Raw genomic sequence first — 57,671 nt, 5'->3', positions numbered from 1 at the left:
TTGTAATTCTTATTACATTAGTGACATTTTTTCATTTAAAATATATTCTATTTCTTCTTTAAAAAAGTCTTTGCTATACTTTTCTATTAATTTTATAAGTGCCCTTCTCCTTCCTTACCGTCTACTTTACATGCTATACCAAATCCTATTACTCTTTCATAATTTGTAGAAAATTTACTTGGCAAAATATTTGTATATCCCACTACACTAAAATATACTTTTCATTGATTTTTATATTTTCTATCTTATGACCACTCTTAGCACTATGTAAATATATAAAATTATTATGATAAATATATCTTAAATGAAGACTATATGGATACCCATTCTCACTTATAATTGCTAGTGTCATATACTCCCCTTTGTCTAGTATTTTTTATTCGATCTACATCTAATTTTCTTTTTGTTTTCTCATTGATTTAAACAGCTTTTCCTCCATGTATATTTACTATTATTTTTATAAATTTTAGCATACCTTAGCCTTAGTAGTAAAAATTTCAATAAAAATAGGATATCTAAAAGATATCCTATTTTTATTGAAATTTTTAATTATTAATTTTTTCAATGTAATTACAGTTTGCATCTATATGATTTAAAAAAATAAGTAATCTTTCATATAGAGGATGTGATTTTTCTCCATACTTTAATTCTAGCTCTTTACCAATTTCTTTTACAGTTTTTTTCCCGTCAATATTAGAAAATACAAAGCTGCCATATTCATCTAGTTCAGTCTTTTTATACATTGGAATTTTAAACTTTAATTTTCTAAAAAACTGTTGAATTTTATGATCTTGTTTTTCAAGTATCGTTACAACACCTTCATTTACTTCATAATCTATTTTATCATTTATTTTAAATACAATATTTAAAATATCTTCATTAGTTTTCATTGTTTTTTACCTTAGAGCTTACAATTGGCCATGTAGTAAGTACAACTAATACTAAAAGAAGTATAATAGCCATCATATTTGAAGCTGCAAACCCACTAGGACCAGCACCTTTTATAACACCTGTTACTTGTAATATTATACCGACTAATCCTATTATAGAACCACCAGCAACAAGCCCTGATGATAAACTTATACCATTAGCAACTTTGACCTCTTTTTCTTTATCACTTCTTGAAGTTTTTTCAACAAATACACGTATTAAAGCTCCTACTAATATTATAGAAGTTGTTGCAATTGGTAAGTAAAATCCTATAGCAACTGTCATTATAGGTAGATTTAAGAAGTATAAAACTATAGCCATAACTACACCAACTATTACCATAACCCAAGGTAATTGACCAGACATAATTCCTGATGTTAATGTTGATATTAAGTTAGCTTGAGGTAATGCAAATGGAGGATTATCTCCTGTTACTACTAATTGATTTGCAAGTAGTAATGTAGTTCCTACAACTACTATTACACCTACTATACCAGCTATTGCAAAATATTTTTGCATTTCATTTTTGCTACCACCTATTATATAAGTTACCTTTTGAGATTGGCTATATCCTCCAGCTATAGATATAGAAACAACTATAAATGTACCAAATAATAATAGTGATTTATTATCTGCTAAATCAGTCCATCCCATTATAACAAATACTAATGTCGCTATAACTAAAGATGCTATTGTCATACCAGATACAGGAAGATTTGATGTACCTATAGTCCCTGTTAAACGTCCAGCAACTATAACAAATAATCCTGCTAATAATAAAGATACTACTACACCAATAATTGTCATTACTATACCATTTGATATAAAGAATGCTCCTACAACTGCTGCTACAATTCCGCCTAATAGTATAATACTTTGTAATGCGCTACCATCTTCACCGTCAACAGATGTTGATGATTTTGCTTTCATAGTTTCTTTTACAGATGCTATTATAGTTGGTATTAATTTAACTGCACCTATTATACCTCCACAAAGCATCATACCAGCCCCTATGTATTTTACATAGTTACCAGCTATATCATTTACACCCATTTGGTTTATCGCCATTGTAGGATCATTCCATACCTTAGCACCTTCTCTTGCCATATCAGTAAAGTATCCTATTAGAGGCATAATACCAAAATGAGATAATAAAGAACCTGCAAACATTGTAAGTGCAACTTCAAGTCCTACTATAAATCCTATCCCTAAAAGAAGAGGATTAACTTCTACTTCAAATTTACATTTATAAAACTTATTTCCAATAAAGCTTATAACATTATTGGCTACGTTTAAAAATGAACCTGTTAATACAGTTATAAGTCCACTTATACCAAATCCCATACCCATATACTTCATTGAATCTCCACCAGCATCTGAAGCAACTAATGTTTCAGATATAGCCATTGATTCTGGGTACATAAGCTTACCATGTTCTTCAATTATTAAATAATTGTACACAAGTGATGCAATTCCAATACCAAATAAAACTCCACCTACTCCAACTATAAATCCTTCTAAAAATGTAACTTGACTACCTATTAATAAAATAGCAGGTAATACGAAAATCATACCACTTGCAACTGATTCACCACCACTTGCCATACCTTGTACAATATTTTTACCAAGAATACCTTTTCCTTTTGCGAATGCTGCTATAAACGCTGAACCTATAATAGAACCTGGAATACCTGCGGCAACTGTAAGACCAGCTTTCATTCCTGAATATGCTGTTGATGCTGCAAATATTACGGCTAAAATAATACCTATTATCAGTACTGCCATATTTGCACCAGTCTTCGATTTGTCTGTTATGTAAGGAACATAGTCTTTACCTGATACTCCTCCATAAGCACCTTTAGATAATTTTTTATTATCCATTGAGATTCACCTTCCCTTTATTTAATTTTCTTTATTATATCATACTATTTCGAATTCTAACTTTTTTACGCAATTTTAATTTAATTATGAACATTTATAATTTTTACTATATTTTACCTATTAAGTATTTTGTATAACAGCTCTCTTAAGTTAGATATTATTATATGGTTATTTTGCACTATTTTTCAATATATATTAGTCTATATTATTAATTTAAATATAAACTATATTATTTACCATATATCAACTTTATTTTAACAATTTACATATACGCAATGATTAGATTAAAAGCATATAGATATGAACTGTGTTTTTTCCCATCATAGTCTTTGATATTATGAGAATATATAAAGAGCTTGGTAGGTAAGTTATAACGATTAGTTCTAATTTTCATAAAGAGAGGATTTTTGTAGATTTTTTGGTATAGTGCATAAATATCTATGCACTATATTTTTCTATTTATAAAAATTTATTAAATTTTATTTTTGTCTAATAGAAAGCCAGTTATTGAATAAGATATAAATAAGGAATTGATAAATGTTACAACCAATCTACCAATACCTATAAAAGCACCTGTTTTAACAAAAATAAATATGGAAACAATCATAGTAATTATGAATACTAATACAAGACTTAAGTATATCTTAAATTTGTTTATCTTAAGATAAAAAATATTTTTACCTTTAATAGTATAAAGATATATAAATATAACTAAAAAGCCTATCATTGTACTACCATGTTGGATTATTTTATAAATTGGAATAGACATATTAAATATATTAATGCTATCTCTTAAAAAAGCTATATTGTTAACAAAAAATCCACTAATATGAGTAAAACTATCCCAAAGTACATGAGTTATCATACCTATTAAACATGATATTACAAACTTTAATATTTCTTTTTTATTAGATAATGTGTTTTTTAATTTAGTAAGGTGTATATATTTATTTGATATAAAATTAGGCATACTTAATATAAGTGCTTTTTGTATATATTTGTAAAATACATAATTTATTAAAAAGCACATTGGAAGATTAAAAAAGAAAAATCCTAAAAATTCATGACCTATATTGCTACTTGGACTAAATAGTACAAAGTATATAAAATCAGGTGCCATAGATCCTAGTATTAATCCACTAAAATTAAAGTACTTATTTTTAAATGGAATTACTATAGCAGGATGAGAAAATGTAAATGGCATATTATAAATTCCTTTCTAATATTAATTAAAAAAATATTATATCATAAATTAATATTAGAAATACATATAGTTATTTTTTTATATATTTTATTATATCTATAAAAATTCTAGGTAATAAAAGATATATTATTTTAATATGTTTCTATAATTCACTTAATAATACAAAAAAATCTAACCTATAAAATCAAGTTAGACTTTTTGTTAATTATTTTTACTCTACATTAATTTATTTATTAAATCTCTATGTGGAGATGCTATAGAAGATGTACTTGTTATCTCCCCACTTTCTTGTAATTCATTTGTACAAGATTTTATAGCAGAATTTATAGATGCTATATCTCCACACATTACTATAAATCCCTTTCCACCAAGGCCTCTTGCAAGTCTTATTTCTATTAATTCAATATTAGATGATTTAAGAGCTATATCTCCAGCTTTTATAGCTGTTAGTGCTGATATTGTTTCTATACATCCAATAGATTTAATATTTACTGGTTCTATAGTACCTGTTAAGGCTGGTATTACATCTTCATGTATATTATTTATCACATGACTTTCAATTAAAAATATTCCTGCTTTATCTTTACCTGCTTTTATAGCATTTTCTACTGAACCTACGTTCCCACTCACTATTATCACATATTTTCCCGGACAAATTGGATTAGCTAATATTAATTCTACATTTGCTGTTTTTAGCATTGTATCTGCAACTTCTATCCCTATGGGAATACTTTTTAATTCCACAAGTCCAATTGATTTTTTCATATTGTGTCCCCCTAATTCTTATCATGTTTGCTAATATGTTTTATCTAAATTATATTTATCTATAATTCAAATATGTAAAATTTTAAAAATTATTGTTTAGTTTTAATTAAAATATGAAGTTTATTATAAATGTACATATAAATATTGAGAATGCCGGTGGATCTATATGAGAGTCACAATTACTATTAAGTGTATTAGCTCCGAAATCTCCAATTAAACAACTTATAATTCCAAACAATACTCCAAATATGGGATTTCCTGAAACAACAGCTGCAAGTGCTGATATTAATGTTATATGATGTGTTGCTGGTGTAGCCGAGCCTGTTTGTGTAAATATTAAAGAAAGTGCACTTATTCCAAAACATAGTGTTGGGAATAATGATATTACCTCTGGAGCTACTTCAAAGGTATTGGAAAGTGATGCTGCCACATAAGAAACTACTATTCCTAATGATGCACCTAATACTATATTATATCCAAGCATTTTTCCGGTAGATAAGTATTTTCTTTTTTTATTTTTATCATATTTACCAAATAGTCCACTATTTCCAAGAGTTAGCCTTGCTATTACACCCAGTGTAAAAACTGTCATACCTGGAGTATCTGTTGGAAGTACTAGAACTGATGCATATAAATAATTTATTAAAAAACCTAATATCCCAAATATCCCACCAACTAACAAAACTTTATAGTCTCCTGTTAGGTTTAAGGATAAACCTATTGATGTTCCACTTTCTACTTCATCACTACCTAAGATTTTTTCTCCAGTTGATGTTACTTTAGATGTACTTGTGCTTCTTTTGTTTGCTGCATATGCTGCTGCTGCAACCCCACCTGCAAATGCTATATGAGGTCCCAAAAAAGAACCAAAAGCTACATTTCCAACAACTAAATCTGATCCACCTGCCATCCCTATAGCTGCACCTGCTATCGCTATCACACCTGTAAGTATAAATGCTGGTAATGCTCCTATTAAAGCTCCAAATGCTCCTCCTCCAAAAGCTGCTACCATTGCAAATATATCCATGTTACTCCTCCTAATAAAAATTTAGCTTTCTATTAATACATACTTATCATTTACTTCTTTTACTAATCCTTCTATACTTGAATGAATTGATGTTCCTAATTTATCTTCTTTTGTAAATGCAATTAGCTGTCCTTTAAGAACTTTATCTCCTTTTTTTACAATAGGTGTTGCACTTATTCCTATATGCTGATTTAAAAGTATTTTTACCTTTGTAAAATTCTTATAAATATTTGTTATTTCTGCGTTTTTATCATACTTCGAAAGATCTAACTTAGATATTAATTTACTTACTGGATATCTTTTATATTCTCTAAATGGATGTACATCTATTGGTGTATTGTTATTATCGTTTTTTATATTTTTTGCTGACATTTGTTTTTTTAGATTTGAATGTAATTTCCAAGGTTGTAAATTCATAATACAAGCATATTCACATAACCTACATTCACAGCATAAAAATGCTGTTGTTAAACTAGATTTGGTATCGCAAATACTTGAATAACTTGCTATTCTTATTAGTTTATGTGGATTTATATTATGACCCAATAAATTTCTAGGGCATATTTCACTACATAAACTACAATGCATACAAGAAGTTTTAGCTTCTTTTAATGTTTGAGATATATTTTTATTTATAGATTTAACTAGACTATGTTCTTTAGGTAATACTATAAGACCTTTAGTTGTTTTTGTAATTACATCATCTAATGAAACTATTTTACCCATCATAGGTCCACCATTTATAACAACAAATTCATCTAAATTACTCCCTCCTGCTAAATCTATAACTTCTTTTATGGATATACCTATAGGAACATTAACTGTTATTTTTTCTTTAACATCTCCAGTTACAGTTACATATTTATTAGTAACTTTTAAATAATTGTAATAAGCTTCATATATATTTAATAAAGTCTCTACGTTTAATACTACAGCTCCTACACTAAGTGGAATTGAACCTTCTGGTATTATTTTTTTAATAGTTTCATACACTAATACCTGTTCATCTCCTGCTGGATAAAAATTAGGCATTTTATGCATTTTTATATTTTCATACTCATTAATTATAGTTTCTATATTTTCTATGGCTTTTTTATACTTAGATTTTAATCCAATTATTGCAACTTTAGCGCCAATATATTTTTTAACTAAATCTATAGCGTCTAAAAGTTTTCTAGATTCTTTAGCCATCAGTTGTTGATCTACTCTTAAAAGAGGTTCGCATTCAGCTCCATTTATAATTAAATAATCTGCCTTTGTATTTAATTTTACATGAGTTGGAAATCCAGCTCCACCAGCACCTACTATACCAGCTTCTTTAATAATGCTTATTAAATCTTTTTCCATAATCTCACCTCTTATCTGATATCAAAGCCATCTACAAGTACACATCTTCTTTTTCTAGCAAAGGTTTTAGCGCTTGTTAAACCTTCTCCTGTTGGACCAGCTATTGTAAATGTTGTATATCCTTCTCCATCTACACCTATGCCAGAATATGATGGTCCATTTTTAACAAATATAGTGGTTTGAATTAATTTAGCCATCTTACTTAATTTATCAATATTTTTAGAATGCATTATAGCTGTATGTCTATTTCCATGTTCAACTTCTATAGATAGTTCTATAGCTTCGTCAACATCTTTAACTCTAACTATTGGAAGTATTGGCATCATTAATTCTTCTATAACAAATGGGTGATTTTTATCTGTTTCCATTATTATTACTTTTATATCATCCTCAACTTGTATTCCTATCTTATCTAATAAATATCTTGCACTTTTTCCAACACATTCAGTATTTAATTTTAAATCCTTAGATAAAACTAAGTTTTGTAAGTTATTTAAAGTTTCCTTATCTTTTATTTCATATGCCCCATTTTTTTTCATATTGAATATTAAATAGTCAGTAATTTCATCTACTGCTATAACTTCTTTTTCTGCTATGCATGGAAGATTGTTATCAAAGCTACATCCATCAACTATATCTTTTGCTGCTTTTTCTATATCTGCAGTTTCATCAACTACTGCTGGAGGATTTCCAGCCCCTGCTCCTATCGCTTTTTTTCCAGTAGATAATACTGATTTCACAACGCCCGGCCCTCCAGTTGCTACTAGCAATTTAACTTTTTCATGGTTCATCATTATATTTGCATTTTCTATTGTAGGATTTTTTACCGTTACCACTAAATTATCTGGGGCTTTAGCTTCTTTTAATGCTTTATTTATAAGTTTTATGGTAAATAAAGATACTTCTTTAGCTCTTGGGTGAGGACTAAAAACAATTGAATTTCCTGCTGCTAACATTCCTATAGTATTACAAAGAATGGTTTCTGTTGGGTTTGTTGTAGGTGTTATAGACCCTATTACTCCATATGGAGAAAGTTCTACTAAAGTAAGACCTTTATCACCTGTATAAGCATCTGTTTTTAAATCTTCTACACCTGGTGTTTTCTCTAGTACTAATCTATTTTTCAAAAGTTTATGGCTGTAATTTCCCATACCAGTTTCTTCAACTGTCATTTTGCATATTTTTTTTAAATTTTCTTCTTTATAAAATTCATTTTTTATAGCTTTTATGTATTTATCTCTATCACTTAGGCTATGCTTTAAGTACTTTCTCTGAGCTATGAATGATGCTTCTATAGCATCGTTCATACTTTCAAATATTCCATATTCACACTCTTTTAAAGAATTTGCATTATTTAATTCACTTATAACCTTTTTTACTATTTCCTCAACATTTAACGCACTCATTATTATCCCCCCATTACATTTTGCTTAATTGCTTTTCATTTTCATCATTTGTATTGAGTATAAAGCTATCTCCATATCTTCTTCTACACTGCCGCCACTTACCCCTATAGCTCCAACTATTTTTTTATTGTTATATATTGGATATCCTCCACCAAAGACAACTATTTTATTGTCATTAGTATTTTGAATACCATAAAGAGCTTCTCCACTTTTACAAAGCTTACCTAGTTTATCAGTTGATATTTTTAAGGCATTTGCAGTATATGCTTTATTCATGCTTATATTTATACTACCAAGTAATGAATCTTCCATTCTATGAAGTAATATAAGATTACCTCCACTATCTACTGCAGAAAAAACTATAGGAACATTTAATTCTTTTGCTTTTCTTTGAGCATAATTAGCCATTTTTATTATATTTTCTAGTTTAAACTCTATACTCTCTTCATTTTCTTTTTCTATATTATTAAATTTTTCTAACTTATCTATAACCTTGCTTTTTATATCATCTATCTTACAATAAGTTTCTTCTAATCTTGCTAAAGCATATAATGTATCCGATAATCTATTTACGTATTTTAGTAATTCATCTCTAATATTACCATTTTCTTTTAATGTAACTATATTTCTTTCTGCTCTTCTTATTATAGTTCTTGCAACATGAATAGATGCTGAAGACTCATTTTTCCCAGGTATTATAAAACTTTTTTGTCTTCCATTTAGCTTACTGCACTCATCTACTATATGTTCTAATTCTTTTATGTCTTCTTCATTTACTGTATATGACAACATAGATAATCCTTTTTCATCACTAGCAAGTTCAGCACCTACTATAAATAATTTTCTTTGTATTTTATTTAGATAACTTTTTATATCTTCATTTTTACTTTGAGAATACGCAACTCCAAGCATTGATATAGCCTCATCTATTGTTCCATAGCATTCTACTTTATAATCATTTTTTGATACTCTTTTACCACCAAACAGACTAGTACTTCCTTTATCACCTGTTTTTGTATATAAATTAGCCATATTATATCACCTAATTATTAACTTCTATACTATCTACTATTCCAACTATTGCACAGTCTATAGGAGAATCAGATGAAAATATCTTTCTTGCAGAGCTCCCTGTTGCAACAATTACAGTCTCTCCAACTCCAGCGCCTACTGAATCTACTACAACATGTGTGTTTCCAACCACTTCTAATTTTTCATTTAATTGCTTTACAAGTAGAAGCTTTGTTCCTATTAATCCTTCATTTTTAGTAGTTGATACTACTGTTCCTACTACACTTCCTAGATACATATTTTTCACCTAGCTTTATATTTTTAATATATTTATATTGTATTTTAATGCCTCATCTTTAGCCGAAGGCGTGATTATAGAATCTTGATTTATTTTTATTACTTTATAGTGTTTTAAGTTATATACATCTATTTTACTTATTATTTTCTTATTTAAGAGTATTTCTTTAATCTCTATATTTTGTTTACTACATATATAATCAATTTCATCATTATTTTTTTTATTAGTGTTTAAACTAAAATTATCTTTATATATTTTTATAACTTTTTTTTCTAAATTTACTGATGTAGTTAATATAATATTGTAATCTTTTAATTTTTTTATATTATTTCTAAGTAAATCTTTATATGAATTGCTCATATTATCTTTAAATATAGATATTCTTTCTTCGTTGTCTGGGCAGCATCCATTAATACTTGCTATTACTTTTTTACCATTAATTAAGGAATAACTTATTATATTAGTAGCTATATTATCATTTATTCCATTTGCAATTTTGCTACAGGTATTAACTGTTAATGTAGGTATCATTATAATAGTATTTTCTTTTACTAGACTTATTATATTTTCATTGTCATCTTCTTTTATAACTTTTTCCACTTTAAAAAATTCTTTTATTAAATTTTCATTAAATACATTTAAAGCTCCATTTGATAATACTATTGTTAATTTAAATCCTCTATCTTGAAGCATTTTAATGCATTTAAATGCATCTTTAAATCCAATACTAGCACCAGTAAATACTACTAACAATTTTTTATTGTAGCTTTCTAGCTTTTCAAATACTTTTTCTACTATATAATCTATAACTACACTTTCTACATTTTCACTAATTATGTTTTCAAGTTTTTTTAAATCCAATTTATCACCTTCTATATATGGCAATTCATTGCTATTCCAAGAGGTGTTACAAGTAGTGGTTCTAATGGTTTTACTGTTTCTATTTTTATTTCTTTTTTAAATACTTTTTCAAATTCACTAAAGCAACAAGCACCACCGACTACATAGATAGTGTCTATATTGTAATCTTTTATATACTTTTTAACTATAGATGCCATTTTTTCAATGACAGGTTTTACTATTATAAACGTATCTTTTTCATACTTTTTCTCTTTTTTTATAACTTCTGCTTCTTCAAAAGGTATTTTATTAAACCCTGCAAGAACTAGTGTCATATGAGTTCCACCTGTTGCTTCATCAGCTGTAAACACGACTTCCCCATTTTTTATTATACTTATCCCAGTAGTCCCTCCACCAACATCAACTACTGCCCCATTAGTTATTTTAAGTACTGTAGCTGCTGCACTTGGCTCATCTATTATATTTAAAACTTCCATATCACAAGATTCTACTACATTACATATAACTTTAGTATTTCCCTCAGTAATTCCTGGAGGGATTGCAGTTGAAGCATAAGTTAATTCACATCCTATAATTTGTTCTACTTCTTCTTTTAATTTTCTAAGTATATTAGTTGCACCTATATAATCTACAACTATCCCATCTTTAACTACAGATGAAGCTTTCATAGCTCCAGCTATAGGATTATTATTTTCATCTACAACAGATAAAACTATATTTGCAGTTCCTAAATCTACTCCTACTTTTAGCCTACCGTTATATTTATTGCACTTTTTTTCTTTTATAAGTCTTGAAAACTCTTTTACCTTATTATTGCAGTCATTTAGATTCACATTCTCACCTATTTTCTACAATTTTAACTAAGTCGTTATTTTTTATTAAGCACGAATTAGCTTCATCCATATCTAAATGCATTTCTAGTTCAAAATTTTCATTTACTCTAATTAATACGTTTCCTAGTATAGCTTTTCTAATCCCCGTTATCTCAACATCTACTATATCTTTATCACATAAATTTAATTTTTTAGCATCATTTGGTGACATATGTATATGTCTTAATGCACAAATTACACCTTTTTCTTTGACAACTTTTCCTTTAGGCCCTATAATTTCAATACCAGGAGTATCTTTTAGATTTCCTGATTCTTTTATAGGTGGATTTATACCTAATTTAAAGCCATCCGATACAGAAATTTCAATCTGAGTTTCATTTCTTAAAGGCCCTAAAATTCGAACTTTTGTTAATTCTCCTTTAGAGCCTTTTATAGTTACACATTCATTTGCAGCATACTGACCTGGTTGCTTTAAATCTCTAAATTTACTTAGTGATTTATCTTTGCCAAATAGTATTTTAAAATCTTCTTCACACAAATGTATGTGTCTATTTGAGATACCGATAGGGATTAAAACTTCTTTTTCTTCTTGTAATTTTTGTATTACTATTTTAGTTATTTTTTCTACTAATTCCTTATTGTTAAAATCCATTTTAATCACCTATTTATATATTATTCTGATTTTGGTAATATCTTTTCAACATCAGTATGAGGTCTTGGTATTACATGCTTAGATACGAGTTCTCCTACTTTCTCAGCTGCTACTGCCCCTGCATCTACAGATGCCTTAACAGCTCCAACATCTCCTCTAACCATAACTGTAACTAATCCTGATCCTATCTTTTCATATCCTACTAGCTCAACATTTGCAGATTTAGTCATCGCATCTGCTGCCTCTATAGCACCTACTAATCCTTTAGTTTCTATTAATCCTAATGCCTCTCCCATTTTCTATTCCTCCTTAAAATCATTTAGTTCATTGTAGTGAATACAACTATTTTTTAATTCTCCTTTTTGTCTTTTACATTCTGGGTCTTTACATAAATTACAAGTATAATTTTCTTTATTATTTAAATTGTTTTCTTCTATGGTATTTCCTAATTCTTCACTTTTTATATAATTTAAATCATCCTCTAGATTAACTATTTTTACATTTTCTACTATATCTTTAACTAATTCTTTATCATATTCATTGTATAAATCTACATTTTCCTTAGACTGATTATCTATTTGTATTTCTTTATATCCTATAGTTTCTTTGTTATTAATTAATATATCTATTTCTTTACTTGGTCTAGGTATTATTTTATAGGAAAATACCTTGCTTATTTTATTGGCAGCAACAACAGAAGCTTCTATAGCTGCCTTAACAGCACCTACATTTCCCTCTATTTTTAATGTCGCCATACCTCCACCTTTCGAGAGCTCATATCCTATTAAATTAACATTTGCAGATTTTACACATACATCTGCTGCTTCTATACAAGCTGCAAGGCCAATTGTCTCTATAATTCCAATAGCTAATTGGGACATTTTACCCTCCCCCTAATCTAATGTTTAAGTAATATCTATAATAAATATAAAACTTTATACAATTGTTAGATAAACTATATGTATCTTATAAATATTTTAAAGTTCTTTGAAAGGTTTTTTTATGACTAATCTAGCTGCATTTTGACCTAGTGTTCTCATTATAGATTCTTTAGATGATATTTTTATAGTAAAAAGAGGACTATCTTTTTCTAGTTTATTATAGTGAAGTATTATAAAATCTTTATTTACTCCAATCCCCACTCCTAATATAGAGTCATTGCAGGCATTATAGCCTAATTTTATAACATCTTCTTCACAAATTCCTAAAATTTCATAAGGTACATTCTCTTCTTCTATGCCAAGTATAATTTCTCTAAATTTTAACTCATCTATTTGATTTTTGTTATAGTATATTTTTATACTTGGCTTTTTCGTAACACTTATATTCTTAGCCATAAAATTCACCTATTCTTCTTTTAAATGTAAAACAAGTCCTGTTGCAACTGCATTTCTAGGTCCTTCTACACCCCTTATATTTGCTCTTCCTGCAACTACATTATACTGAGATAATGCATTTGTAACTAATTGAGGAATCTCAAAATCAAGTGCACTTCCTCCAACCAAAACTACAAACGCTATATCTCTTACATTATTTGTTGGGCTTACCTTTTTTAGTGCTCTTATAGCATTTGTAACAAATACTCTTTCTTTAGCACTTTTTCTAATTAATTTTATTTTTTCTAGTGATTCATCTATTTCAATAGGAACCATACCTTCTGGTTTTAGTATTACAACCTTTGCAAATAATTTAGAATCTAATGCTTTGTTAAAAAACTCTACAGCTCCACTTTCATGTCTTATATTGAAAAGACTCTCTACCTTAGCTAATGGATACTTTTTTATGTCTTCTGCTAGTTCAAAATCATCTATTCCTAATTCTGATTTTATAAGCATAGTAACCATATTTCCAGCACCTGCTAAATGTATTGACTTTATTTCATGTTCTTTTGTAATTATAGAAGCATCCGTAGATCCTGCACCCATATCTAATATTGCAAGTGGTTTGTTACTTCCTGGAGTAGTTAATGCTCCACGAATTGCCATATCAGCTTCTACTCCACCTACATTGACATTCACCCCTAGGCTTTTTGTTAATTCATCTGCTATTTTTTGCATTTGAAGTTTATCAGCTTTTACCATAGCTGCTATTCCTACTGCATTTTCTAGTGAGAACTCATTAGCAATACCACCTTTTACAATCTGAGGAACAAAAGTATCTACAGATAGTAAGTCTTGTATTTTAATGTTTTTTGGGTGTTGATTTGTTAAATTAGACATAACATGCCTTACTTTTTCAAGCATTCCTCCCACATTAGTCCCAGGTTCTCCTTTAACATCACAAACAATATTTACGCTATTTATAGCATTCATAATTTTTTTAGCACCTTCATCAATTCCAACAAAAGCTTTTTTATTTAGTCCAACTATTTCAATATTTCCAGCAGGTATTTTTCTTTCTTTAACATCTCCCTTAGGAGTTTTTATAACAACTGCTGATCTGTTTCCAATTAATGCCCTAGCTATTGGAACAACATGTTTAGTTTCTTCTGAGGTTAGATTAAACAATGTTGCTATTCCATATGGATTAGATAATACTTCAACAACTCCTCCAATTGGTGCAACTTCTATGGCACACTTCATATTTAGAGGAACTTTTTCAACTAAACTAACCTCATCTACTATAGGAATTTTCTTGTTTAATCTATTATTAATTAGTACTCCATCATCTTTTTTTACTATAGCTCCATTTATATTTAATTTATCTGAATATAAATTTATTAATTTAGATGAAACTTCAAAGTCAAATTCTTTAGGTATAACAACTATTACATCTTTGTTCTTATCTACACTTTCTAATTTATCAATTTTTACAGTTTCACCAACACCAACTCCTACTCCACCTGGTGTTAAAGGGTTATGGCCTATCATTGTAGACTCTGTTATTATGGTTTCTGTTATAGTTTCCATAGCTACGTCTCCTATTACTGGAGCAGCTTCATTTACTCTGATTTCATCTAAATTTTCAATTTTTAAATTAGACTTATCTAAAGAATTTTTTAAAGATTTAAATACTCCATTTATATTTTTCATAGTTCCTTTAATTCCTGTTGTTTTAACTATAGAACTTGATAAAAATTCAATATTGTTTTCATCTATTTTTGCTAAGGCCACTTCAGTAGTAGCATTACCTATATCTATACCAGCTACTATCTTCATTTAATACCCTCCAAACTACTTTTACTCCACTACCTTTAACCTTCCTCTTTGTTCATAAACATTTGTAGCTTCTATAACAAACTCTGCATTTATAGTGCATCCATATTTATTTCTTAGTTCATCTGCTATATCATATAATTCTTGTTTAGTTGATCTATATGGTCTTAGTGCATCGTATATTTCAAGAATTCTATCATCTGGAACTACTATAAGTTCTGCTGCCTTTCTTAAGTTTTGAGCAAATGCATTTCTTCCAACAGATTCAGCTACTTGTGCTTGTAATTCTAAAGTTTCTTTAGATATTCTTATATCTTTAGATCCAATTTCACCTCTTATTACTTTGTCTAAAGTTACATCTGATAATTTTATTCCAGATTGTGATTTTATTTTTTCCGGTATTTTCTCTCCTAATGGATAATTAGCGCTTGTGACTTTATCACTTTTTAAAACATTTTTAACAGCATTTGAAACTTCATTTATATTAGTAGAGTTCATATTTTTTAGTACTTCCTCTACGATTTGTTTTATTAATAAATCTTGATTCATCATTACCCTCCTTGTTTATTTAAATGTTATCTTCAATTCTTGAGTTTTTTTGTTTCTATCAACATGTTCTGTTTCTTTTATATGTAAAAGTGCTGCAATTGCTTGATATTTTGGTCTTGCCATTTGGTCATTTTTCACTGGCACTGGAGCTGGTGATTCATTTTTAGCATATTTAGCTGCATTTTTACCTATTTGTCTAAATGTTTCTAAATCTATAAGTGGAGCTTGGGGGAATAATTCTAAGTTACTTAAAGGAAATAAATCCTTTTGATGTATTATTGTTGTACCTTTTGACTGTATACCTATTCCTATTCCTGAACCACTTAGTTTTGCTGCATCATGTGCTATAAAAGAAACATCAGACGTTCTATAAATTTTTGCTAGTCTATAAGTTAATCCTTCTTCTTCAATACCTGCTATAACTTCTTTTAATACTTTATCGTGTTCTATACCAACTATAGTTTTAGTTTGATGGTTAAAAAATGCTGGCGCTAAACCTATAACTACTTCATCGCTTCTAGTACCTTTTTTCAAATCTCCAACTTCTACTAGTTCTAATTTTTTATTATCATCAAATACTACATTTTCTTTCTTTTCTTCTTTTTTGCTATTGCACTCTACATTATCATTTTCTACCATTTCTTTTAATACTTCTTCTATTACACTTTTTAATAATTTCTCATCTATAGACACAATTTTCACCTCTTTTTCTATTTTTAGAAGTCTTCTGGACTTACTGCATTTTCAATATTTTTGATTTGTTCCCATCTTTCATCACTTATTTGATATCCAGTTTTTGGCCCTCTATAATCATTTGGATAGTTTACGGCACTTTTTACTTTAAAATCTTTGTCAAGTATAGCTGCTGTATGCAAATAATCCCCTGCTATTCTTTGCTTTAACATATTAAACACACTATCTGCTACATCTTCAAATCCACCTTTATAAAGTGCTTTAACTACATCTACCCCTGTAACTTCTTTGTTCATCATTTCTTCAGTAGCTTTTAAATCTTCAACTACATTTCTATTTGGCATATCCTTACTTCCATGTGCATAGGTTGCAGCAGTTACTTCTTCTTCTGTAACTTCTGGAAGATTTAATTCTTTAAATAATACTTGTATAACTCTAGCTGCCTTATTTCTAACTTTAACAACTTCATCTTCACTAACAGGCTTTAGACCGCCATCTATTTTTAAATCTCTTTGAATTATATTCCAATCATCATAATCTTCTGCATCCCAGTTAGAACCTGCAAACATATTATCATAATTTGGAGTTGCACTATATCCTGAACATATAAAATCTGTTCCTGGCACCATTTGCATTAAACTTCTTGCAACTCTTCTTAAATCAGAATGTGTAAATGTTTGGTCATTACTAGATGCACACTCAAGATCTAACATTGCAGCTATTAAGTTTTCTGCAAGTATAGCTCTAACTCCACTAGGTACTCCTGCTGGTACTCCAACACAACTTACTGAACCATTTTGTATTCCTTGAACTCCACAGCCCTTAGTTAAGAATAGACATCTAGCTTCAAGATATAGCATTGACTTTCCTTCTGCGTATCCCATTTGAACTTCAGAACCTGTTCCTGATGTAAATCTCATTTTAAGTCCTCTTGATGCATATGAAGATGCTAGGAAACCTTTAGACCAAGGAGTATCATCTCCATCCATAAATACAGACTCTGTTCCATAGACAGATACAGTTTCAGCGTATCCTGTTAATCCTCTCATTCCTAATTTTAATTCTGTTGCTTCTTCAACAGCACATTGAGTAAGTATTCCAGGGCGACCTACTTGAGCTCCAACTAATAAAGCTAGGGCATTAAATGGAGCATATCTTGCTATACCTACTGTAGTTTCTTGTTCATCAAATCCTCTTAAAGCTGCTTCTGCTGCATCTGCTGCAATTTGAACTGGATGATCTTTTACATTAGTAACATGACATTGATTTGAAGGCATCTTTCTAGCTCTCATCTTTGTCATTGACATCATCATTTCAAGTACATTCATCTGGCTTACAACTTCAACTATCTTAGCTGGAGTCATAGCAGTTGTAAGTTTTACTATTTCTTCTCTTCCAACATTTATATCAACAAGCATTCTAGCTAATTCTAATGAATCCATGTTTAAAACTTCTTCTGCTCTTTCTAAATTTATAGCATGATCTGCTATAAAAAAGTCTAGCATATCAAAGTCTTCTCTTTTCTTTCCATCTAATTCTATTACTATTTTATTTTCTATTTTTATACTAGGTGTTGGGTCATTTGGTCCATCCATTGCTATAAGACCAACTTCTGGCCACTCCTTTACAAAACCATCTTGGTTTACTGGTCTATTTTTTAAAACTTCAAAACGTTTAGATTTCAATGTATTCACTCCCCTTATTTAAAATCTTATATGTATGGTATTGTTGATGACTTTAATTCTTCATTACTTAAAGTTGATAATAATTGCTTTCCTACTTCCCTTGCTGCTATTATAGACTGTCTAACAGCTCCTGAATCTCCTGAGAATGTAAGAATTACTTCGTTTGAGTAACTAGTTCCACCATTTCCTGGAGTTGAATATCCTACAACATCAACATTAGCGGCTTTTACAGCAGTATCTGCAAGTAATACTCCAATAGCAGCTGGTGCTCCAACTGTTATCCCAAAAGATTTTCCAATAGGTGCTCCAAACGCTTTATTAAGAGCATAGCTAGCCCTTGCTGTGTATTGGAATTCTAAATGTCCTGCGCTACTTCCATAAACATCACCAAAAGTTCTTTCTAATTCATTTAATGTAACTTCAACAGCTCTTCTAGCATCTGATACATCTTCTGCACCAAATATTATTAAAGAACCATGTCCTGCTCCACCTTCTGTATCTCTAGGAAGCTCTATTAACAATATTTCACTATTAGTTGCCTTTACAGCCTCATCTGCTGCAAATATATGAGGTCCAGCCCCTGTTCTTCCACCAACTATCCCTATTGATCTATATTTTTTATCTATATTCATTAACTCGTGTAAGTTATAATCTACATTAGCTATAACAAGACCTATAGTGTTTCCTATTGCTGTTCCTACAAACTCTGTTAAGCTACAGCTATTAGGCTCTTCATATTTAGCTTCTTCTGCTGTTTCTTCTTTAACTTCTAACTTTGGAGTTTCTCCCATTTTCTTCATTACTTCATCCATTATTTTTGACATTAAATCTTCTTTCATGAAAATTTCCCCCTTAACCTAAATTCTTATTTAATATTAGTTATTGCTTGGTAATATCTTTTCAACATCTGTATGTGGTCTTGGTATTACATGAACTGATACAACTTCTCCAACTTTCTCTGCTGCTACTGCTCCTGCATCTACAGATGCTTTAACAGCTCCTACATCTCCTCTTACCATTACTGTTACTAACCCTGAACCTATTTTTTCATATCCTACTAGTTGTACATTTGCTGATTTTACCATAGCATCAGCAGCTTCTATTGCCCCTACTAGTCCTTTTGTTTCAACCATTCCTAAAGCTTCTTTTTGCATAATGGGAGTACCTCCAAAAATTATTCTTGTTCTTATTTAAATTCTAGTATACTTTTATGGAAATATTTTATTTAAATAGTACAAATTTTAAGACTTTTTAAATATTTTTATGATAAATTTTATCTTAATAGGATAATTTTTTGTACTATATTTTTCTTTACATTTTTAATTTAATATTAATACAAAAAAATAGTAAGGAATTATCCTTACTATTTTTTATATTCTAATAATTTATCTACCATTTCTTCTTGTTCTTTCAAATCTTTATTCCTCTTATAAAGTTGTATACCCTATTCCATATTTTTATAATAACTTAAAGATATATTATTAGATTCAATATCTTCAATTATTACACTTTCAGCCTTATTTATCTTTTCGTCAAATACTAAATTTAAATTTAAACCATCCTTATTTAAAGAATAAGATACTAAATTTTCATTATCATTACTAACAAATCCATCTATTTTTTTAACTTATCATCTATTATTTTTCCTAACTCTAGAGAACTATCTTCCTCTATACTTTCTGCTACTTTATAATATGCTTCATACAAACTACTTTTATTTTCATTTAGTAAGTTTACTAATTCCTTTTGTTCTTGTACGCTTTCTGGATACATCTGAAAACTTAATATTCCATTTGCTTCTAATATGTCTTGATAATAAACTTCTACATAAGTTTCTTCTTTATCTTCCTTAGTTATAATATATGAAGCAAATTTTATATCTTCTAAATTTTCTTTTTTATCATTATCTAAATAAGAAACACTAAGAGATTTATTACCTTCTTTGAATGTATAAATTTTAGTTGAATAATCTTTTTGTTCTCCATTTTCACCAGTTAAATATACAATTCCATCTGAAATATCTACTGTTTTATCCTTAAGCCTTTCTTCTAAATCCACAGCTTTTATTTCATTACTATTTTGTTCACTTTTTACAACTTCAAAGTATGTATTTTTTAAGATTTCTTTATTTTCTATTGTGCTAGTGCATCCTGTAATAAGTAAACTAAATATAGTTGTAAGTCCTATTATTTTAACATGTAAACCTTTTACCACATCTATTCCCCACTTTTTATTTAGTTTATTATTTCTTAATTAAATTGTTTTATATTTCATGTATCCACATTTATTTCAACTTTCATAAAGGTTACTTTTCCTACCAATTGTACTCTACTATATCTATAAGTCTATTAATACACTTTTAAGATTCTCTATCCAATAATATATATTTAAATACTCATATTTATCTTCTAAATTTGAATTAGCTAATAGTGATACTAAATACATTTTGCAGGAAGCTAAAATTCCAACTTTCAATAAAGTGTCCCATGTTCTTCTAGTTAATTTATATCCAATATAATTTTCTAAATTCATTTTATAATAATTTAGTAGTATAGTTTTATCAAATTTAACATTTACAGATGTCATAAGATACCAAAATACATCTAATGTACAAGGTCCACATCCACTATTAGCCCAGTCTATAATTCTTATATCATTTTGATTTATGTAAAGTGTATTATCTGGTCTATAATCTCCATGCAAAAAGGTTTTAGGATAATAAGAAAATATACTATCTATTTCCTTTATTTCATCATATTTATTAAATAAATTTTCTCCTAAAATATCTTTTAATATTATTTCTCCTTTTTGATAATTTTCTTTAAACTCCTCAACTTCACTTACTTTAGTCTTTGTTAAAAAATTACAATATTCATCTACATTTAATAACTCCTTATAATTTATTACATCATGTTCTTTAAATTTAGAGTGGAATTTCGCTAAGTTATTTAAATAGTAAAGACACTCTTTCTCTGAGTTATTTGTTTTTTTGTATACAGACATATCATTCATAAGTATTGCATAGCTATTATCCCCTATGTAATAACCTAAATAAATGTCATTTATAAACTCTTCTAATTTTGAATATATATCATCTTTAAATATAGCTAATTCTCTGCCTTCATCTTTATTTACTTTTGCTAGCCAATCTTCCTTTAAATTATTTATTTTTAGATATAGGCTTTTTTTATCTTGCCTAGAAAATAATGTAATTTTATATATTTTAGCTCCTGATAAACCGTTTGTTTTTATATTTTCTAACTTTATATCTCGTAAACCAGGTAGTATTTGCATTAAATAATCCTTACTTAGAAGATCTTTTATTGATTCTTTTTTTAATACACTCAAAAAATTCCTCCCTTAGATATCTATTTGATCATTCTGTAATGTGCTCCTATACTCACTAGGTGTTAAACCTACTATTTTTTTAAAAACTTTACTAAAATAGTTAGGTTTATTAAAAGATAAATCTATAGATATATTTAGAATAGGTGTATCTGTATCTTTTAACATTTCTTTTGCTAATTCTATTTTTTTATTTGTTATATAGGTTATAAAGTTTATACCAATATCCTTTTTAAAAGTCTTACTCAGATAATTTGGACTTAGATTTATATGATTTGCTACCTCCTCTAGTGTAATATTTTTTTTTATGTTTGAATGAATATAATTTAGTGCTTTGTGTATTTCTTCAGAGTATTGTTCACTCTCTAAATTATATTCCTTTATTAATTCAATATTAGTAGCTCTATCTATTTTAGCTTTATTGCTATTAAAATCAGAATTTATTTTGACTATATCTTTATTTAAAATATAATTTGATATTTGGTACATAAGATCTGCTGCATATTTGACTTCTTCATAAGTCTTTATCTTTATATCTTTATAATATTTAGATAATTCTTCATTATATTTACCCTTTAAAACATTGTTTTCTTCTTTTAAATCTTCTTTTAATCTTACTTGACCTCCTAATATTGCTCCTATATATGTATTATTTGCCATTATAGGTATAGCAAAGTCTACTAATCCTGCATGACACTTGTATATATGTGGCTTTTTTGTAATAGCTGATTGTACCCCTCCATATGCATCACATTTATAACACTTTCCTTTTAATTCCTCATTATTTCTTATATATGTACAAAATTTAGTGAAATTACTTTCTTTTGTTATAGGTTCACCTTTATAGTCTACTATAACTGCTCCCATACCAAGTGAATTTGCAAAGCTATCTTGTATATTTTGGAGAACTTCAATTTGAGCATACTCTTCTAGTTCAAAAAACTTCTCCATTAAACTCCCCCTTAAATTATTATTCCTAATTTATAATTTATATTATTTAATTATATATATTTCTACTTATATTTGTTAAACCCTGTCATAAAATACATTTTATTTTTTAGTAAACAAGTTAAATATATTTCTAAATTATTTTAACTGTTATTATAATACCTTTATGACAATATCTAAAATAAATATCTTACTTGTACAATAAAATAGAGCAATAGTTTTTACACTATTACTCAACTTAATTCTTAGTATATATAAAATTATTCATATAACTATATATTTCTAATTAGATAAATTGTAATTTATATAATACCTTTTATTTGTTTCCATTCGTCTTCTAGTATTGCCATCAGAATATCATTAGCATATTCTTTGCCATTCCAAACTGCATCTCTCAATACGCCTTCTCTTTTAAATCCAGCAGCCAAATATGCTTTTTCAGCACGAGAATTAAATGAATAAACATCTAGTTCTAAGCGATGAAGATTTAATTTTTCAAATGCAAAATCTCTTGTCATTTTTATAACCTAAGACCCTATGCCTTTTCCACATTCGTCATAATGAAATATTCCAATTCAATAATTGGCACTTCTATTATACTTTCACCAATAATTCTTCCATCAGGTGAAATAATTAAAAAGTCATATCTATCTTCTACACATTTTTTGAAAAATTCAACCACTTCATCGTGATCAAATTTTACTATAAAATCTGTCTTGCTAACTCAAACTCAGAATTTATTTCTTCAAATACTTCAGTTATAACAGGATCAAAAGCTATCCCCTTACCATCTAATATAATTTCAACTGCTTTGTCATGTGTAAAAGCTTCTTTATAAGGTCTCTTTGTTGTTAGCGCATCATAAACATCTGCTATTGCCATTACTCTAGCGCTAAGTGGTATTTCTTCTTCCTTTAATCCATCTGGATAACCTGTTCCATTCCACTTTTCATGATGAGATTGCGCCATATCCTTCGCTATATATAAAAAACTTTCTCCATCAGTTTGATTTATCATCCTTTGAATAGTCTCTCCTCCAAGTTTACTGTGAGTTTTCATAAACTCAAACTCTTTTTCATCTAAATAACCATTTTTAAGTAAAGTTTTATCATTTATACCTATTTTACCTACATCATGAAGTGGAGCTGAACGTATCATATCCTTTACATAATCTTTGCTTAATATATCACTATATATATTTCTTTCTACCAAAGCTTTAGTTAGTATTTCTACATACTTTGCAGTTCTTTTAACATGACCCCCAGTATTTTCGTCCCTACACTCAACAAGCTCTGCGATGGATATCATCATAACATCTTGGAGATGTTCTATCATCTCGGTTTTTTCTATTACTTTTTTTTCTAAATCTATCCTATAGTCATATAATTCTAGATGCATCTTTATACGACTTATCATAATTTGAGGAACAAATGGCTTTCTAATAAAGTCTATAGCTCCTTTTTCAATGCCTTTTAATTCACTTTCTATATCTACTTGTGAGGTTAGAAATATTACTGGTATATCAACTAAATCTTTATTAGATTTTATCTTTTCTAAGGTTTCATACACATCCATATCTGTCATATTTATATCTAATAATATTAAGTCTGGTTTGTTTTTAGTTAGAAACCTTAAAGTCTGTACACCAGATGTAAGTAAGCTAACTTTGCAATGTGGTTTTAAAATTTGTTCTGCTCTTTTTAAATTTGTTACGCTATTATCTACGATCAATATATGCTTATTTTTCATAAGTTCTCCCTTTTAATCTTTTATATTCCTTTATATTATACTATCATTCATTAGCCTTTCTAATATTTCAATTTAAATTTTTTCTATTGTAAAATATTAAAAATAAAACTAATATATTTCTTAATAATAGTTAACCTTAAATGTTATTTACTATTATTCATTATTTTATACAATGCATGTGAAGCTTAGCCTCACTTCCTTTTACAACATAACCTTGTCCCTTTGAACAAAATATAGAGTTTGATGTATATTCATTATCACTATTTTTATCATAAGACCTGTGTTCTAAGACATAGTCAGAATTATGACACCTATCATATCCATCAAATATGAAGCTAACACTTGAACTTCCCTTACTAAAAGCAGATAACCCTAAGCTATAATCCATAAAAGTAGCAACAGGCCCTCTACCTTCTATGGTTACTAAATTTTCATTGATAATCGGCGTTTCAAATTCTCCATTCATTTTTTGAATATCTGATATGATTCTTCCCATATAATCTAAGTTTGTCTCAATTTTAAACTTATAGTATGGCTCAAGTAATACATTTTCAACTTTTTCTAATCCTTGTCTTAATGCTCTTAAAGTAGCTTGTCTAAAATCTCCACCACTAGTATGCTTTTTATGTGCTCTACCAGTAAGCAAAGTTATATTTAAATCAACTAATGGGTATCCACCTAATATTCCTCTATGCTCTTTTTCAAATATATGAGTTTTAACTAAATTTTGATGACCTATGGCTAAATCATCTACATGTGCTTTGCTATTAAAAGTGATACCTAAATTTCTAGTATTTGGTTCTACTAGCAAATGAACTTCTGCATAATGACCAAGTGGCTCAAAGTGACCATATCCTATAGTACTTTTTAATATACTTTCTTTGTATAGTATTTCACATTTTCCAAAGTCTACATCTAAGTTAAATCTTTCTTTTATTACTTCTTTTAAGATTTCTAATTGAATTTTTCCCATTACATGTATGTGTATTTCTTTAAGATTTTCATCCCATAAAACATTTAATGCAGGTTCTTCTTTATTTAACATCTCAAAAACACTTAATACTTCTTTTATGTTTAATAGACCATCAAATATAACCTTTGATTTTAATGTTGGAGTCATTTCATATTTGGTTTTTATATTATAAATTTTCTCTATTTCGTCTTTTTCAAAACCATGTTCCATTATGAAATCTCCTGCTACAGTATTATTTAAACCGCTTACAACAAATAATTCTCCACAATTAGCCTCATTTACAGCTTCAAATTTGTTAGAATTGTATTTTCTTATGTTATTTATCTTTTCAGTTATTATTTCTTCATTAACTTTATATAAAACTTCATTTTTCACTTTAATACTTCCTTGTAGTGCTTTTATATAAGTTAATTTATTTTTATTGTCATCATGTTTTATCTTATATACTTTACCTATAAATTTTTCTTCTAACTTGTAATTTGTATATGTTAAAAAATCTAGCTTTTCTAGGAAATTATCTATTCCTATATCATTAAGAGCTGACCCACTTAATAGTGGATATATTTTTGATTCCTTTATCATTTCTTTGAAATTTTTAATCCAAAGATTGTAGTCATAGTCATCATTTAAATATTTTTCAAATAATTCATCATCTCTTTCAGCAATAAATTCTATAAGCTCTTCACTTAAAGTATTAGTTATATTAATATTAGTTATATCTATAGCATCTTTAGTTAAGCTATTTTGTATATCTTTTATCACTAAGTTTAAATTAGAGCTTTCTCTATCCATTTTATTTACAAAAAATATTATAGGAACTTTGTATTTATTAAGTAGTCTAAATACTGTTTTTGTATGTGATTGTATTTTATCTACTCCACTTATTATTATAACTGCGTAGTCCATTATAGATATAGACCTTTCCATATCTGGTGAAAAATCTATATGTCCTGGTGTATCTATTAAGTAATATTTAGAATTGTTGTAATTAAACATTCCTTGTTCTGAAAATATTGTTATACCTCTTTGCTTCTCTATGTTATGATTATCTAAAAATGTATCCTTATTATCTACTCTGCCTCTATTTCTAATTGCATTTGTATGATATAGTACTTGTTCACAAAATGTAGTTTTACCAGCATCAACATGAGCTAATACCCCTATTGTCTTATTCATATGTCTCTCCTATTTATATAAATATCAATATTATCCTTAATTATAATAACATTATGTTTTTTAATTTTATAATTTATATTTTATCATATTTAGTAGTTTTGTAGTATTAGTCATATTTTTTAATAGATTTACGCTTTTGATATAATTCTAATTGCTTTTCTCATACTGATTTAATCAATTAAATATACATAAGTAAGTCTATGTTTTTATAAATATTAAAAAGAGCAATAAATTTTATATTATCGCTCTTTTATATCATAATTTAGTAAAATTTATAATTTTTAAAATTCTAATAAAAATCAATTTGATGGAGAGAATATAATATTCTCTCCATTTTCATATAAATATTATTCACTTACCCTAATTCTTTCTACTATACTTTCTTTAGAAGTTATATTGTAAACAATTAAGGGAACAGTTACACTTACTAAAAGTACTAACACTATACACATTGCTAAAGCTTCTATTGGATAGGTATATACAGAATATCTAAGCTTCATAATATTAAATCCTAGAAAAGTAGATAAACTACCTAAAGTAAGATTTACAAAGGTTATTATAACTCCATAATACATACCTTCTAGTGCTAACATCTTTTTAAGCTGTTTTTTAGTCATTCCTACTGCTTCTAGCATTGCAAATTCTTGATTTCTTGACATTATATTCGTTACCATAGTATTTATAAAATTTAAAAATCCAATTAATCCTATTATAAACACTCCACTCATTCCTATAATAGTTATTGTAACTTGATTTTCTTTAGCTTCTTCTATATATGTTCTTTTTGAAGAAATATGAGTATATGGATTAGAGTACTTTTCATTTAATTTTTCTATATTCTTTTCAACTTCATCTACGTTTTCATCTACATTAACTACTACATTTTGTACATATGATTTTGGTACTATTTTTTTATAGTCATCTTCATTTACATATACATCCATGTTGAAGTTTTCTCCTGCACCAATTATTGCCATTACCTCAAATTCATTCTCTGTATATCCTTCTTCTATAGTATTTCCTTTAAGGTATTTTAACTTAATCTTATCTCCTACTTTTATTTTGCTATTTTCATGTCCTCTAATTATTATATATCCACCTTTGTTAAACTTTTCTATATCTAACTTTCCTTCTATTATGTTTCCATCACTATAATAATCTAACATATTATTTGCTATCATTTCTTTAATTATTTTCCCTGAAGACACTCCGCTTATATCTAATGTTACACTTTTGTTAGTAGCTGCAATTTCTCTATAATCATACCCTTGCCAAAATCTTTTTACATGATCTTCATTTATTGGTTGGCTTAGTAATTCTTCTTTTATTGCTCCTTCATAGGCTACAAGCCCTAAATAATCTTTATATATTTTCTCTACACTTTTTACCCCATCTAAATTTTTAACATCTTTTATAAATTCTTCATCTATTGGTATGATATTTTCATGTATCCTTGAGTTTTGTGCTTCTCCATGTTGTATTTCTATATCACCTAACATCATACCTTCTGCTGCTCTTTTAGGGTCTGAACTACTTATTATAGTTGATACACTTAAAAATATCATACAACTTAAAGACATAGACGTTAAAACTAATAATGCTTTTTTCTTATTTCTAAACATATTTGAAAGTGCCATTTTATGAATTTTAGAACCACTCTTACCTTTTTTTGCTTTACGTTTTATATTACTATCTCTATCACTATATCTTGTAGCATCTACTTCAGATACACTACTTGCAAGTTTTGCAGGTTTCATACAAGATATTCTTACTGTTATATATGAGAATATAATAGCACCTATAAATATAGCAGGATTGCTTGAATCTATTGATTTTAAACTTGATATAGTAGTAAATTTCATAGCCATAGGAAGTAATATCTTTCCTATTATAACTCCTAAAAATAGTCCTATTGGTATTGCTATTAATGATAATCTATTAGCTTGATTTATTATTAATTTTTTTAATTGTTTTGGTGATGTTCCTATAGTTTTAAGAAGTCCATAGTGTTTTATGTCTTTTACTACTGATATATAGAATATATTATATATTAAAAGATAACCACTTGTAAGTATTACAATTACTAATAAAATTACTGGAAGAGCATTTCTTATAAATTCACTAGTATTTGTTACTTGATTATCTAAAAATGCTGGATTTACACTATATTTCCCTGAATATGGCTTAATTTCATTAATTAAACCTTCAATTTGTTTTTCTAAGTTTTTATCATTTTTAAAATTAAAAGTTATACATAAAGGACCTATTTCATTATCTTTTTTATATTCATTGTAAAAATCATCACTTATATATATATCATGAAGTGGAATAGCTGTTGCTGTTTTGTATGTAAAATATCCACTTAATTTAAATTTATATGTTTTATTTTCTCCAGTATAAGTGCCATCTTTAGCTGCTGGAATATCTATATTTACTTCAGTGCCTATTTTGTGAGGTAGTTTTAACATATCTAATACTTCTGTTGGCATAACTATATCTTCTTTAGACTTTGGTAAACTCCCCTTTATCATCTCTGTATTGATAGCATTTTTTACACTTTGACCGTCATAAACTGCTAGATTTACAGTTTGAGTTAAAAACTCTGGATTTTTAGCACTATCAATATTTTTAATTATACCTATACTATTTTGGTCTACACTTTCATCATTTTTTATTATATCTATCTGACTTTTATCTACATCTTGCATCTGTACGTGAGAACTTGTTCCATATTCCATCATCATATAACTATTAAAAGCATCCATCATAGATACTCCTACTGTAAATAGCGATGTAAATAAAACTGTAGCTAATGTTATAGCTATAATAGATATAATATTTCTAATTTTATTAACTTTAAAGCTTCTTTTACTTATCTTTTTTATAATTTTTTGATTGTTATTTTGTAGCATGGCTTTCACCTCTAATTACAACTTTTCCATCCTCAATTCTTATAATTCTATCTGCCATTTGTGCTATTTGTTCATTGTGAGTTATCATTATTATAGTTTGGCTAAATTTATTACTAGTTACTTTTAAAAGTCCTAGTACATCTTGCTCAGTTTTACTATCTAAATTTCCTGTTGGCTCATCTAGTAGTATTATAGATGGTTTTGTTGCTAGTGCTCTTGCAATTGCAACTCTTTGCTGTTGTCCACCTGATAAGTTGTTAGGTAGGGCATCTACCTTCTTACTAAGTCCTAATATGTTTATTATTTCATCTATATATTCACTATCTACGCTACATCCATCAAGTTCTATTGGTAGTACTATATTTTCATAAACATTAAGTATAGGAACTAGATTGTAGTTTTGAAATACAAATCCAACATTACGTCTTCTAAATATTGTAAGTTCCTCATCATTCATTTTAAATATGTTATTGTTTTCAATTACCACTTCTCCTTCACTAGGTCTATCAAGTCCTCCTAACATATGTAATAATGTACTTTTACCACTCCCTGATGTACCTACTATAGCAACAAACTCTCCTTTATCTACTCTTATATCAACTCCATCCAGTGCTTTTACTATATTTTCTTCTGTTCCATAGTATTTTTTTAAATTTTTACTTTCTAATATTTTCATTTAATTAAAATCCCCTTTTAATTTTTTTCATCTTATTTACTTAAATGTTATCATATAAATATTTTAAAAATCCTCACAGTATTGTGATATTGTTTATATGAATAATAACAATTTTGAGATATTTAACAAAAATAAACACTGTTAAATTAACAGTGCTTAATATTTTGTATCTTAATTTTTCATATATACATAAAAAGTTGTTCCTACATCCTTTTTAGATTCTACTTTTATATATCCACTTTGCTTATTTATAATCTCTCTTGCTAGATAAAGACCCACTCCAACACCTTCTGTGTTTATTACATCACAACTTCTATAAAATCGCTTAAATATATGATTAATCTCACCTTCATCTATTCCAATACCATTATCTACTATACTTATTTTAGTAAATAGCTCCATTTTATATAATTTTATATTTATATGCCCATTATCTTTGGTATATTTTACTGCATTTTCAACAATATTAAATATTGCTTCACTAGTCCATTTTTTATCATGATAAAGTTCTAATTTTTCATCAATATCTACATCTATGGATATGTTTTTTTCTTCTGCTTTTAAATATACACCACTAAGTGCATTTGCAATTGTATCACTTATTCTATATCTTTGAATATTTAATGCTATTATTCCATTTTCTAACCTAGACATTTTTATGAGGGACTTAACTAGCCACTCTAATTTATTAACTTGATGTTGCATATTTTTTAAAAATGTTATCTGTTTATCTCTATCTAGTTCTCTATTTATTAAGGTTTCATTATACATAGAAATATTGGCTATTGGAGTTTTTATTTGATGAGAAATATTAGCTATTAAAGACTTTATATTGTCTTTTTCCTCTAAATATATTTTATTTTTATTTTCCATAATTTCTATCATATATTTAAATTTATTTTGTATTTTAGATAGTAAAGTGTCATCATTAGTTTCTAAAATTATTTCTTTATCAGATATAAAAGCGTCTATATTATCTATAATATCATTACTAAATTTAATAATATTTACTCTCACAATATATATAAATAATATCCCTATTATTAATGATAAAAATAAAAAACAAAAACTTATATTGTTAATTTTTTTAACTTCCTCAAAAGAGTTTGGATACATATATATAATACTTTCTGTTTGTTGTCGGATTAAAAGAAGTGCTATTATTGATATTATTATATATATAATAGAAAAGTTTATATAATAGTTACTAAAAATATTTTTACTATTTTTCATTCTTTTCACCAACCCACATATATCCCATTTTATATACAGTTTTTATGTATTTATGATTAGACGATTTATCTTCTATTTTACTTCTTAGTCTATTAATATTTACTGTTAGAGCATGCTCTTCTATGTATTCTGAATCATTATCCCAAATTGAATCTATTAGTGCTTGTCTTGTAACTATTTGATTTTTACACTTTACTAATTTTTTTAGTATTTTGTATTCTATTGGTGATAGTAAAATATTTACTTTATTTTTAGTTACTAGCATTTTTTCAAAATTAAATTCAAATTCCCCTTCAACTAGAGTATCTTCGTGTTTTTCTTTATTACTACAACGTCTAAGCAAAGCTCTTACTCTTTGCATTAATATATTTATATTAAATGGTTTTGTTATATAATCATCAGCACCTATTTTAAATCCATTTATAATGTCTGATTCCATATCACATGCAGTTAAAAATAGTATCCCTACATTAGAATTTTCTCTAATTTTTTTACAAAATTCAAATCCATTTCCATCTGGTAAGTTTATATCTAGTATTATTAAATCTATAGTATTACTATTAAAAACATTTTCCCCTTCTTTTAGATTGTATGCATGTATTACATTAAACCCATCTGCTTGTAAATTAAAACAGATTCCATGGTTTAACATAATGTCATCTTCTACTACTAGTATATTTCTCATTTTGATTTTTCCCCTTTATAAGTTATACATTTTATTATATTACCAAATAATTATATCATTATTTTAAATAATTTTTCAAATTCATATATGCCTTTGTTTAAACTATATCATGTTCAATAAAAATATCATTATATGTTAATGATAAAACTGTAACACTCTAGATTTAAGTATAAAGAATAAGGGTATAATTAATAAAAATTTAAACTTTCAAACTGCAAAGGAGCTTTGACATGGATAAGAAAAAAGTAATTTCAACAACTATAATGTTTTTAGTTATAGTTGCTGCTATAATAGGTTTTAAATCTATATTTGGTGAAATTAATACCTTAGTTGGAGTTGCAGGCATTACAGCAGCTCTTTCTTTACTTGGTACTGATTATACAATAACACCAATAAAAAGTACTATATATTTTGTATTTATTGAAGTATTACTTGGGGTTAGTTCATTTTTAGCATCAACTAATGCTTTTTTAGGATTAGTTATAACTTTTGCCATTATATTTTTTATATTATACCAATTTACATATAATACAAAAAAACCTACATATATTGCTTTTACACTAGGTTATTTCTTTATGCTTTATACACCTGTTAGCATCAATGAATTGCCTACTAGATTAGTATCTCTTATATTTTGTGGACTTTTTATAATGACAGTACAAATGATTGCAAATAAAAATAAGTTACAAAAGCAATCTAAAGTTACTATTAAAACGGTAATAGAGTCTATTAATGAAGAAATAGTATTAATGATAAATAATGATAGTATAGAAAGTGTAAATAATTTAAATTCTAAAACTTATGATACACTAAAAGAGCATATATCAGATGTATATAAAAGATTGGATAAAAATATTGAACTTCCAGTTTCATTAATCCAATCATTATTTATATGTCAGTTTTTAGAAAGTGTAAACTTAATACTAGATGAAGTTAAAAACAATACAATTAATGAAGAATTTACTTATATCTTAAATAAAATAAACGCATTACTTTGTAATATAGATGAGTTTATAGATAGAAATATAACAGTTGATGATGTTATACTTAAAATAGATGAATTCTTAATTGCTATCGAAAAATCTAACTCAAAGTACTACAAAATTTATGAATTACAAGGTTGCGTAATTTTATTAAAAGAAGACTTAATACTTTCAAAAGAAAAAAATTCAAAAGAAGTTTGTGAAAAGTATTTCGTATCAAATGCAGTTGATAGATTAAATGATTTAAAAAATAATTTAAATAAGGACTCTCTTAAGTTTACTTTTGCATTTAGAGGTGCATTAATTACTAGTATTGGTGTATTTGTAGTTGCTTTCTTTAATATACCACATGGTAAATGGTTAGTTTTCAGTTTATCATCTATTGTCCAGCCTTATCTTGAATCTGGACAAACTAAAGGTAGGGAAAGAATCTTAGGAACTATAATTGGATTAATTATATTTGAAATTTTATTCTCTATAGTAACAGATAATTCTATGAGAGCTTTTATTATACTTATAGTTGGATATATTAGTAATTACCAAACAGAGTATAAGTATCAAATGATATGCACAACTATTTCGGCTCTAGGAGCAGCATCTATTGGTAATAATATAAATGAGCTATCTATCAGTAGAATATTTTTCGTTCTTTTAGGTACTATAATTGCTCTATATGCAAACAAAGTAATTTTACCATATAAAATGAGTGATGTTACAAAAAACGAAGTTAAAAATTCTTTAAGTTTAAATGAGCAAATACTTGCCAAATTATACAATACAGGATTAGTGAATGGAACTATTAATGACGATTTAAAGGATGTAATTACTCAAAATATACGTCTTAATAAAAAGATATATTTTAATAATAATATTTTGTTATCAGATGATTTAAATGAATTTGTACATAAGCAACATATATTTATTAATAAACTACGTTTCTTAGTAAATAACTTTAAGAAATACACTAATAAAAATTCATCACATAACTTAGTTTTATTTTACAATATAGATATGCTTTTAAATAAGGATATTTCTACAAAAGATATTATAGATTTCTTAAATAATATAGATGATAGATTGAGTAAGTTAATATTAATAAATGTACTTGAGTTAAAAGAAACTATTATAGAATCTAAAGATATATCAAAAGTTATATACAAAACTCTATAATAAAATAAGGTTATTCATTAAACAAAGTGAATTACTATTAAAAGCTAAATAAACTAAAATAAAAAGCCAAGCTTAATGCTTGGCTTTTTTCTATCTAAATATTATTTACTGCTTTCTTTAATTTTATCATAAGCTTTAACTTTATTTTCAAGTAAAGAATCATAAATAGGAGGGCAATTTAATAAATTAGCTACTAAATACGCAACCCCACAGACTACTATAATAGGTCCTAGCTGAGTAAGTGCTCCACTCATTTCAAATACTAATATAAATCCAGTAATAGGAGCTCTGACAACAGATGTAAACATCCCTGCCATTGCTAATAATATAAAGTTATTTAAATATGAAGTATCTATAGCTCCCATTAAAACTAAAACTTTTCCAAATATAATTCCTACTAATCCACCTAATGTTAAAATAGGAAATAGTATACCTCCAGGAGTTCCTGGTGCAAAACTTATAAGTGAGAATATATATTTTCCTATTAATAATATTATAGCTAATTTAATAGTAAGTCCACTAGCTAATATACTATTTATAAGCTTATCCCCACCACCTAAAACTTGAGGTAAAAACATGCCAAATACAATAGCTAACATAAAAGGTATAATCATTTTATATCTTAGTTTTGTATTTATATTTGAATATATGTCTATAGTTTTAAGTAATCCTTTATTATATATAACTCCACTTAACCCAATAACTATTCCAAGTACTATTAAAGATATGTAGTAATTAGCTGGCATATTTAAAACTTTGTCAACTATTAAAGTATGTGTTTCTCCAAAAAATATCCATGTAACTAAATCAGAACTTACACAAGCTGCAACAGCTGTTATAAATAGTACTGGCGAAAAACTTTTATGTACTTCTTCTAAGATAAACATAACTCCAGCAAATGGTGCATTAAATGCTGCTGCAAGACCAGCTCCCGCTCCTGTTGAATATAAATATACAAATTCTTTTTTACTTAGTTTAAATCGTCTAGATATAGCATGTGCAAAACTCCCACCTAATTGAATAGATGGACCTTCTATACCAAGAGATAGTCCAGCTCCCATTGCTAGTACACCATTTACAAATTTACTTACTAAAATTTTAAAAGAATGAATTATTTTTAATCTTCCTTTTAAACAGCCTTCAATTTGTGGAATACCACTACCTGATATCATAGGATTTTTCTCAACTGAATATCCAACAATATATCCTATAATAGCAAACACTAGTATTCCCAAAATTACATATTCCAAGTGATTAGCCATAAAATTATATATATTTAAACTAATTTTTTCTGCATATTTGGAGCATAACCTATACAAGGAAACTATAAATCCTACACCTACTCCTATTAAAATACTTTCAAAAACAATTCTTATTTTAAAAGCCTCTGAGCAATTTCCATTATCAGGTATACAACTATTTTCTAAGTTATCCATTTTATCACCTCGTATATAATATTACCCAATTAAATAGCTACATAACTTTTTCTATTTAAATTTTCTAAAAATAGATAATCTTTATTTATTGTATAGTAAAGCCAAGTCTTAAGCTTGGCTTTACTGTAATTATTCACTTTTTAGTATGTTTATATTATTGTTCTTTTTACCTTCTTTTGACCCGTGTGTATATCCAATTACTTCAAAATGTTTAGCAAATTCTTTAGCATACTCTTCATAATGAGAGCATCTCCCTCTTATGCATGTAGATATATGTATTACATCAACTTCTGCTTTTTTTAATTTTTCTATTTTTATATCTAAACTTTCTAATGGCTTTTCATCACAACCATTACAAGTATTAAAAGCAACTAATTTACAATTACCTTCATATCTTTCAAATGAATCTTTACATTCATTAAATGCTCTAAAGCATCCATTAGCGGTACACCTTTGTGAAACATCCCCACAAGTATATATAGCAACTTTTTTCAATTTCTTCCTCCTATGCTTTTTATTTTTACTGTATTTATATATAATTATACATTATTTTGCCTTTTTTTCAAATTAATAGTAAAATTTATTTTTAAATTTTAATTATAAATATATTTTACAACTACATAACTATATTTTTTTGTACTCTGTAAAAGAGACTACTAAGTATGGCTTAATTTTATAAAATTCCATTTGGATGCTAAAATTATTATAAGCGTAAAATAAGAGGGTATCGTTAAACACGATACCCTCTTATTCTATATATTTATCATATATACAGTATAAATATCTTTTGTAAACATCAATATGTTCTACTTACTTATTACTTGATATCAAATTCTCTATTTATTTCATTAACATGAATAATTCTATACTTATAATCTTTAGATTCCTCCATTTTAGATAACTTATCTACAAGAGAATAGTCCCCGCAACAATGCATAGGAAAAGCTAATTTAGTATTAGTGTTTCTCATAAATTCATCAAATCCTAAATAAAAGTATTTTCCTTGTCTAGAATCAAGTGGTACAAATGCAATATCAAAGTATCTATCTTTTATCTTTTCTATTTCATGTTTATACATCTTTTCCATCTTTTTATTTTCACTATCAATTTCACCTTCCCAATGCCACCAGTTCAAATCACCTGCATGGTAAATAGTTTTACCTTCTACAGTTATTACAAATGCTACTCCTAGATCTGTTGATTTTAAAGTTTCTATTTTTAAGTCATCAATATACACTGTTTCATTTTCTTTTACAAGGTGAATATCTTCTTCTTTTTTAACTTTTATATCATCTGATAATATGTATTTTATATTTTTATACTTTGACCTTAAGTCAAATATTACCGGACTAAAATGGTCACTATGACTATGACTTGCAAAAATATAAAGTTTTTTGTTTTTGTCAAAGTCTGGTAAATTTCCTTCAAAGTAATCAAATAGTAAGATATTTTTTTCAAGCTCTAAACAAAAGCTACTATGATGAATATATGTTATTTTCAATGTTAACACTCCTTTTACTCTATTTATTATATTCTATATTATTTTTACCCTTATTAGGTCATATAAATTATATACTTTTAAATGTTGTATACTTTTTACCATTTTTAGATTTAATTATATTATATATTATTCAATTATTTTCCTATTACAATTATCTATACTTATATATTTATAATGTATTAAACATAGAGTATAATAAGTAAATATAAAAAAACTAGAGGTGAAACGAATGAAGAAAAAGGTAAAAGTAGTTGCTGCTATAATAGAAAATGATAATAATGAAATATTATGCGCGCTTAGATCACCACAAATGGTACTTCCAAATATGTGGGAGTTTCCAGGCGGTAAAGTTGAAGAAGGCGAATCATTATATGAAGCTATAGAGCGCGAAATAAAAGAAGAGTTAAAATGTAATGTTAAAGCTATAGATATATTTAATGATATCGATCATGAATATGAAAATTTCATTGTAAATCTTATATGTTTAAAGTGTAAGTTAGTTGAAGGTAATCCAATAGCTTGCGAGCATTCTAAGCTTATATGGTTAAAAAGAGAAAACTTAGATTCTTTAAAGTGGGCTCCTGCTGATGTATCTGCTGTTAATAAATTGATAAAAGAAAGGTAATAAAAATTATGAGGATGTAATATACTTGTGTGAAAACAATTTAATTACATCCTATTTATTATTTTTAATAATATTAAGAAGGTAACTTTATTTAACTTTGTTTGTTATTTAATCATTGATATTTTCAAGTTCTAATACCTTTTTTATGCAGTTATCGTCTTTAAAATTCACAGTCCTTTTGCAATCTTTTATTTTAAAATCTGGAGTGGTTTTAAACTCTTCATCACATATTCCATCTTTGTTTAAATACATACCACTTGCCATCCTCGCTATTAAGCCACTGTTTTTTAACTTAAACAACACAGGATCTAGTCCTCCACCATCTCCTCCAGTAGTTTGTCCTATTAATGTTGCAAATTTAGTTTCCTTGCAAAACATAGAAAATGACTCTGATGATGAATATATTTTTCCATCTACAAGCAAGTATATACTGCCTTCAAATTTTAAATTAGGATTAGCTTTTATAGTATAAGACGTATTTTCAAAATCACTAAACTTTTTTAAAGTTTCCTCTGGCGCATTCTTCTTTACATTCATTGGTAGCTTTTCTATAGGTTCTAACTTTATATGTCTTACATCGATATATTTTTTAACGATTTCACTATTATTTCTATAAGTTCTATAGCCATTTACTTTAATATCATTTTTTATAAGCTTAGATACTATTCCTTGCCAATACCTATCGCTTCCTCCTAAATTTCCTCTTATATCAATAATTAAAGCTTTATGTTTTCCTAATGTACTAATATAATCTCCAATCATCTTTAGATCTTTATCTGTAGATCCATTCTTTGATGCCATTGATGGTAAATATATGTATCCAACCTTATCTTTAATTACATCTTTTAAAATTAACTCTTTTTTAAAAAAAATATCCTTTGATATTTTTATTTTAGGCTTTATAGAATTATATCTATCTACCACTTTTTTATCGTCAAGAAAGTCATACCAATTATTATTAGAATATGATTTTTTAAAAAGTTCATATCGTTTTTTATTATCTATTAATTCAGTGTGCCTATTATCTAGGTCAGATAATATAGATGACATTTCTTCTATAAATTCTTCGTCATTTTTAGTATTTTTAATTCTTTTTAGATATTTATCCTTATTTCCTAGCCAATCTATATTGTTACATCTCTTATTTACATCTAGATAAGGATATCCACTTTTGATAGTATTATACACATACTCAAAGTCCTCTACCTTTTCTCTCTTAGAGAGTTGTTCCTTTTTAGGATAAATGCAATTACCTATTGTTATTATAAATATAAAAATAATTGCTAAAAATAATATTTTCTTTTTCATCAAGTTCACATCCTTATTTTTCCAATAACCTTAAACATTGTAACATTACTTTACAAGAAAATCTAGATTACTACATTCTCTATGTATTTAATTTTATACAGATATTTTGTGATATAATTTAAATAATAATCGAGAAGTTCTATCTATATGTTGATAATCGTAAAAAAGGATATAAGTAAATTTTTTAAAATATACTTATATCCTCTATCTTTATAAATATTATATTATTATTTATCTCTATACTCTAGTTCTTGGTAACCACTCTCCATATTTAGGAGCCACTTCTTCATTATAAAATTTATCTAAATCATTCATCATTTTAACTACATTCTCCATATCTATATCATCAACAATTTGTTCTATAAGCTCTATACCACGTTTAGCATATTCTAATCTTTGTTCTGCAGATTCAACTTTAGGAGTTGGCATATGGTCTTTAGGATCTCCAAAATAATATCCTATAGATCCAGATTGATAAGCCATATCAAATAAAGGATTTGCAAAGGCAACTGTTTGCTCTACTTGTTCTGAAAAATCCATTCCTTCGCCTGTGCTAAGTGGTATATCTTCTAATCTTCCCATTATCTCATATGCACCAAATGATATGTAATGAAAATCATTAATGTCTTTAAATACTCCAGATGACTTCTTAAACATCGACATACATAAGTCTAAGTATAGTATTGGCACTTTAGTATCATCAAAGAAATCTCTAACCATCGGGCTACAAGTCATATGTGCTGGTCCATGAAAACTTATATATATCTGTCTTTTAAAACCTTTTGTTAATAAACTTTTAGCTATTTGATATAAATAATCTATTCCAGCCCTTATACTTACTTGAACTGTACCTCTACCTGAAGCCGTAGCTCCTGCATAAAAATATGGTAAATTATTAAGTACTAATCCATTAACTTTTTCTGCCATTTTCAATGCAAAAGCTTCAGAAATTACTGTTTCACAATCTAATGGCATTGCACCGTGCATCTCTACTGTTCCAACTGGAACTATTATAATATCATTTTTATCTAAATATTTTTCAACCTCATAATTTGTTAATCTAGGTAAAAAACGAGTACGCATTTATTATTCTCCCCTTTATCTTCTTTGTTTTAACTCACTATACATTTGCTGGGTTTTTTTATTATTTAAATTAAATATTAAACCTATCCCTATAAGTTCAAGTATACATGTTACAACTATTATACCTGTGCTTAAGTATCTTATATTTTCAGCAACACCTATTGGTTGAGATGCAGCTCCTGCAACATATCCTATTAACCCTAAGGCATAACTTGCCACTGTTGAAGCTAAAGTTGATCCTATTTTACGAGAAAATGTATATATAGAGTACATTGACCCATCATTACGTTCACCTGTTATCCACTCATGATAATCTAGACAATCTGTTACTAAAGCCCAAATTATAACTGTAAATACACTTTGCCCTATACAGAATATAGTATTTAGAATTAAAAACACATACGGGTTTGGTATCGGTACTAAGAATAAACCTACAGAACCAACTGTATTAAATAAAACTGTATAAAGTATTAAGTTTCTTTTACCAAATTTTTTAGCAAGCGCAGGTATAAATACTACACATAGTATTGTAATTGGTAAAGTTGCAATAGTAGCTATTGTTAATATTTGAGGAGCATTATAATACTCTTTATATAAATATGTACCCATTGAACTATTAGCAGTAATATATAATAATGAACCTACTGTAGCTACCATTACACCAATTAAAGGTCTATTTTTTACTACACTTTTTAAAACCTTAAGATAGTTGAACTTGCTACCTGTATTTTTTTCTTGACTATATCTTTCTGTTGTAAGTGTTAGTAATCCTATATAACAAAGTATAGATAATAATCCAAATACAATAGCAACTTTAAAAAATGCTGATGGTACAACATTTCCACTTTTATCAAATAAAATTTGAGGTAAGGCTGCTAAAGCACCAAATCCAACAATCATTCCTCCAAGAGAGCGAGCACTAGATAATTTAGTTCTTTCAACTGGATCTTGAGTTATTACAGCTGCCATTGATCCATATGGCATAGATGTTCCTGTATAACACATACCGTATAATATATACGCTACAGATACCCATACATGTTTTGCCGTATCATTAAATGAAGATACATCTGTAAAACATAATACCCCTGATATAGCTAATGGAACTATAAATATCTTTATCCATGGTTTAAACTTGTCTCCTGATTTACCTATTCTCCATCTATCTGGAAAAGATCCCATAATAGGGTCATTTATAGCATCCCATAAACGTGAAACTAAAAATAGTGTTCCCATGTAAAATGGTGATATTCCTAAAACATAAGTACAAAATGTTAAAAAGAATGAATCTACATATAAATTAATAAAACTTCCACCAGTATCACCTAATGTATATCCTATCATATCTTTAAAACCAAACTTTCTTTGACTACTCTCAAGTTTAATCCCCATTATTCTCCCCCCTTAAGATATCGTTTTCAAGAATTTTAAAAATGATTTTAATGTATGTAGCAATATGTCGTTATAACTTTATATTAAAATAGTCCCTCCCTCCTGAATGTATTAAGTATTATAAATATAAATAATAACTTAAATATTGCTTCATATACTATATACTAGTATACCAAGAAAACATTTTGAATATTATATTTTGTTGTTAATATTGGTAATCTTGCTGTTATTGTTTATTTTTTTCATATATTCACTTGGTGTCATATTATTCTCCATTTTAAATGCTCTGTAAAATGTAGCATAATCATTATAACCGCATTTTTCATATATCTTGCTTGGTAATAACCCTTGATGCATTAATTTTTTTGCATTTTCCAACCGTTTATGTGTTATATACTGACCTATTGAAATGCCTAAAAGTTTCTTAAATTCATGAGAAATATAATATTTACTTACAAAAAAGTACTTCTCTAGGTAATCTAATGTTATTTTTTCGTTATAATGTTTATTTATATAATCAACAATATAAGATATTAGAAATCCATTCCCTACCCCATTAGATATGCAGCCAACTTGATTCATACTCATTCTATTAAACTTAGCTAACATTAGCCCTAATATAGAAGTGGCGTATATATCACTTGCATAATCATCACGATAATACTCATCTACTAACTGATCTAACATAGAAATTATGTATTTGCAATCTGGTTCATTTGGATGTAAATAGTTGCAATAATAAATGGAATTTTTATTAAAACATAAAGATAGGTCACTTTTCATTGTCGATATTTTTTCCATATAAGACTTACTTATCCATAAAACCATACGCTCATATGTATTCTTAGTATCTAAAAATATAGGTCCATGCTCCTCGCCTGGAGAAATTAATATAACGTCACCATGCCTTAGTTTGTACTCTAAGTCATTAACTCTATACTTAATATTACCAGATAAGAAAACACATACTTCATAAAAATCATGTATATGTATTGGAATTTCATTTTTGACTATATCTTTATAATAGAAAATTTCAAAATCTTTACTATTCATGTTCTGGTTATATTTGAAAATATTAACCTTTGACTTCAATATGCTCCCCCCTAAAGTTGTAACTTCTATCTATTTATAATTATTATATTCTTAAAATTAACTAGATTCAAATAATAATTATAAATAAAAAAGACATGTTTCAATATTTAATCGAATAAAGATCTTTTTTATTTTTGCCATTGGTACATGACTGAGAATCTAAATTTTCTTGAATTAGTTGATTAATTTAATTATACCATAACTCAAAATTTTAATATTTCTCATCGCTTTTGAGTCAGCTTAAATTCTACTTTCTATATTTCCTCTACATTTTCATTGATAAATTTATCTTTACACATTTCTCTTAATATTTTTAGCTCTTCACTATAATCAACTTTACCTTCATCCTTATCATAAGGAAGTATCTCTACTATCTTTATTTCAAAGTTCTCTTCTTTATTTTCATTCCAATCTTTTTGAAGTTTTTTACATCTATGATTGTTTAAATTTAATTTAAATCTATCACCATTTATTGTTGCTTTTATATTTTTGTCACAACCTAAATAAACAGTATTTGTGTTTATAGACTTAAACATATATACCCCCATCTCTGGTTTCATTTCTTTGTATTGTTGTATTAATTCTTTTTTTCTTGATCTATCCATAACTTATCTCCTATATATTCCGTAATAACTTGCTTTACAAAATGTTACTACCTAATATCATTGTAAACGCATATACAATTTTATGGTAATTTGTTTTTCTATGCAATAAACAATCCGTAGAGTTAAACTCTATATAGCGCTTATTATATATAATAATAAATTCCTATACTACGATAATACTTTTTTGGATTTCAATGATGACGTCGAATCTTGCAAAGACTTTATATAAAATAATTTAATCCTACTAGGTAATTACTACACATTTTTATTGTTCTACCTACTACAGCTTCATCTAATTCTATTAATCTTTTAAAACCTAATTCTCTACCTATTATAATTGGTCTCTTATTTAGGTGTTTATAGTTTACAATTTCAAACATTATGTTAACATTATTTTTACTCTTTTATACTTTTTTATTATCCCTTCATAGTATACTTCACCATAACATTTTACTTTATTTAAATTATTAATTCTCTATATAACATTTTTTTGATACTCGTCAAAGCTTTATATGATAAGTATATATAGGCGTAGGAAGTAAAATAAAAATATTAAGAAAGCAAGTGTTGAATATATAAAAAGTTCACTTGAAGTATATACTTATAATTGTAAATAAACTTATAGTAATACTGTCTCTTTATTATACTGAGTCTAATAAATCCATAGATACAATTTACCAAATATATAATGGAGTTGATAAAATAATTCTATCATGTTATCCTCATAAATACAGTAAATACTATAAAAATTTGCGCATTTAAAAACAAGTGCAAGTGATATTGATTTATGTTTAAATAATTAATATAAATTTCCCAAGAAATATTTTCTGAATATTTTTGTAATTATACTTATTTAATCTAAAAAGACAGGGTATATACCCCATCTTATTATAATTCATAGAGTTATTTTTCTAATCACTTAAATTTATTACCCAAGGTCCATTTACTGTATAATCAGATGGTGACATATTAAATTCCGTACCTCTAGGTTTATTTATATCTTTATTACTCATATATATATCAATATTTCCATACATCCCATCTTTTATGGCATCTTGTGATGAACTAACAAAATTAGATTTAAATCCACCCAATATACTCGGTATAGGATCTATACTTATATAATTTAGCTTCACATTATTATCTTTGTTATCTGGATAAGCAATCTTTATATTATAAACATCTTCTTTGTTTAGTATTTTCCTTTCTACACTTTCGATTATTACTTTGCTGTTTTTAAATGTTAACTCATTATTTTTATCTTTGATATCTATAGTTTTATAAATTTCTAACTTCTCATTAACTTTTAGCTTCGGTAATTTTACCTTTGTACTTTTAAGCTTTTGTCCCTCTCTATTAATACCTATATCAATACTACTTACTTCTATCTTATAAGGCTTTTCTAATTCTTTAGTATTAAATTTAAATCTATTGTTACTAATACCTTCTAGAACATATTCTCCTTCTATCTTTTTCCCATTAGAATCTATTAAATATATGCCACTACCTATATTTTTATTTATATCATTCCCATAGTTATCTACTTCAAAATTCATGTTTTCATTTTTAGGTATCGCCATAAAATCTACATATAAATTATTATTTTCCTGAGTAGTTAAGGCACTTAGTGTTATATCATTTTTAGTATCTTTCGGGACATTTTTATTGTATTCTTCAACTGATTTTTCTTCTATTAAGTCTATATCAAATTCAACTTTAGTTATATTATCATTTTTATCTCTTAATTTTATAATGTATTTAACCTTATCATTTTTATTGTACTTATTATTAAGATATGTTCCTGTATGCTTTGTCCAAGTATTTTCATCTAACTTTGTATAAGTATCTTTCATTATATCTTTGTTATTTACCATTAACCCACTTTTAATATATTCAAATCCCCTTATATTTTTTGCAGTTTCATTTATTATTATCTTTTTTTCTTTTGTATCTATATAAAAGCTATCTATTGTTATATTTCCATCACCTACTTTTTTAGTTATAGGTTCTTTTAGGATATATACAGCTTCTTCACTTTTTATTATTTTTCCACTAGAAATATCATACTTATATAGATGGTCCACTAATGCTCTTATTGTAGGAGTTCCTATTATTAATATTAATGATATAGATGCTACTAAAGTTCTTATTTTTTTATTTTTGTATTTTTTTAAATTAGATTTTCCTATTTTATCATAGGTTTTTTTCTTTATATTTTCTATATCTTTTTCATCTAATTTTATATCTTCATTGAAGTCATCAAATTTAAAATCTAATTTATCTATATTATCAATACCTTCAATTAATTTTTGTGTATACTTATCTTTCATATTAATACCTCCTCTCTAACATTTCTTTTATTTTTAACCTACATCTATATAGTCTATTTTCTACTGATGCCCTCGTGGTTTTGTATTTATTAGCTATGTCATCAATCTTATAATACATAAAATATTTAAGATAAAAGTAAGTTTTATCAGGTTCTTTAAAACTATTTATAACTTTTACTATTTCCTCACTACTTTCTCTATCAAGAACTATATGTTCTATACTTATACCATTTGATATATCTTTTTCTAAATTATTATGTAACTTGCTTTTTTCCAATCTTCTTTTATAGTCTAGTGCTAAGTATTTAGTTTTCATATATATAAATTTGCTAAAATCTCCTCTCTCTTCATCAAATTCATTTATGCTTTCCCACACCTTATAAAATACATCACTTACACACTCTTCCACTTCTTCTTTACCATAAAAGCCTATTATTTTATTTACTAAAAAATAAACCCTACTACTATAAGTATCAATTATATAATCTAAACCTTTTGGGTCTTTTCTTTTTATTTTCTTAATCATTCTTTTTTCCATATATATCCTCCCCTATATACTATATACTACGTCTAATTTTTTTAAAATCTCTTAAACTTTTTTAATAAATTGTATTAAATAAGTTTATTTTAGTTGTAACATTCTACCTATCTGTTATATAATATATATAACAGATAGAATTTATAGATTAGGAGGTGCAATATGCTTTTAGATTTAGATTTTAATAGCGAGGTTCCTATATATACCCAAATAAGGGAACAAATAATAAAATCAATTGCTAGTGGTGATTTAAAAATAAATGAATCACTTCCATCTGTCAGAAATATGGCTAGTGAAATTGGAGTTAATCTACACACAGCAAATAAGGCATATAATTTACTAAAAGATGAGGGTTACATAAATATAGATAGAAGAAAAGGAGCTGTTGTAAATTCCCTTCCTCTACTGAAAAATGATGCTAATGACAAGAATATAAAATCAAATTTAGATTTATTAGTGGCACAGAGTTATCTTTTGGGTATTTCTCGTGAGGAGTTTTTAGAATATAGTAATAAATTATTTGATAAATATGAGGTGAAAGACTATGAATGATACTTTGGCTTTAATTATTAATTTACCTATTTTAGCATTAGTATATGTACTTACTTATTTTACACAAGCTTTAAGTGGTAAAAGACAATTTTATGGAGTTAGCTTAAATAGTTATTATTTTACTAAAGATGAATTTAAGAGATTAGATAAGAGATTTAAAGGTTTATTGACTCTGGGATTTATAGCATCCGTTTTACTTTGCTTATTTATGATATATGTTCTTAAAAACTATGTAGGATCTTCTATAATTCCTATTCTAGGATTTGCTATATATGAATTTGTAATATATATAGATGTTTATAATAAAGTAAAGGCCTTAAAAGGAAGGTTAATGTCAACGGTTGATGATATAGAATTAGAAAAAACTAATATTATATTAGATACTGACTTTTTAAATGAAAAAAATAGAATCATAAAAAAATACTCTATATTATATACTATACCTATGATTATAGTTTTCATTGTTGGTATTTATGCTTTAACTAAATACAACTCTATGGCTGATATAATTCCTATCCACTGGGGATTTAATGGAAAGGCTGATGGTTTTACTGAAAAATCATTTATGAGTGTATTTGGAATGATAAGTATGCAAGTTGGTATATCAATTATAATATATATCTCAGCTGTCTATTCTTTAAAATCTCGTATAAAGCTATCTAGCAAAGATTTTGAAAATAGTAAAAAAGCAAACCTTAGATTTTTAAATCAAAGTGGTTTAGCATTTTTTATACTAAATGCTCTTACTCAAATTTTATTTATAAATATAATAATAGCTATAGCTCACTCTGGTGATATAAATCAAGCTATAATGATAGTTTGTACTATATTAATTATACTATCATCTATATACTTAACTTATATATACTATAAATCACCAGTTAAATCTAAGGACGCCGTATATTCTATTGACGATGAAGATGATTTATGGATATGGGGGACTTTTTACAATAATCCTAATGACCCATCATTATTTGTGAACAAAAGATTTGGTGTTGGATGGACTATAAATATCGGTCATTTAAAAGGTAAAATATTTTTTATACTTCCATTTATACTGATATTAATTGCATTACTTGCAGTATAACTAATAGCTTTAAGGATATATTATATCCTTAAAGCTTAAACTCTAATGCTCTTCATAATTAACAATTCACTAAAATAATTTATAAAATTAGCATAATTTAATATAACTATATAATAAAACTTATAAGCTATCATCACTTAATAAAATTTACAAAACAATAATTATAAAGGGGTTTTTAAAATGAAAAAGGTAAACATATTTTTATTAATAACTTTTTTTCTAACTTGGTCAATAACATTTATAATATTTAAAAGTGGGGGGCTAACTGGACCTTTTGCATCTATCGGTCTGATACTTTGCATGATGATGCCTGCCTTATCTGTATTGATTACAACTTTAATTACAAAATCTAGTTTTAAAGAAATTTGGATAAAGCCAAACTTCAAAAAAAATATAAAGTACTACTTTATAGGATATTTTTCACCTGTAATTTTAATTATACTAGGTTCAGCTTTATACTTTATAATCTTTCCATCTCATCTTGATTTAAGCATGAATAATGGAGTGGAAAATCTTAAGCTTCAGTTACAATCACTAGGTCAAGCACTTCCAAGTGATTTAGAGCTTAAATCTGCTATGATTATCCAATTATTTGTTGGTATTTTTTTATCACCTATATTAAACTTTATCCCTTGTCTTGGAGAAGAGTTAGGTTGGAGAGGATATTTGTTACCTAAATTAATAGAAAATAATAGTTACTTTAAATCTAGTTTAATAGCTGGTGTTATTTGGGGTATATGGCACGCGCCTATGATAGCTATGGGACATAACTATGGTGTAGGATATATTGGTGCTCCATTTATAGGAATATTTGCTATGGTTGTATTTTGCATAATGACTGGTGCTATATTTAATTATATAACTATAAAAACTAAAAGCTGTATTCCAGCTACTTTTGCTCATGGTAGTTTAAATGGTTTTGCATCAGCGGGCGTTATATTCTTATCTATACCTAATCCTAATATGTTTATAGGTCCCGCTCCTGTTGGCATTATTGGAGGGTTCTTCTTTATAGTAGTTGGTGCTATATGTTTATTAAAAACTAAGAAATTAGATGAAGAAAATATAGAAACTAAAACAAAAGCTTAGTTTATAAGTTTATAATAAAAGAGTAAGTTAAGTTATATAATAAATAACCTAGCTTACTCTTTATATTTATATTAAATATTTTATTTCTTATATGAAAATATAAATATTTGTAATAAATAGTTCTACTATTAAGTAATAATTAACTATATTTTTTATTCTAAACTTTTTATAAGTTCTATATTATACCTTTCTATATCATTTAAATCTTCTATATTTCCAGAAAAAGTACTATCTGGGTAATACCAAGGCATAGAGTTAAAATAGTTATTGTATACATCATTTTTAAATATATATCCATACCTTGCAAATATCTCATTCCTTATATATCCAAGCTGACTTTTATTATAATTTAATAATTCTTCCTTACTTAAGTATCTTATATGACTATCAGGTATTATAAAATAACTCTCATCATTTCCATAAGTGCTATCATAATTATAGGCAAAATGATTATTTTCTACTATATATACAGTTTCTTTTTCTTTAGTTTCTTCTTTAGCCTTAGCCAGCTTTTCTTCTTTTTCTCTTTCACTCGCTTCATTTTCTATAGCTACTAAGTCTTCATAGTACTCAAAAGTTTCTATATCATAATTATAATCTTTAGCTAGATCTAAATACTTTCTTGTAGTTTTGTAATTTTCTTTATTAAAATTTTCCTTAGCTTTTTGAATGTATAAATTGAGATACATGTTATTTAAGTCATCTTTTTTAACTATACCTTTTAACTTACTAAGTTCCATTTCTGAATTTTCACTTTCCTCTATTTTACTTTTTAGCTTTTGTACTACTTCATCAGAATATTTTGCATCTAGGGCTTTTATGTAGTAGTTTATAGCTTTACTTTGATTTTCACTATCACCCTTTTTTATATAATAACTTTGTACTATATTATCTTTTAGTGAAAATACTACTAAAGCTATTACTACTAGTATAAATACTACTATCATTATTATGTTTTTTAGATTGTTTTTCTTAAGATCATCTTTTAAAGTGTCATATCCATATTTATTGCAAAATCTTTGGTCTTTATCTAAATGATTATTACAATTTTTACAAGTTTTCATATTCCCTCCTATATGATTTACTTTTTAAGTACACTATATCCCTTTATATTTATATGATGTTTATTATACATTATTGCTTGTCAGCACTATCTTTGATTTTTCTATTGATTTATTAATAGTTGAAGTTATATATATTTTTTCCTAGAGAATAAAAAATAGCTATCTATACAGATAGCTATTTTAAGCAATATAATAAGTCATTATGAAACAACTAAAGCAAATTTTATTAAATATTTTTATTTATATATATTTTCAAAGCTTTTATTCCTAAAAATAATGCATATATAAGCATTATCCATAACACCAAACATATAATCATAGGTATAATACCAATAAGCATCATAGAAAAGTTATTCATAAAACACCATCCTTTTAAATACTTTTTATTAGTATAACCTACTCTTTTTTTTAATACTCCTCTAAGAATAAAGTTTTACTTCCACCTTCACTTCCACTTCCTATCATAAGTGAGTTTGATGAAGTTCTAAACTTATAAAAACTTACATTGTAGTTTATTATAGGGTGCTTTATATCAAATATCTTTTCATCTAAACTAAGTCCCTTTGGTATTTTAAATACTATATCTTTACTTTTTCCTGGGTCTATCCCCATCTTATGATTTTCTTCAAACCTATCTTCTTCACGACCTACAATTCTTACATCACTTGGACTTATTCCTCCGAATTCTTCCATAAATTTTTCTGTATGGTCAAATGAAAGCTCTGTATCATATAAACTAGCTATATCTTTTGAATTATTAGTTATCTTTATAGTTAATATATAGCTATATTTATCTTCTTTATAATTTTTAAATTCTATTTTTATTCTTTCTTCAAAATCATCATAAGAGTAATCATTTATATCCTTAACATAAAATACACTAAATACTATTAAAACTATTATAGGTATTAATACTATAGTACTTGCTTTTATAAACTTTTTATTCATATTGTCCCCCTTAAAGTGCTACTTCTTTTTTATTGTATATTTTAGTAGATATATACATAGATATTATGTAAATAACTACACAAACACCACTTATAATAAGTAGCTTAGGATCACTTATAATTAAATTTTCTTGTCTCTCTATATGTATATCAGCTCTTGGCTTTAGTGTTATATATAAACTAAATACAAGTATAATACCCATTACTAAATTTATAGGTATATAAGATTTTTTGTATCCATATTTAAACATTATAGGAAATGATACAGATACTAGTATAAGTAATATATTTAAAGTACTTAACATTGTTTGAGTATTCATTAAGTCTGCATAAAATATATGCTTTAATATTTTTGAATAAAAATAAGTAAATAATATAGATAATACTATAATTAATGTAGATACTATATATTTACTATACACTATATCTTCTTTATCTATTGGCATACTATTAAAAAAATAATCACATTTATTAGCTTCATCTAAATAAAAGCTTCTAAATATAAACATATAACTTAAAAATAATGGAATTGCTACACTAGATAATCCCATTAATATAGATGAAAATATAAAAAGCCCTACTACTAACTTTATAATAGTTTTAAAATCTGTCATAAAACATGCCCTTAAATCTTTTTTTATAATATTAATCATTTTAATCTCTCCCCATAAAATATATAATATCTTCTATAGTTGCTATACTTATATTATTAGTAGTTTCGTATCCACTTTCTATAAATAGCCCCTGACTATAGTAATTTTTGTCTTCTCTTTTTATAAAATTTATATTACTATCATCTAATTCTTTTTTACTTCCTTTTATTACCTTGTAGTTTTCTTTTATATATTCACTACTTTCACTTAATACTAATTTACCATTTTTTATAAGTGTTATATAATCTGCACATTGTTCTAAATCAGTTAATATATGTGTCGAAAATATAGCACATTTATCTCCGCTTTCCAATTCCTCTTGAATTATACTTATCATTTCTTTTCTAAATATAGGGTCAAGTCCACTACTTGGCTCGTCAAGTACTAGTAACTTAGCATTATGACTTAGTGCATTTGCTAGCATTAATTTTATACTTTGCCCTTTTGATAAGTTTTTTATTTTAGTGTCTTTATCTATTTTAAATTTTTCTAAATAATTATCAAATTTGTTATTTTCAAAGTTTTTGTAAAAACTTTTAACTATATTTTTAAATTCTTTAACCTTAAGATGTTCGTAAAAATATAATTCATCATATACAAATCCTACTTCTTCTTTAAATTTTTTAGAAATTTTATTTATATCTTCTCCCATATAATATATATTTCCACTATCCACATTAAGTAAATTCATTATTAATTTTATAATAGTAGTTTTTCCACTACCATTATGACCAATAAGTCCCATAATATATCCCTCTTTTAATTCAAAAGATATATCTTCCAACTTAAATTTATCAAAGTCTTTACTTACCTTTTCTAGTCTTAACATATTACTCCCCCTCGTATAGACTCTCTAATATTTCTATTAATTCACTTTTTGATAAACCCATCATTTTAGATAGATTTATAGATTCTTCTAACTTTTCTTCTATCTCTCTCATTTTAGCTTCATATACTAGTTCTTTATTAAAAGAAGATACGTAACAACCTTTTCCCGGTACGGTGTTTATAAGTCCTAGTTTTTCTAATTCTTCATAAGCTCTTTTAGTAGTTATAAAACTTATACCTAAATCTTTAGCTAATGCTCTTATAGATGGTAGAGCTTTTCCTTCTTCTAAAGTACCACTTAATATGTTCTTCTTTATATGATTTACTATTTGCATATATATGGGTAAATCAGAAGCATTTGAAATTATTATGTTCATTTTATCTCCTTTCTGTATAATATGTATATACTGTATATATACATATTATACAGTTAGTTTGTACTTAGTCAATAAATTTTAAATAAATATTATTTATAAATCTATATATTTTAAGATTTAATTAAATTTTTTAATATTTTTTTATAAAAAATAGAGGAATATAATAAAAGTTGTAGTATTATATAAATATGTGATAAATTAAAAATTTGTATTTTAGGTTTTTTTAATTAAAATTAATAGGGAAAGAGGTTAGATTCCTCTGCAGCCCCCGCTACTGTAAAGCTGATGAAACTTTCAAAACCACTGTAATTTATTATGGGAAGGGAAAGTAGTAAAATGAAGCTAAGCCAGGAGACCTGCCTACAATACTTAAATTATATTCTTCGGGGTGAAGGAAAATAATAAAGAATAATACCTTATTTTTAATAAATAGGTATTAATTAGAAAGTTATTTAAATCCTAATCCAATGATTAGGATTTTTTAGTTCGTGACAAAATCTATTTAATTTTGAATGTATATAGTTTTGATAACTTAATTTAAAATTAACTATATCTAATCAAACTAATCTAATTTTTGATTATGAATAATATAAATTTTAGACATCTAGTTAAAGCAAACCAAATTTCGTCTTTACCCATTATATACTTACATTAATTTATCACATAAAAATTTAATAAACTTTGAAAGTGAGGTATAAAGATGAATTTTTTACCACTATCATTAGTAGCAGGTGTGCTACTTATCATTTTAAATCCATTAAATGCTAATGCTATGCATATTATGGAAGGATATTTACCCGCAAAATGGTCTATACTTTGGACAATAGTATTTATTCCATTTTTCATATATGGGTTAAAATCTATTAATACCATAGTAAAGCAAGATCCTAAAAAGAAGGTTTTATTAGCCTTAGCAGGAGCTTTTGTATTTGTGTTATCAGCACTAAAAATACCGTCTTTAACAGGTAGTTGTTCACATCCTACAGGAGTAGGTCTTGGTGCAATATTATTTGGACCAGCTGTTATGGCAGTAATAGGAACAATAGCTTTATTATTTCAAGCATTATTACTTGCACATGGAGGATTAACTACTTTAGGCGCTAATGCATTTTCAATGGCAATAGTTGGACCAATAGTATCATATTTTATATTTAAACTTTGTAGAAAAAGAAATGTAAACGTTGGAATGAGTGTATTTTTAGCAGCAGCCTTAGGTGATTTAGCTACATATACAGTAACAGCAACTCAATTAGCACTAGCCTTCCCTGATCCTAGTGGAGGAGTTATGATGTCTTTAGTTAAATTTTTAGGAGTATTTTTCACGACTCAAATACCAATAGCTATAGCAGAAGGATTATTAACTACTTTAGTATATAACTTAATAACACAAAATGAAGAAGGAGTTGAAATTAATGAGTACAAATTCTAAAACTAAAAACAAACTTAGAAATAAAAATTTAATATTATTAGCTTTAACCATAATACTTATAATAACTCCTTTATTATTAAATTCATCAGCTGAATATGGTGGTGCTGATGGAGAGGCAGAAGGTCTAATAACAGAGATAAACCCTGACTACAAACCTTGGTTTAGTAGCTTATACGAGCCACCTAGTGGAGAAATAGAAAGCTTACTATTCTCTACACAAGCAGCTATAGGAGCTGGATTTATAGGTTATTATCTAGGAAGAAAAAAAGGTGAAAAAAAATAAATGCTTGAAATTGACAAGTGTGCATATACAAATGCTTTAAGAAATACTAATCCTATGGTTAAATTAATTATTAGCTTTATAGCTTTAACTCTTTCTGTAATTACAAATAATATAATGCTTCATTTTTTGGTAATGTTGATAGTAAGTATTTTAATCATTTTTATAGCAAAAGTTAATATTAAACTATATATAAAATGTTTAAAGATACCTATATATTTTTTAATTATAGGAACTATACTTAATATGATTAATATATCATTAGAAAATCAAAGCTTTATATTTAACATCAAAGTTTTTAACTTATATATAGGAACAACTTTATTTTCAGTTAAAAACTCAATTTATATATTACTAAGAGCTATAAGTTCAGTTATATCTATTTATTTTTTAATACTTACTACACCATTTAACCAATTAATAATTATATTAAAAAAATTACATATCCCAGATACATTAGTAGAACTTATGGTTTTGACATATAGATTCATATTCATATTTTTAGAAGAAATAAAAGATATTTATAAATCTCAAGAATTAAGATTTGGTTATATAAATCTAAAAAATTCTTATAACTCAACAGCACTACTTATAAAAATCTTATTCTTTAGAATGATGAGAAAATATGAAGATATGAGTATAACCTTAGATATGAAGTTGTATGATGGGAAATTTCATATATAGGAGATTATCATGTTTAAGGTAAATAATTTAACATACAAATATGAAAAAGAAAATAAAGCAATAAACAATATAAATTTAGATTTTTCAAAAGGAAATATGATTGGGATAATTGGAGCTAATGGTTCTGGTAAGTCTACTTTATTTATGAATCTAGTAGGTATATTAAAGCCCTCTGAAGGAAGTATATTTTATAACAATAAAGAACTTTCATATAAAAAGAAAGATTTGTACAATTTAAGAAAAGAAGTAGGTATAGTATTTCAAGATCCAGATAAGCAAATATTTTATTCAAGAGTATATGATGATGTTGCTTTTTCACTAAGAAATATAGGTGTACCCGAAGATAAAATAAAAGAAAAAGTACATAATGCATTAAAATTAGTCAATGCTTTAGATTTAATAGATAAACCAGTCCACTTTTTAAGTTATGGTCAGAAAAAAAGAGTAGCTATAGCTTCTGTTATAGCTATGGAAAATAAAGTGGTTCTTTTAGATGAACCTACAGCAGGACTTGACCCTAAAAGCACAAAAGCTATAGTAAATATTTTAAAAAATTTATGCGATAATGGAATTAAAGTAGTTATTTCAAGTCATGATATGGATTTAATATATGAGATTTGTGATTATATATATGTTTTAAATAAAGGTAGTATTGTTATTGAAGGTAATTGTATGGAAGTTTTTAAAGAAGCTAAGATTATTGAGGAAGTAGGATTAAATATCCCTTGGCTTGTAAAAGTTCATAAAAATATGAATCTGCCTTTATTCAAGAAAGAAGAAGATTTGTATAATTATTTTAATCAATGTGTAAATACTAATCAACTTAGATCTCTTGTATAACATGTTTTATTTTAAACTTAATAAATAATTAAATGCTGGATAAGGCCCATTACCTTATCCAGCATTTTTATTATTTAATATTTTTATCTATTGTACTTACTATATAATCCCTATTAAAAGTAAAATATTTAACTAAACCATCATAAAACATATAAGAAATATTTAACATACCTTGAATATTTTCTAAGTTTTTATCAAACTCTTCTTTGCTTAAGTATCCAACTATATAACTTATAAGCTTTTCAACTAAGCTATTAGCAATTATAGCCACATCTTTATTATCTTTAAGTTCTAATTGAACATAAGGTATTAAACTTGTGTAAGTTGCTATTTCACCTAATTCTATTTCATCACAATTTTTTATATTTTCTTTTGTTTCTTTTTTTAATTCTTCCCCCATAGGTATAAAGTTTACTAAATCACATATAACGCTACAAACATAATTATTTAAATTTACTTCACTATCTTTAGTCATTCTTTTGAAGATATTCTTATCAAAATCATTTAATATGTAATTGTTTAAATCTACTAATTTCATATTTGCCCTCCATGAATTTCATATTAATAATTTTATCATACACAATTGTTATTTATTTTACAAGTTTTGTAAAACCATTGGCAAAATGGACAAATCAACCTTTTTGTTATTGAAACATAAATTAATAATAGCTATTTTAATCTATTTAAGTATATAATTTAATGTTTTATAGATTATTTTTTTATCTTTTGTCAATAATCTAATTATAATATATTCTAAGGAGGAATTATATGGATGACTATATAAATTATCTAGAAAAAAACTTAAATCTATATGACTATACCTTAATAAAAACTACTAGTACTAAAGCAGTAATTATTAAAACCTACTTTAAATATACTAAATGTATATATATAAGTTATATTGATGATTTTATAGAAATAAGAATAGATAAAATATTTGATTTTTATACTGTTGGCAATAATATAGAAAGACTTATAATACCTAGAAAAACATTTAATAATTTAGATGATTCTTTAAATTATATACAAAAAAATATAGCTACTTAAGTTAAACTTAAATAGCTATATTTTAAAAGTTTCAAACATGAAATTTATTTTACTAATCAGTTATATTCTAGCTTGCTTTTTTTGTACTATTTTTGCTTAAATGATTCTTTTCATATCTACTATATAATAAGAACGCTATTAAACCAAATAATGTTGGTCCTAATATCATCATTATTGTATCAAAGAACTTTCCATCTATTGCAGGTTGTACTATTGAGAATAAGTTAGCAAATCCAACCATTATTCCTATTATCCAAGCAGCAAGTGTTGCAGCACCTTGTTTCTTGTAAGCTACGAATGCTTTATCAACTTCACCATTTAATTGCTTTTTCTTGAAAGCTGGGAATGCTGATGATAAGAATAAGTATGGTATAGTCATAGCTACGTTAGTCATAAGAACTAATATATTAAAGAAGTCAGCTGCTCCTTTACCACCAAATGCTACTACTAATATTATAACTATAACTATTATAGCTTGAACTTTCATAGCGTTTACTGGCATACCATTTTTCATCTCAGCAAACTTACCTGGCCATATTTCTTTAGGTGAACCAGATATTAAAGTTTTAAGTGGTGAATATGTTAATGTGAAGAATGCTCCCATGAATGCTAAGAACATTGATAAACCAACGAATCTAGCTGTCCAAGCACCCATTTGCATAGCTACAGCATCAGTAGTTCCCATAGCATGTCCTAATTGGTATCCTAAGTTTTGCATTAAAACATATGCAACGTTA

At 26.7% G+C, this 57,671-nt stretch carries 60 protein-coding genes and 1 riboswitch (1 of these 61 running past the window's edge); of the genes, 10 read left to right on the top strand and 50 right to left on the bottom strand.

Features of this window, described 5'->3' with window-relative positions; translation table 11 throughout:
• Nucleotides 1–545 precede the first annotated feature (545 nt).
• The 31 genes from I2H23_RS03790 to I2H23_RS03640 form a co-directional block, all read right to left on the bottom strand.
• On the bottom strand, nucleotides 546–890 hold the full coding sequence (locus I2H23_RS03790; protein ID WP_092925963.1) for a PqqD family protein: 345 nt from the start codon (nucleotides 888–890) through the stop codon (nucleotides 546–548).
• The gene (locus tag I2H23_RS03785; RefSeq protein ID WP_092925965.1) at nucleotides 880–2,811 is read right to left on the bottom strand and encodes an OPT family oligopeptide transporter; all 1,932 of its coding nucleotides are present in this window, start codon (nucleotides 2,809–2,811) and stop codon (nucleotides 880–882) included. Before I2H23_RS03785 ends, I2H23_RS03790 begins: the two co-directional genes overlap by 11 nt.
• Before the next feature lie 472 nt (nucleotides 2,812–3,283).
• Entirely contained in the window at nucleotides 3,284–4,015 is a 732-nt protein-coding gene (locus I2H23_RS03780) for a DUF4184 family protein (protein ID WP_092925967.1), read from the bottom strand.
• 216 nt (nucleotides 4,016–4,231) lie between these two features.
• Nucleotides 4,232–4,780 carry a BMC domain-containing protein gene (locus tag I2H23_RS03775; RefSeq protein WP_092925969.1) on the bottom strand — a complete coding sequence of 183 codons (549 nt, stop codon included), beginning with the start codon at nucleotides 4,778–4,780 and terminating at the stop codon, nucleotides 4,232–4,234.
• 106 nt (nucleotides 4,781–4,886) lie between these two features.
• On the bottom strand, nucleotides 4,887–5,807 hold the full coding sequence (locus tag I2H23_RS03770) for a hypothetical protein (protein WP_092925971.1): 921 nt from the start codon (nucleotides 5,805–5,807) through the stop codon (nucleotides 4,887–4,889).
• A gap of 21 nt (nucleotides 5,808–5,828) precedes the next feature.
• A complete protein-coding gene (locus I2H23_RS03765) occupies nucleotides 5,829–7,154 on the bottom strand; it encodes a 4Fe-4S dicluster domain-containing protein (RefSeq protein ID WP_195237698.1) in 1,326 nt (441 codons plus the stop codon).
• Between the two features lie 11 nt (nucleotides 7,155–7,165).
• On the bottom strand, nucleotides 7,166–8,560 hold the full coding sequence (locus I2H23_RS03760; RefSeq protein ID WP_195581111.1) for an aldehyde dehydrogenase family protein: 1,395 nt from the start codon (nucleotides 8,558–8,560) through the stop codon (nucleotides 7,166–7,168).
• A 24-nt stretch (nucleotides 8,561–8,584) separates the two neighbouring features.
• Complete coding sequence (locus I2H23_RS03755) at nucleotides 8,585–9,592, bottom strand: cob(I)yrinic acid a,c-diamide adenosyltransferase (RefSeq protein WP_092925977.1); 1,008 nt, start codon at nucleotides 9,590–9,592, stop codon at nucleotides 8,585–8,587.
• A 10-nt stretch (nucleotides 9,593–9,602) separates the two neighbouring features.
• Complete coding sequence (locus I2H23_RS03750; RefSeq protein WP_092925979.1) at nucleotides 9,603–9,869, bottom strand: EutN/CcmL family microcompartment protein; 267 nt, start codon at nucleotides 9,867–9,869, stop codon at nucleotides 9,603–9,605.
• A gap of 15 nt (nucleotides 9,870–9,884) precedes the next feature.
• Nucleotides 9,885–10,730: a flavoprotein gene (locus I2H23_RS03745; protein WP_166505359.1), complete on the bottom strand. Its 846-nt coding sequence runs from the start codon at nucleotides 10,728–10,730 to the stop codon at nucleotides 9,885–9,887.
• A gap of 11 nt (nucleotides 10,731–10,741) precedes the next feature.
• A complete protein-coding gene (eutJ, locus tag I2H23_RS03740; protein WP_166505358.1) occupies nucleotides 10,742–11,563 on the bottom strand; it encodes an ethanolamine utilization protein EutJ in 822 nt (273 codons plus the stop codon).
• A 4-nt stretch (nucleotides 11,564–11,567) separates the two neighbouring features.
• Nucleotides 11,568–12,215: a phosphate propanoyltransferase gene (locus I2H23_RS03735; RefSeq protein WP_092925985.1), complete on the bottom strand. Its 648-nt coding sequence runs from the start codon at nucleotides 12,213–12,215 to the stop codon at nucleotides 11,568–11,570.
• Between the two features lie 20 nt (nucleotides 12,216–12,235).
• A complete protein-coding gene (pduA, locus tag I2H23_RS03730) occupies nucleotides 12,236–12,511 on the bottom strand; it encodes a propanediol utilization microcompartment protein PduA (RefSeq protein WP_092925987.1) in 276 nt (91 codons plus the stop codon).
• Between the two features lie 3 nt (nucleotides 12,512–12,514).
• Nucleotides 12,515–13,096, bottom strand: a complete 582-nt coding sequence (locus I2H23_RS03725; RefSeq protein WP_166505357.1) for a BMC domain-containing protein — start codon at nucleotides 13,094–13,096, stop codon at nucleotides 12,515–12,517.
• Between the two features lie 96 nt (nucleotides 13,097–13,192).
• Nucleotides 13,193–13,552: a glycerol dehydratase reactivase beta/small subunit family protein gene (locus I2H23_RS03720; RefSeq protein WP_092925991.1), complete on the bottom strand. Its 360-nt coding sequence runs from the start codon at nucleotides 13,550–13,552 to the stop codon at nucleotides 13,193–13,195.
• 9 nt (nucleotides 13,553–13,561) lie between these two features.
• The gene (locus I2H23_RS03715) at nucleotides 13,562–15,373 is read right to left on the bottom strand and encodes a diol dehydratase reactivase subunit alpha (protein ID WP_195581110.1); all 1,812 of its coding nucleotides are present in this window, start codon (nucleotides 15,371–15,373) and stop codon (nucleotides 13,562–13,564) included.
• A gap of 21 nt (nucleotides 15,374–15,394) precedes the next feature.
• The gene (locus tag I2H23_RS03710; RefSeq protein ID WP_195581109.1) at nucleotides 15,395–15,919 is read right to left on the bottom strand and encodes a diol dehydratase small subunit; all 525 of its coding nucleotides are present in this window, start codon (nucleotides 15,917–15,919) and stop codon (nucleotides 15,395–15,397) included.
• A gap of 15 nt (nucleotides 15,920–15,934) precedes the next feature.
• A complete protein-coding gene (locus tag I2H23_RS03705) occupies nucleotides 15,935–16,612 on the bottom strand; it encodes a propanediol/glycerol family dehydratase medium subunit (protein WP_195581108.1) in 678 nt (225 codons plus the stop codon).
• A 23-nt stretch (nucleotides 16,613–16,635) separates the two neighbouring features.
• On the bottom strand, nucleotides 16,636–18,297 hold the full coding sequence (locus I2H23_RS03700; protein ID WP_092925999.1) for a propanediol/glycerol family dehydratase large subunit: 1,662 nt from the start codon (nucleotides 18,295–18,297) through the stop codon (nucleotides 16,636–16,638).
• A gap of 26 nt (nucleotides 18,298–18,323) precedes the next feature.
• The gene (gene pduB, locus I2H23_RS03695) at nucleotides 18,324–19,136 is read right to left on the bottom strand and encodes a propanediol utilization microcompartment protein PduB (RefSeq protein WP_166505354.1); all 813 of its coding nucleotides are present in this window, start codon (nucleotides 19,134–19,136) and stop codon (nucleotides 18,324–18,326) included.
• 36 nt (nucleotides 19,137–19,172) lie between these two features.
• Nucleotides 19,173–19,451: a propanediol utilization microcompartment protein PduA gene (gene pduA / locus I2H23_RS03690; protein WP_092926003.1), complete on the bottom strand. Its 279-nt coding sequence runs from the start codon at nucleotides 19,449–19,451 to the stop codon at nucleotides 19,173–19,175.
• A gap of 460 nt (nucleotides 19,452–19,911) precedes the next feature.
• Entirely contained in the window at nucleotides 19,912–20,511 is a 600-nt protein-coding gene (locus I2H23_RS03685; RefSeq protein WP_166505353.1) for a hypothetical protein, read from the bottom strand.
• A gap of 123 nt (nucleotides 20,512–20,634) precedes the next feature.
• Complete coding sequence (locus I2H23_RS03680; protein WP_195581107.1) at nucleotides 20,635–21,645, bottom strand: phosphotransferase; 1,011 nt, start codon at nucleotides 21,643–21,645, stop codon at nucleotides 20,635–20,637.
• A gap of 12 nt (nucleotides 21,646–21,657) precedes the next feature.
• Nucleotides 21,658–22,593, bottom strand: a complete 936-nt coding sequence (locus tag I2H23_RS03675; protein WP_195581106.1) for a PocR ligand-binding domain-containing protein — start codon at nucleotides 22,591–22,593, stop codon at nucleotides 21,658–21,660.
• 299 nt (nucleotides 22,594–22,892) lie between these two features.
• Nucleotides 22,893–23,108 (bottom strand): GNAT family N-acetyltransferase, encoded by a 216-nt coding sequence (locus tag I2H23_RS03670; RefSeq protein ID WP_092926011.1) that lies wholly within the window; start codon nucleotides 23,106–23,108, stop codon nucleotides 22,893–22,895.
• Between the two features lie 184 nt (nucleotides 23,109–23,292).
• The gene (locus I2H23_RS03665) at nucleotides 23,293–24,339 is read right to left on the bottom strand and encodes an HD domain-containing phosphohydrolase (protein ID WP_092926013.1); all 1,047 of its coding nucleotides are present in this window, start codon (nucleotides 24,337–24,339) and stop codon (nucleotides 23,293–23,295) included.
• Between the two features lie 160 nt (nucleotides 24,340–24,499).
• Nucleotides 24,500–26,488 (bottom strand): elongation factor G, encoded by a 1,989-nt coding sequence (locus I2H23_RS03660; protein WP_092926015.1) that lies wholly within the window; start codon nucleotides 26,486–26,488, stop codon nucleotides 24,500–24,502.
• A 347-nt stretch (nucleotides 26,489–26,835) separates the two neighbouring features.
• On the bottom strand, nucleotides 26,836–29,400 hold the full coding sequence (locus tag I2H23_RS03655; RefSeq protein ID WP_195581105.1) for an ABC transporter permease: 2,565 nt from the start codon (nucleotides 29,398–29,400) through the stop codon (nucleotides 26,836–26,838).
• Nucleotides 29,387–30,076, bottom strand: a complete 690-nt coding sequence (locus tag I2H23_RS03650) for an ABC transporter ATP-binding protein (protein ID WP_195581104.1) — start codon at nucleotides 30,074–30,076, stop codon at nucleotides 29,387–29,389. Before I2H23_RS03650 ends, I2H23_RS03655 begins: the two co-directional genes overlap by 14 nt.
• A 171-nt stretch (nucleotides 30,077–30,247) precedes the next feature.
• Nucleotides 30,248–31,093, bottom strand: coding sequence for a sensor histidine kinase (locus I2H23_RS15320; RefSeq protein WP_271932856.1), 846 nt, complete (start codon nucleotides 31,091–31,093; stop codon nucleotides 30,248–30,250).
• A gap of 205 nt (nucleotides 31,094–31,298) precedes the next feature.
• Complete coding sequence (locus tag I2H23_RS03640; RefSeq protein ID WP_195581102.1) at nucleotides 31,299–31,994, bottom strand: response regulator transcription factor; 696 nt, start codon at nucleotides 31,992–31,994, stop codon at nucleotides 31,299–31,301.
• Nucleotides 31,995–32,224: 230 nt separating this feature from the next.
• On the opposite strand from I2H23_RS03640, the gene I2H23_RS03635 reads away from it, so the two are divergent.
• Nucleotides 32,225–34,147 (top strand): FUSC family protein, encoded by a 1,923-nt coding sequence (locus tag I2H23_RS03635; RefSeq protein ID WP_195581101.1) that lies wholly within the window; start codon nucleotides 32,225–32,227, stop codon nucleotides 34,145–34,147.
• A gap of 101 nt (nucleotides 34,148–34,248) precedes the next feature.
• Here the strand turns inward: I2H23_RS03635 and I2H23_RS03630 are convergent, their stop codons facing one another.
• The 3 genes from I2H23_RS03630 to I2H23_RS03620 all read right to left on the bottom strand — a co-directional run bounded on the left by I2H23_RS03630 (nucleotide 34,249) and on the right by I2H23_RS03620 (nucleotide 37,084).
• Nucleotides 34,249–35,583 carry a ClC family H(+)/Cl(-) exchange transporter gene (locus tag I2H23_RS03630; protein ID WP_195237675.1) on the bottom strand — a complete coding sequence of 445 codons (1,335 nt, stop codon included), beginning with the start codon at nucleotides 35,581–35,583 and terminating at the stop codon, nucleotides 34,249–34,251.
• Between the two features lie 129 nt (nucleotides 35,584–35,712).
• Entirely contained in the window at nucleotides 35,713–36,078 is a 366-nt protein-coding gene (locus I2H23_RS03625) for a CGGC domain-containing protein (protein WP_195237674.1), read from the bottom strand.
• 322 nt (nucleotides 36,079–36,400) lie between these two features.
• Nucleotides 36,401–37,084: an MBL fold metallo-hydrolase gene (locus I2H23_RS03620; RefSeq protein ID WP_195581100.1), complete on the bottom strand. Its 684-nt coding sequence runs from the start codon at nucleotides 37,082–37,084 to the stop codon at nucleotides 36,401–36,403.
• A 229-nt stretch (nucleotides 37,085–37,313) separates the two neighbouring features.
• On the opposite strand from I2H23_RS03620, the gene I2H23_RS03615 reads away from it, so the two are divergent.
• Nucleotides 37,314–37,709 carry a (deoxy)nucleoside triphosphate pyrophosphohydrolase gene (locus I2H23_RS03615; RefSeq protein WP_195581099.1) on the top strand — a complete coding sequence of 132 codons (396 nt, stop codon included), beginning with the start codon at nucleotides 37,314–37,316 and terminating at the stop codon, nucleotides 37,707–37,709.
• A 108-nt stretch (nucleotides 37,710–37,817) separates the two neighbouring features.
• Here the strand turns inward: I2H23_RS03615 and I2H23_RS03610 are convergent, their stop codons facing one another.
• The 8 genes from I2H23_RS03610 to I2H23_RS03575 form a co-directional block, all read right to left on the bottom strand.
• Nucleotides 37,818–39,017, bottom strand: a complete 1,200-nt coding sequence (locus I2H23_RS03610) for a S41 family peptidase (protein WP_195581098.1) — start codon at nucleotides 39,015–39,017, stop codon at nucleotides 37,818–37,820.
• A gap of 237 nt (nucleotides 39,018–39,254) precedes the next feature.
• Nucleotides 39,255–40,100: a creatininase family protein gene (locus I2H23_RS03605; protein WP_092926037.1), complete on the bottom strand. Its 846-nt coding sequence runs from the start codon at nucleotides 40,098–40,100 to the stop codon at nucleotides 39,255–39,257.
• Nucleotides 40,101–40,115: 15 nt separating this feature from the next.
• Complete coding sequence (locus I2H23_RS03600) at nucleotides 40,116–41,492, bottom strand: MFS transporter (protein WP_195581097.1); 1,377 nt, start codon at nucleotides 41,490–41,492, stop codon at nucleotides 40,116–40,118.
• Nucleotides 41,493–41,684: 192 nt separating this feature from the next.
• Nucleotides 41,685–42,584 (bottom strand): AraC family transcriptional regulator, encoded by a 900-nt coding sequence (locus tag I2H23_RS03595; RefSeq protein WP_195581096.1) that lies wholly within the window; start codon nucleotides 42,582–42,584, stop codon nucleotides 41,685–41,687.
• A gap of 254 nt (nucleotides 42,585–42,838) precedes the next feature.
• Nucleotides 42,839–43,189 carry a GIY-YIG nuclease family protein gene (locus I2H23_RS03590; RefSeq protein WP_092926043.1) on the bottom strand — a complete coding sequence of 117 codons (351 nt, stop codon included), beginning with the start codon at nucleotides 43,187–43,189 and terminating at the stop codon, nucleotides 42,839–42,841.
• Between the two features lie 221 nt (nucleotides 43,190–43,410).
• The gene (locus I2H23_RS03585) at nucleotides 43,411–43,569 is read right to left on the bottom strand and encodes a hypothetical protein (protein WP_176698684.1); all 159 of its coding nucleotides are present in this window, start codon (nucleotides 43,567–43,569) and stop codon (nucleotides 43,411–43,413) included.
• Between the two features lie 531 nt (nucleotides 43,570–44,100).
• Nucleotides 44,101–45,519, bottom strand: a complete 1,419-nt coding sequence (locus I2H23_RS03580) for a hypothetical protein (RefSeq protein ID WP_195581095.1) — start codon at nucleotides 45,517–45,519, stop codon at nucleotides 44,101–44,103.
• Nucleotide 45,520: 1 nt separating this feature from the next.
• Nucleotides 45,521–46,057, bottom strand: coding sequence for a sigma-70 family RNA polymerase sigma factor (locus I2H23_RS03575; protein WP_195581094.1), 537 nt, complete (start codon nucleotides 46,055–46,057; stop codon nucleotides 45,521–45,523).
• Nucleotides 46,058–46,219: 162 nt separating this feature from the next.
• Here I2H23_RS03575 and I2H23_RS03570 point away from each other — a divergent pair, with 162 nt between their 5' ends.
• The 3 genes from I2H23_RS03570 (at nucleotide 46,220) to I2H23_RS03560 (ending at nucleotide 48,785) form a co-directional block, all read left to right on the top strand.
• Nucleotides 46,220–46,609 carry a GntR family transcriptional regulator gene (locus I2H23_RS03570; RefSeq protein WP_195581093.1) on the top strand — a complete coding sequence of 130 codons (390 nt, stop codon included), beginning with the start codon at nucleotides 46,220–46,222 and terminating at the stop codon, nucleotides 46,607–46,609.
• Nucleotides 46,602–47,696 carry a DUF5808 domain-containing protein gene (locus tag I2H23_RS03565; protein WP_195581092.1) on the top strand — a complete coding sequence of 365 codons (1,095 nt, stop codon included), beginning with the start codon at nucleotides 46,602–46,604 and terminating at the stop codon, nucleotides 47,694–47,696. Before I2H23_RS03570 ends, I2H23_RS03565 begins: the two co-directional genes overlap by 8 nt.
• 180 nt (nucleotides 47,697–47,876) lie before the next feature.
• Entirely contained in the window at nucleotides 47,877–48,785 is a 909-nt protein-coding gene (locus tag I2H23_RS03560; protein ID WP_166505331.1) for a CPBP family intramembrane glutamic endopeptidase, read from the top strand.
• A 152-nt stretch (nucleotides 48,786–48,937) separates the two neighbouring features.
• Here I2H23_RS03560 and I2H23_RS03555 read toward each other — a convergent pair whose 3' ends face one another.
• From I2H23_RS03555 to I2H23_RS03535, 6 genes are all read right to left on the bottom strand, one after another.
• Nucleotides 48,938–49,849 (bottom strand): YARHG domain-containing protein, encoded by a 912-nt coding sequence (locus I2H23_RS03555; protein WP_195581091.1) that lies wholly within the window; start codon nucleotides 49,847–49,849, stop codon nucleotides 48,938–48,940.
• Between the two features lie 226 nt (nucleotides 49,850–50,075).
• Nucleotides 50,076–50,207 carry a hypothetical protein gene (locus I2H23_RS15435; RefSeq protein WP_271932849.1) on the bottom strand — a complete coding sequence of 44 codons (132 nt, stop codon included), beginning with the start codon at nucleotides 50,205–50,207 and terminating at the stop codon, nucleotides 50,076–50,078.
• A gap of 50 nt (nucleotides 50,208–50,257) precedes the next feature.
• On the bottom strand, nucleotides 50,258–50,797 hold the full coding sequence (locus I2H23_RS03550) for a hypothetical protein (protein ID WP_195581090.1): 540 nt from the start codon (nucleotides 50,795–50,797) through the stop codon (nucleotides 50,258–50,260).
• A 10-nt stretch (nucleotides 50,798–50,807) separates the two neighbouring features.
• Nucleotides 50,808–51,449 carry an ABC-2 transporter permease gene (locus I2H23_RS03545; protein ID WP_195581089.1) on the bottom strand — a complete coding sequence of 214 codons (642 nt, stop codon included), beginning with the start codon at nucleotides 51,447–51,449 and terminating at the stop codon, nucleotides 50,808–50,810.
• A 1-nt stretch (nucleotide 51,450) separates the two neighbouring features.
• The gene (locus tag I2H23_RS03540) at nucleotides 51,451–52,278 is read right to left on the bottom strand and encodes an ABC transporter ATP-binding protein (RefSeq protein WP_166505327.1); all 828 of its coding nucleotides are present in this window, start codon (nucleotides 52,276–52,278) and stop codon (nucleotides 51,451–51,453) included.
• 1 nt (nucleotide 52,279) lies between these two features.
• Entirely contained in the window at nucleotides 52,280–52,654 is a 375-nt protein-coding gene (locus I2H23_RS03535) for a GntR family transcriptional regulator (RefSeq protein WP_166505326.1), read from the bottom strand.
• 198 nt (nucleotides 52,655–52,852) lie between these two features.
• Nucleotides 52,853–53,032: riboswitch (cobalamin riboswitch) on the top strand.
• A 322-nt stretch (nucleotides 53,033–53,354) separates the two neighbouring features.
• On the opposite strand from I2H23_RS03535, the gene I2H23_RS03530 reads away from it, so the two are divergent.
• Genes I2H23_RS03530 through I2H23_RS03515 form a run of 4 tightly spaced genes read left to right on the top strand, consistent with a single transcriptional unit; the run spans nucleotide 53,355 to nucleotide 55,887 of the window.
• Nucleotides 53,355–54,083 (top strand): energy-coupling factor ABC transporter permease, encoded by a 729-nt coding sequence (locus tag I2H23_RS03530; protein ID WP_141664387.1) that lies wholly within the window; start codon nucleotides 53,355–53,357, stop codon nucleotides 54,081–54,083.
• Nucleotides 54,067–54,366 carry an energy-coupling factor ABC transporter substrate-binding protein gene (locus I2H23_RS03525; protein WP_092926066.1) on the top strand — a complete coding sequence of 100 codons (300 nt, stop codon included), beginning with the start codon at nucleotides 54,067–54,069 and terminating at the stop codon, nucleotides 54,364–54,366. The genes I2H23_RS03530 and I2H23_RS03525 overlap by 17 nt, the downstream gene beginning before the upstream one ends.
• A complete protein-coding gene (gene cbiQ / locus I2H23_RS03520) occupies nucleotides 54,367–55,047 on the top strand; it encodes a cobalt ECF transporter T component CbiQ (RefSeq protein WP_195581088.1) in 681 nt (226 codons plus the stop codon).
• Nucleotides 55,048–55,056: 9 nt separating this feature from the next.
• Nucleotides 55,057–55,887 carry an energy-coupling factor ABC transporter ATP-binding protein gene (locus I2H23_RS03515; RefSeq protein WP_195581087.1) on the top strand — a complete coding sequence of 277 codons (831 nt, stop codon included), beginning with the start codon at nucleotides 55,057–55,059 and terminating at the stop codon, nucleotides 55,885–55,887.
• 70 nt (nucleotides 55,888–55,957) lie between these two features.
• On the opposite strand, the gene I2H23_RS03510 is transcribed toward I2H23_RS03515, so the two are convergent.
• Entirely contained in the window at nucleotides 55,958–56,425 is a 468-nt protein-coding gene (locus I2H23_RS03510; protein WP_195581086.1) for a hypothetical protein, read from the bottom strand.
• 230 nt (nucleotides 56,426–56,655) lie between these two features.
• Between I2H23_RS03510 and I2H23_RS03505 the strand changes: the two genes are divergently transcribed.
• Nucleotides 56,656–56,934, top strand: a complete 279-nt coding sequence (locus tag I2H23_RS03505; RefSeq protein WP_092926074.1) for a hypothetical protein — start codon at nucleotides 56,656–56,658, stop codon at nucleotides 56,932–56,934.
• Nucleotides 56,935–57,001: 67 nt separating this feature from the next.
• Here the strand turns inward: I2H23_RS03505 and yjeM are convergent, their stop codons facing one another.
• Nucleotides 57,002–57,671: the end of a glutamate/gamma-aminobutyrate family transporter YjeM gene (gene yjeM, locus I2H23_RS03500; protein WP_092926076.1), read on the bottom strand. It continues 863 nt past the right edge of the window; the window shows 670 of its 1,533 coding nt (coding positions 864–1,533); its start codon lies beyond the right edge, outside the window; the stop codon is at nucleotides 57,002–57,004.

It is taken from the genome of Romboutsia sp. BSD2780061687b_171204_C1 (assembly GCF_015560225.1).
Lineage (GTDB): Bacteria > Bacillota > Clostridia > Peptostreptococcales > Peptostreptococcaceae > Romboutsia_C > Romboutsia_C hominis.
Note: the sequence above shows the minus strand (reverse complement) of the source record. Positions and strands in the feature narration are given on the sequence as shown.

What these genes read in the sequence shown, in the direction of transcription:
- I2H23_RS03790 (WP_092925963.1), bottom strand. Translation starts at nt 890, where the DNA reads ATGAAAACTAATGAAGATATTTTAAATATTGTATTTAAAATAAATGAT.
- I2H23_RS03785 (WP_092925965.1), bottom strand. Translation starts at nt 2,811, where the DNA reads ATGGATAATAAAAAATTATCTAAAGGTGCTTATGGAGGAGTATCAGGT.
- I2H23_RS03780 (WP_092925967.1), bottom strand. Translation starts at nt 4,015, where the DNA reads ATGCCATTTACATTTTCTCATCCTGCTATAGTAATTCCATTTAAAAAT.
- I2H23_RS03775 (WP_092925969.1), bottom strand. Translation starts at nt 4,780, where the DNA reads ATGAAAAAATCAATTGGACTTGTGGAATTAAAAAGTATTCCCATAGGG.
- I2H23_RS03770 (WP_092925971.1), bottom strand. Translation starts at nt 5,807, where the DNA reads ATGGATATATTTGCAATGGTAGCAGCTTTTGGAGGAGGAGCATTTGGA.
- I2H23_RS03765 (WP_195237698.1), bottom strand. Translation starts at nt 7,154, where the DNA reads ATGGAAAAAGATTTAATAAGCATTATTAAAGAAGCTGGTATAGTAGGT.
- I2H23_RS03760 (WP_195581111.1), bottom strand. Translation starts at nt 8,560, where the DNA reads ATGAGTGCGTTAAATGTTGAGGAAATAGTAAAAAAGGTTATAAGTGAA.
- I2H23_RS03755 (WP_092925977.1), bottom strand. Translation starts at nt 9,592, where the DNA reads ATGGCTAATTTATATACAAAAACAGGTGATAAAGGAAGTACTAGTCTG.
- I2H23_RS03750 (WP_092925979.1), bottom strand. Translation starts at nt 9,869, where the DNA reads ATGTATCTAGGAAGTGTAGTAGGAACAGTAGTATCAACTACTAAAAAT.
- I2H23_RS03735 (WP_092925985.1), bottom strand. Translation starts at nt 12,215, where the DNA reads ATGGATTTTAACAATAAGGAATTAGTAGAAAAAATAACTAAAATAGTA.
- pduA (WP_092925987.1), bottom strand. Translation starts at nt 12,511, where the DNA reads ATGGGAGAGGCATTAGGATTAATAGAAACTAAAGGATTAGTAGGTGCT.
- I2H23_RS03725 (WP_166505357.1), bottom strand. Translation starts at nt 13,096, where the DNA reads ATGTCCCAATTAGCTATTGGAATTATAGAGACAATTGGCCTTGCAGCT.
- I2H23_RS03720 (WP_092925991.1), bottom strand. Translation starts at nt 13,552, where the DNA reads ATGGCTAAGAATATAAGTGTTACGAAAAAGCCAAGTATAAAAATATAC.
- I2H23_RS03715 (WP_195581110.1), bottom strand. Translation starts at nt 15,373, where the DNA reads ATGAAGATAGTAGCTGGTATAGATATAGGTAATGCTACTACTGAAGTG.
- I2H23_RS03710 (WP_195581109.1), bottom strand. Translation starts at nt 15,919, where the DNA reads ATGAATCAAGATTTATTAATAAAACAAATCGTAGAGGAAGTACTAAAA.
- pduB (WP_166505354.1), bottom strand. Translation starts at nt 19,136, where the DNA reads ATGAAAGAAGATTTAATGTCAAAAATAATGGATGAAGTAATGAAGAAA.
- pduA (WP_092926003.1), bottom strand. Translation starts at nt 19,451, where the DNA reads ATGCAAAAAGAAGCTTTAGGAATGGTTGAAACAAAAGGACTAGTAGGG.
- I2H23_RS03675 (WP_195581106.1), bottom strand. Translation starts at nt 22,593, where the DNA reads ATGGAGAAGTTTTTTGAACTAGAAGAGTATGCTCAAATTGAAGTTCTC.
- I2H23_RS03670 (WP_092926011.1), bottom strand. Translation starts at nt 23,108, where the DNA reads ATGACAAGAGATTTTGCATTTGAAAAATTAAATCTTCATCGCTTAGAA.
- I2H23_RS03665 (WP_092926013.1), bottom strand. Translation starts at nt 24,339, where the DNA reads ATGAAAAATAAGCATATATTGATCGTAGATAATAGCGTAACAAATTTA.
- I2H23_RS03660 (WP_092926015.1), bottom strand. Translation starts at nt 26,488, where the DNA reads ATGAATAAGACAATAGGGGTATTAGCTCATGTTGATGCTGGTAAAACT.
- I2H23_RS03655 (WP_195581105.1), bottom strand. Translation starts at nt 29,400, where the DNA reads ATGCTACAAAATAACAATCAAAAAATTATAAAAAAGATAAGTAAAAGA.
- I2H23_RS03650 (WP_195581104.1), bottom strand. Translation starts at nt 30,076, where the DNA reads ATGAAAATATTAGAAAGTAAAAATTTAAAAAAATACTATGGAACAGAA.
- I2H23_RS03640 (WP_195581102.1), bottom strand. Translation starts at nt 31,994, where the DNA reads ATGAGAAATATACTAGTAGTAGAAGATGACATTATGTTAAACCATGGA.
- I2H23_RS03635 (WP_195581101.1), top strand. Translation starts at nt 32,225, where the DNA reads ATGGATAAGAAAAAAGTAATTTCAACAACTATAATGTTTTTAGTTATA.
- I2H23_RS03630 (WP_195237675.1), bottom strand. Translation starts at nt 35,583, where the DNA reads ATGGATAACTTAGAAAATAGTTGTATACCTGATAATGGAAATTGCTCA.
- I2H23_RS03615 (WP_195581099.1), top strand. Translation starts at nt 37,314, where the DNA reads ATGAAGAAAAAGGTAAAAGTAGTTGCTGCTATAATAGAAAATGATAAT.
- I2H23_RS03610 (WP_195581098.1), bottom strand. Translation starts at nt 39,017, where the DNA reads ATGAAAAAGAAAATATTATTTTTAGCAATTATTTTTATATTTATAATA.
- I2H23_RS03605 (WP_092926037.1), bottom strand. Translation starts at nt 40,100, where the DNA reads ATGCGTACTCGTTTTTTACCTAGATTAACAAATTATGAGGTTGAAAAA.
- I2H23_RS03600 (WP_195581097.1), bottom strand. Translation starts at nt 41,492, where the DNA reads ATGGGGATTAAACTTGAGAGTAGTCAAAGAAAGTTTGGTTTTAAAGAT.
- I2H23_RS03590 (WP_092926043.1), bottom strand. Translation starts at nt 43,189, where the DNA reads ATGGATAGATCAAGAAAAAAAGAATTAATACAACAATACAAAGAAATG.
- I2H23_RS03585 (WP_176698684.1), bottom strand. Translation starts at nt 43,569, where the DNA reads ATGTTTGAAATTGTAAACTATAAACACCTAAATAAGAGACCAATTATA.
- I2H23_RS03580 (WP_195581095.1), bottom strand. Translation starts at nt 45,519, where the DNA reads ATGAAAGATAAGTATACACAAAAATTAATTGAAGGTATTGATAATATA.
- I2H23_RS03575 (WP_195581094.1), bottom strand. Translation starts at nt 46,057, where the DNA reads ATGGAAAAAAGAATGATTAAGAAAATAAAAAGAAAAGACCCAAAAGGT.
- I2H23_RS03570 (WP_195581093.1), top strand. Translation starts at nt 46,220, where the DNA reads ATGCTTTTAGATTTAGATTTTAATAGCGAGGTTCCTATATATACCCAA.
- I2H23_RS03565 (WP_195581092.1), top strand. Translation starts at nt 46,602, where the DNA reads ATGAATGATACTTTGGCTTTAATTATTAATTTACCTATTTTAGCATTA.
- I2H23_RS03560 (WP_166505331.1), top strand. Translation starts at nt 47,877, where the DNA reads ATGAAAAAGGTAAACATATTTTTATTAATAACTTTTTTTCTAACTTGG.
- I2H23_RS03555 (WP_195581091.1), bottom strand. Translation starts at nt 49,849, where the DNA reads ATGAAAACTTGTAAAAATTGTAATAATCATTTAGATAAAGACCAAAGA.
- I2H23_RS15435 (WP_271932849.1), bottom strand. Translation starts at nt 50,207, where the DNA reads ATGAATAACTTTTCTATGATGCTTATTGGTATTATACCTATGATTATA.
- I2H23_RS03550 (WP_195581090.1), bottom strand. Translation starts at nt 50,797, where the DNA reads ATGAATAAAAAGTTTATAAAAGCAAGTACTATAGTATTAATACCTATA.
- I2H23_RS03545 (WP_195581089.1), bottom strand. Translation starts at nt 51,449, where the DNA reads ATGATTAATATTATAAAAAAAGATTTAAGGGCATGTTTTATGACAGAT.
- I2H23_RS03540 (WP_166505327.1), bottom strand. Translation starts at nt 52,278, where the DNA reads ATGTTAAGACTAGAAAAGGTAAGTAAAGACTTTGATAAATTTAAGTTG.
- I2H23_RS03535 (WP_166505326.1), bottom strand. Translation starts at nt 52,654, where the DNA reads ATGAACATAATAATTTCAAATGCTTCTGATTTACCCATATATATGCAA.
- I2H23_RS03530 (WP_141664387.1), top strand. Translation starts at nt 53,355, where the DNA reads ATGAATTTTTTACCACTATCATTAGTAGCAGGTGTGCTACTTATCATT.
- I2H23_RS03525 (WP_092926066.1), top strand. Translation starts at nt 54,067, where the DNA reads ATGAGTACAAATTCTAAAACTAAAAACAAACTTAGAAATAAAAATTTA.
- cbiQ (WP_195581088.1), top strand. Translation starts at nt 54,367, where the DNA reads ATGCTTGAAATTGACAAGTGTGCATATACAAATGCTTTAAGAAATACT.
- I2H23_RS03515 (WP_195581087.1), top strand. Translation starts at nt 55,057, where the DNA reads ATGTTTAAGGTAAATAATTTAACATACAAATATGAAAAAGAAAATAAA.
- I2H23_RS03510 (WP_195581086.1), bottom strand. Translation starts at nt 56,425, where the DNA reads ATGAAATTAGTAGATTTAAACAATTACATATTAAATGATTTTGATAAG.
- I2H23_RS03505 (WP_092926074.1), top strand. Translation starts at nt 56,656, where the DNA reads ATGGATGACTATATAAATTATCTAGAAAAAAACTTAAATCTATATGAC.